This window comes from Falsiroseomonas tokyonensis (genome assembly GCF_019024325.1).
Lineage (GTDB): Bacteria > Pseudomonadota > Alphaproteobacteria > Acetobacterales > Acetobacteraceae > Falsiroseomonas > Falsiroseomonas tokyonensis.
This window is the reverse complement of the sequence record NZ_JAFNJS010000001.1, coordinates 444,440-500,152: the sequence shown is the minus strand read 5'-3', so window position 1 is coordinate 500,152 and position 55,713 is coordinate 444,440. Positions and strand designations below refer to the sequence as shown.

50 protein-coding genes (1 of these 50 running past the window's edge) are annotated in these 55,713 nt (G+C 70.8%); 23 read left to right on the top strand and 27 right to left on the bottom strand.

What is annotated here, in order from left to right:
- From J3S20_RS02355 to J3S20_RS02345, 3 genes are all read right to left on the bottom strand, one after another.
- A protein-coding gene (locus tag J3S20_RS02355; protein ID WP_216834251.1) for an MFS transporter crosses the window boundary here: on the bottom strand, window positions 1-961 show its 5' portion. Its footprint begins 218 nt before the window's first position; only the first 961 of its 1,179 coding nucleotides appear in the window; its start codon is at window positions 959-961; its stop codon lies off the left edge, out of view.
- A gap of 109 nt (window positions 962-1,070) precedes the next feature.
- Window positions 1,071-1,973, bottom strand: coding sequence for an ABC transporter substrate-binding protein (locus J3S20_RS02350; RefSeq protein WP_216834249.1), 903 nt, complete (start codon window positions 1,971-1,973; stop codon window positions 1,071-1,073).
- A 6-nt stretch (window positions 1,974-1,979) separates the two neighbouring features.
- The gene (locus J3S20_RS02345) at window positions 1,980-2,957 is read right to left on the bottom strand and encodes a Bug family tripartite tricarboxylate transporter substrate binding protein (protein WP_216834247.1); all 978 of its coding nucleotides are present in this window, start codon (window positions 2,955-2,957) and stop codon (window positions 1,980-1,982) included.
- 105 nt (window positions 2,958-3,062) lie between these two features.
- Between J3S20_RS02345 and ggt the strand changes: the two genes are divergently transcribed.
- Window positions 3,063-4,676 (top strand): gamma-glutamyltransferase, encoded by a 1,614-nt coding sequence (gene ggt / locus J3S20_RS02340; RefSeq protein WP_216834245.1) that lies wholly within the window; start codon window positions 3,063-3,065, stop codon window positions 4,674-4,676.
- Window position 4,677: 1 nt separating this feature from the next.
- On the opposite strand, the gene J3S20_RS02335 is transcribed toward ggt, so the two are convergent.
- Genes J3S20_RS02335 through J3S20_RS02305 form a run of 7 tightly spaced genes read right to left on the bottom strand, consistent with a single transcriptional unit; the run spans window position 4,678 to window position 10,120 of the window.
- Window positions 4,678-4,878: a hypothetical protein gene (locus tag J3S20_RS02335; protein ID WP_216834243.1), complete on the bottom strand. Its 201-nt coding sequence runs from the start codon at window positions 4,876-4,878 to the stop codon at window positions 4,678-4,680.
- A gap of 59 nt (window positions 4,879-4,937) precedes the next feature.
- A complete protein-coding gene (locus J3S20_RS02330) occupies window positions 4,938-6,002 on the bottom strand; it encodes a ketopantoate reductase family protein (RefSeq protein WP_216834241.1) in 1,065 nt (354 codons plus the stop codon).
- 31 nt (window positions 6,003-6,033) lie between these two features.
- Window positions 6,034-6,522: a GAF domain-containing protein gene (locus tag J3S20_RS02325; RefSeq protein ID WP_216834239.1), complete on the bottom strand. Its 489-nt coding sequence runs from the start codon at window positions 6,520-6,522 to the stop codon at window positions 6,034-6,036.
- Entirely contained in the window at window positions 6,515-7,492 is a 978-nt protein-coding gene (locus tag J3S20_RS02320) for a Bug family tripartite tricarboxylate transporter substrate binding protein (protein ID WP_216834238.1), read from the bottom strand. Before J3S20_RS02320 ends, J3S20_RS02325 begins: the two co-directional genes overlap by 8 nt.
- Before the next feature lie 29 nt (window positions 7,493-7,521).
- Window positions 7,522-8,616 (bottom strand): mandelate racemase/muconate lactonizing enzyme family protein, encoded by a 1,095-nt coding sequence (locus J3S20_RS02315; protein ID WP_216834236.1) that lies wholly within the window; start codon window positions 8,614-8,616, stop codon window positions 7,522-7,524.
- Entirely contained in the window at window positions 8,613-9,443 is an 831-nt protein-coding gene (locus J3S20_RS02310) for a sugar phosphate isomerase/epimerase family protein (protein WP_216834234.1), read from the bottom strand. The genes J3S20_RS02315 and J3S20_RS02310 overlap by 4 nt, the downstream gene beginning before the upstream one ends.
- A complete protein-coding gene (locus tag J3S20_RS02305) occupies window positions 9,440-10,120 on the bottom strand; it encodes a GntR family transcriptional regulator (RefSeq protein WP_216834233.1) in 681 nt (226 codons plus the stop codon). Before J3S20_RS02305 ends, J3S20_RS02310 begins: the two co-directional genes overlap by 4 nt.
- Before the next feature lie 240 nt (window positions 10,121-10,360).
- On the opposite strand from J3S20_RS02305, the gene J3S20_RS02300 reads away from it, so the two are divergent.
- The 9 genes from J3S20_RS02300 (at window position 10,361) to J3S20_RS02260 (ending at window position 20,019) form a co-directional block, all read left to right on the top strand.
- Window positions 10,361-11,557, top strand: coding sequence for a CaiB/BaiF CoA transferase family protein (locus J3S20_RS02300; protein WP_216834232.1), 1,197 nt, complete (start codon window positions 10,361-10,363; stop codon window positions 11,555-11,557).
- Between the two features lie 11 nt (window positions 11,558-11,568).
- Window positions 11,569-12,378, top strand: a complete 810-nt coding sequence (locus J3S20_RS02295; RefSeq protein ID WP_216834231.1) for an enoyl-CoA hydratase — start codon at window positions 11,569-11,571, stop codon at window positions 12,376-12,378.
- 45 nt (window positions 12,379-12,423) lie between these two features.
- Entirely contained in the window at window positions 12,424-13,482 is a 1,059-nt protein-coding gene (locus tag J3S20_RS02290; RefSeq protein WP_216834230.1) for an ABC transporter substrate-binding protein, read from the top strand.
- Window positions 13,483-13,512: 30 nt separating this feature from the next.
- The gene (locus J3S20_RS02285) at window positions 13,513-14,577 is read left to right on the top strand and encodes an ABC transporter substrate-binding protein (protein WP_216834228.1); all 1,065 of its coding nucleotides are present in this window, start codon (window positions 13,513-13,515) and stop codon (window positions 14,575-14,577) included.
- 3 nt (window positions 14,578-14,580) lie between these two features.
- Complete coding sequence (locus tag J3S20_RS02280) at window positions 14,581-16,323, top strand: ABC transporter permease (RefSeq protein ID WP_216834226.1); 1,743 nt, start codon at window positions 14,581-14,583, stop codon at window positions 16,321-16,323.
- 2 nt (window positions 16,324-16,325) lie between these two features.
- Window positions 16,326-17,393: an ABC transporter ATP-binding protein gene (locus tag J3S20_RS02275; protein WP_216834223.1), complete on the top strand. Its 1,068-nt coding sequence runs from the start codon at window positions 16,326-16,328 to the stop codon at window positions 17,391-17,393.
- Window positions 17,394-17,411: 18 nt separating this feature from the next.
- A complete protein-coding gene (locus tag J3S20_RS02270; protein ID WP_216834222.1) occupies window positions 17,412-18,599 on the top strand; it encodes an MFS transporter in 1,188 nt (395 codons plus the stop codon).
- Between the two features lie 119 nt (window positions 18,600-18,718).
- The gene (locus J3S20_RS02265) at window positions 18,719-19,771 is read left to right on the top strand and encodes a permease (RefSeq protein ID WP_216834220.1); all 1,053 of its coding nucleotides are present in this window, start codon (window positions 18,719-18,721) and stop codon (window positions 19,769-19,771) included.
- A gap of 11 nt (window positions 19,772-19,782) precedes the next feature.
- Complete coding sequence (locus J3S20_RS02260) at window positions 19,783-20,019, top strand: thioredoxin family protein (RefSeq protein ID WP_216834218.1); 237 nt, start codon at window positions 19,783-19,785, stop codon at window positions 20,017-20,019.
- A gap of 3 nt (window positions 20,020-20,022) precedes the next feature.
- Here the strand turns inward: J3S20_RS02260 and J3S20_RS02255 are convergent, their stop codons facing one another.
- From J3S20_RS02255 to J3S20_RS02240, 4 genes are read right to left on the bottom strand one after another with little or no spacing between them, the layout of a single operon-like run.
- A complete protein-coding gene (locus J3S20_RS02255) occupies window positions 20,023-20,883 on the bottom strand; it encodes an HpcH/HpaI aldolase/citrate lyase family protein (RefSeq protein WP_216834216.1) in 861 nt (286 codons plus the stop codon).
- On the bottom strand, window positions 20,880-22,094 hold the full coding sequence (locus J3S20_RS02250) for a CaiB/BaiF CoA transferase family protein (RefSeq protein WP_216834214.1): 1,215 nt from the start codon (window positions 22,092-22,094) through the stop codon (window positions 20,880-20,882). The genes J3S20_RS02255 and J3S20_RS02250 overlap by 4 nt, the downstream gene beginning before the upstream one ends.
- Entirely contained in the window at window positions 22,091-22,960 is an 870-nt protein-coding gene (locus tag J3S20_RS02245) for an FAS1-like dehydratase domain-containing protein (RefSeq protein WP_216834211.1), read from the bottom strand. Before J3S20_RS02245 ends, J3S20_RS02250 begins: the two co-directional genes overlap by 4 nt.
- Window positions 22,957-23,925 (bottom strand): Bug family tripartite tricarboxylate transporter substrate binding protein, encoded by a 969-nt coding sequence (locus tag J3S20_RS02240; protein WP_216834209.1) that lies wholly within the window; start codon window positions 23,923-23,925, stop codon window positions 22,957-22,959. The genes J3S20_RS02245 and J3S20_RS02240 overlap by 4 nt, the downstream gene beginning before the upstream one ends.
- A gap of 87 nt (window positions 23,926-24,012) precedes the next feature.
- Between J3S20_RS02240 and J3S20_RS31045 the strand changes: the two genes are divergently transcribed.
- The 3 genes from J3S20_RS31045 to J3S20_RS02225 are packed head-to-tail and all read left to right on the top strand — an operon-like array spanning window position 24,013 to window position 26,676.
- Window positions 24,013-24,789 carry an IclR family transcriptional regulator gene (locus J3S20_RS31045; protein ID WP_216834207.1) on the top strand — a complete coding sequence of 259 codons (777 nt, stop codon included), beginning with the start codon at window positions 24,013-24,015 and terminating at the stop codon, window positions 24,787-24,789.
- 55 nt (window positions 24,790-24,844) lie between these two features.
- Window positions 24,845-25,825 carry a Bug family tripartite tricarboxylate transporter substrate binding protein gene (locus J3S20_RS02230; protein ID WP_216834205.1) on the top strand — a complete coding sequence of 327 codons (981 nt, stop codon included), beginning with the start codon at window positions 24,845-24,847 and terminating at the stop codon, window positions 25,823-25,825.
- Window positions 25,822-26,676, top strand: a complete 855-nt coding sequence (locus J3S20_RS02225; protein WP_216834203.1) for an amidohydrolase family protein — start codon at window positions 25,822-25,824, stop codon at window positions 26,674-26,676. The genes J3S20_RS02230 and J3S20_RS02225 overlap by 4 nt, the downstream gene beginning before the upstream one ends.
- Here the strand turns inward: J3S20_RS02225 and J3S20_RS02220 are convergent.
- The 6 genes from J3S20_RS02220 to J3S20_RS02195 form a co-directional block, all read right to left on the bottom strand.
- Window positions 26,673-28,112 carry an HWE histidine kinase domain-containing protein gene (locus J3S20_RS02220; RefSeq protein WP_216834201.1) on the bottom strand — a complete coding sequence of 480 codons (1,440 nt, stop codon included), beginning with the start codon at window positions 28,110-28,112 and terminating at the stop codon, window positions 26,673-26,675. The genes J3S20_RS02225 and J3S20_RS02220 overlap by 4 nt on opposite strands.
- Window positions 28,105-29,604 carry an ATPase domain-containing protein gene (locus J3S20_RS02215; RefSeq protein WP_216834199.1) on the bottom strand — a complete coding sequence of 500 codons (1,500 nt, stop codon included), beginning with the start codon at window positions 29,602-29,604 and terminating at the stop codon, window positions 28,105-28,107. Before J3S20_RS02215 ends, J3S20_RS02220 begins: the two co-directional genes overlap by 8 nt.
- Before the next feature lie 255 nt (window positions 29,605-29,859).
- Entirely contained in the window at window positions 29,860-30,906 is a 1,047-nt protein-coding gene (locus J3S20_RS02210) for an NAD(P)H-dependent flavin oxidoreductase (protein ID WP_216834197.1), read from the bottom strand.
- A gap of 59 nt (window positions 30,907-30,965) precedes the next feature.
- On the bottom strand, window positions 30,966-33,221 hold the full coding sequence (locus J3S20_RS02205; protein ID WP_216834195.1) for a xanthine dehydrogenase family protein molybdopterin-binding subunit: 2,256 nt from the start codon (window positions 33,219-33,221) through the stop codon (window positions 30,966-30,968).
- On the bottom strand, window positions 33,214-34,269 hold the full coding sequence (locus tag J3S20_RS02200) for an FAD binding domain-containing protein (RefSeq protein ID WP_216834193.1): 1,056 nt from the start codon (window positions 34,267-34,269) through the stop codon (window positions 33,214-33,216). The genes J3S20_RS02205 and J3S20_RS02200 overlap by 8 nt, the downstream gene beginning before the upstream one ends.
- Window positions 34,266-34,754 (bottom strand): (2Fe-2S)-binding protein, encoded by a 489-nt coding sequence (locus J3S20_RS02195; protein ID WP_216834191.1) that lies wholly within the window; start codon window positions 34,752-34,754, stop codon window positions 34,266-34,268. The genes J3S20_RS02200 and J3S20_RS02195 overlap by 4 nt, the downstream gene beginning before the upstream one ends.
- Before the next feature lie 194 nt (window positions 34,755-34,948).
- On the opposite strand from J3S20_RS02195, the gene J3S20_RS02190 reads away from it, so the two are divergent.
- Window positions 34,949-35,542: a TetR/AcrR family transcriptional regulator gene (locus J3S20_RS02190; RefSeq protein ID WP_216834190.1), complete on the top strand. Its 594-nt coding sequence runs from the start codon at window positions 34,949-34,951 to the stop codon at window positions 35,540-35,542.
- A gap of 9 nt (window positions 35,543-35,551) precedes the next feature.
- Here J3S20_RS02190 and J3S20_RS02185 read toward each other — a convergent pair whose 3' ends face one another.
- The gene (locus J3S20_RS02185) at window positions 35,552-35,818 is read right to left on the bottom strand and encodes an Atu4866 domain-containing protein (protein ID WP_246602234.1); all 267 of its coding nucleotides are present in this window, start codon (window positions 35,816-35,818) and stop codon (window positions 35,552-35,554) included.
- A 77-nt stretch (window positions 35,819-35,895) separates the two neighbouring features.
- Complete coding sequence (locus J3S20_RS02180) at window positions 35,896-36,954, bottom strand: aldo/keto reductase (RefSeq protein WP_216834186.1); 1,059 nt, start codon at window positions 36,952-36,954, stop codon at window positions 35,896-35,898.
- Between the two features lie 99 nt (window positions 36,955-37,053).
- Here J3S20_RS02180 and J3S20_RS02175 point away from each other — a divergent pair, with 99 nt between their 5' ends.
- Window positions 37,054-37,953, top strand: a complete 900-nt coding sequence (locus tag J3S20_RS02175) for a LysR family transcriptional regulator (RefSeq protein WP_216834184.1) — start codon at window positions 37,054-37,056, stop codon at window positions 37,951-37,953.
- Here J3S20_RS02175 and J3S20_RS02170 read toward each other — a convergent pair.
- A complete protein-coding gene (locus J3S20_RS02170) occupies window positions 37,928-38,743 on the bottom strand; it encodes a helix-turn-helix transcriptional regulator (protein WP_216834182.1) in 816 nt (271 codons plus the stop codon). The two genes, J3S20_RS02175 and J3S20_RS02170, sit on opposite strands and share 26 nt — an antisense overlap.
- Before the next feature lie 99 nt (window positions 38,744-38,842).
- Here J3S20_RS02170 and J3S20_RS02165 point away from each other — a divergent pair, with 99 nt between their 5' ends.
- From J3S20_RS02165 to J3S20_RS02145, 5 genes are all read left to right on the top strand, one after another.
- Complete coding sequence (locus J3S20_RS02165) at window positions 38,843-39,724, top strand: SDR family oxidoreductase (protein ID WP_216834180.1); 882 nt, start codon at window positions 38,843-38,845, stop codon at window positions 39,722-39,724.
- 222 nt (window positions 39,725-39,946) lie between these two features.
- Window positions 39,947-40,936 (top strand): Bug family tripartite tricarboxylate transporter substrate binding protein, encoded by a 990-nt coding sequence (locus J3S20_RS02160; RefSeq protein ID WP_246602233.1) that lies wholly within the window; start codon window positions 39,947-39,949, stop codon window positions 40,934-40,936.
- 44 nt (window positions 40,937-40,980) lie between these two features.
- Window positions 40,981-42,261, top strand: a complete 1,281-nt coding sequence (locus tag J3S20_RS02155; protein ID WP_216834178.1) for a hydroxymethylglutaryl-CoA reductase, degradative — start codon at window positions 40,981-40,983, stop codon at window positions 42,259-42,261.
- An 18-nt stretch (window positions 42,262-42,279) separates the two neighbouring features.
- Entirely contained in the window at window positions 42,280-43,710 is a 1,431-nt protein-coding gene (locus J3S20_RS02150) for an aminotransferase-like domain-containing protein (protein WP_343215134.1), read from the top strand.
- Between the two features lie 509 nt (window positions 43,711-44,219).
- Window positions 44,220-45,335, top strand: coding sequence for a DUF3616 domain-containing protein (locus J3S20_RS02145; protein ID WP_216834176.1), 1,116 nt, complete (start codon window positions 44,220-44,222; stop codon window positions 45,333-45,335).
- Between the two features lie 169 nt (window positions 45,336-45,504).
- Here J3S20_RS02145 and J3S20_RS02140 read toward each other — a convergent pair whose 3' ends face one another.
- The gene (locus J3S20_RS02140; protein ID WP_216834174.1) at window positions 45,505-46,317 is read right to left on the bottom strand and encodes a DUF1206 domain-containing protein; all 813 of its coding nucleotides are present in this window, start codon (window positions 46,315-46,317) and stop codon (window positions 45,505-45,507) included.
- A gap of 101 nt (window positions 46,318-46,418) precedes the next feature.
- A complete protein-coding gene (locus J3S20_RS02135; RefSeq protein WP_216834172.1) occupies window positions 46,419-47,240 on the bottom strand; it encodes a CPBP family intramembrane glutamic endopeptidase in 822 nt (273 codons plus the stop codon).
- A 74-nt stretch (window positions 47,241-47,314) separates the two neighbouring features.
- Here J3S20_RS02135 and J3S20_RS02130 point away from each other — a divergent pair, with 74 nt between their 5' ends.
- The 3 genes from J3S20_RS02130 (at window position 47,315) to J3S20_RS02120 (ending at window position 54,356) form a co-directional block, all read left to right on the top strand.
- Complete coding sequence (locus tag J3S20_RS02130; protein ID WP_216834171.1) at window positions 47,315-48,436, top strand: AI-2E family transporter; 1,122 nt, start codon at window positions 47,315-47,317, stop codon at window positions 48,434-48,436.
- A 337-nt stretch (window positions 48,437-48,773) separates the two neighbouring features.
- On the top strand, window positions 48,774-50,540 hold the full coding sequence (locus tag J3S20_RS02125) for an autotransporter assembly complex protein TamA (RefSeq protein ID WP_216834169.1): 1,767 nt from the start codon (window positions 48,774-48,776) through the stop codon (window positions 50,538-50,540).
- Between the two features lie 3 nt (window positions 50,541-50,543).
- On the top strand, window positions 50,544-54,356 hold the full coding sequence (locus tag J3S20_RS02120) for a translocation/assembly module TamB domain-containing protein (protein WP_216834167.1): 3,813 nt from the start codon (window positions 50,544-50,546) through the stop codon (window positions 54,354-54,356).
- 70 nt (window positions 54,357-54,426) lie between these two features.
- Here J3S20_RS02120 and J3S20_RS02115 read toward each other — a convergent pair whose 3' ends face one another.
- Complete coding sequence (locus tag J3S20_RS02115) at window positions 54,427-54,960, bottom strand: hypothetical protein (protein ID WP_216834165.1); 534 nt, start codon at window positions 54,958-54,960, stop codon at window positions 54,427-54,429.
- 279 nt (window positions 54,961-55,239) lie between these two features.
- Window positions 55,240-55,662 carry a response regulator transcription factor gene (locus J3S20_RS02110; RefSeq protein ID WP_216834163.1) on the bottom strand — a complete coding sequence of 141 codons (423 nt, stop codon included), beginning with the start codon at window positions 55,660-55,662 and terminating at the stop codon, window positions 55,240-55,242.
- Between the last annotated feature and the right edge of the window lie 51 nt (window positions 55,663-55,713).

Sequence of the window (55,713 nt, the reverse complement as noted above, 5' to 3'; positions counted from 1 at the left end):
CCCCGTTCCAGGACAGTGCCGTGAGGCTCAGCCCGCCGCCCACCAGCCCCAGCAGCAGCAGAGGCCAGCCCGGTCCCGACAACCCGGCCAGCAGCGAACTTGCCGCCATGCCGAGCGCCAGCGCCCCCATCACCACGCGCGGCGAAACCAGCACGCTGCCGATCCACCCCCAGAGGATGCGGCCGGGCACCGCGGCCAGGGTGGCGGCGGAGAAGATGAAGCCCGCCACCGCCAACGGATGCCCCAAGGCCGTCAGATAGACCACGAAATAGGCCATGAAGACGGTCTGCAGCCCGTTGAAGACAAAGCAGGCGAGCGAAAGCTTGAACAGCTCCCGGTCGCGCATCACCACGGCCAGGGTGGTGTGGAAATCGGAGAGGCGAAAGCTGCGGCCCGGGACGCGGTCGGCATCGAATTCCGCGCGCAGCGGCTGCAGCAACACCGCCAGCACGAGGCAGGCGGCGGCGGAGGCCAGCATGGCGCCACGCCAGCCCCACCAGCCCGTCAGCAGCGGCCCCAGCAGCCCGCCCAGCAGCAGCCCCGCCGGCACCGCCGTCTGCTTGATGGAAAAGACAAGCGGCGCATAGCGCGGCGGCGAATAGCGGCCGAGCAGATGCGAACTGGCCGGGGTGGAAACGGCCGCGCCCCCGGCGCCGATCACCGCCGACAGCGCGAAGAAGCCGAGCGGCCCGATGCAGGCCGCCACCAGCCCCGCCGCAAGCATCAGCAGCGCCACCTGGCTGACCCGCAATGCGCCATGGCGGATGATGAAGCTGCCGCAGCCGAGCTGGAAGCCGAGCGAGGCCAGCGCGCCGATACCGACATAGACACCGAGCCAGGCGGCATCCAGCCGCAAATCGTCCAGGATGGCCGGGGCGATGATGGAGGGCAGGTTGCGCCCCAGCGCCGCGAAGGTCTGCTGCAGGAACATGGCGCCCAGCGCCACCATCAGCAGGTTCATTCTTTGGCTATGCTGCATCCGCCCCCGGCCCGCTTCCCGGGGTCATCATTTCCATCCCCAAGGCCCCTGTGAAGCCGCGCCGGGGGAGGGGCAGACCTGCGCGGGCGGTTCAGCCCGGCCCGACCAGGTCCAGCGACAGGTCGATGCAGGATTCGTAGCCGGGATGATGGGTCATGGCGCCCGAGGAGATCATGGCCGCCGCCAGCCCATCCAGCGCCGCGCGCGGCAGATGCGTGGTGTTCTCCCACAGGCCGAGCCGCTGGTAGCGCCCGATGGCCCGCAGCAGATGCGCTTGCGGCATTTCGGCGAAGCGCGGCGCCAGCACGGCGGCGATCTCGGCCGGGGTGGCGGCACGCAGCCAGTCCAGCGCCGCGCCCAGGCCCTGCACCACGGCTGTGAAGGCCGCATGCTTCTGCGCGATGCGCGGCGTGACGGCATAGAGCGCGGAATAGGCGGTAAGGCCGCGGTCCGCCGCCGCATACCAGACGGTGGCGCCCGCCTCCTCCAGCGCTGCCGCGTGAGGCTCGAAGAGCATTACCGCATCGACGCGCCCTTCGCGCAGCGCGGAGGCGCCCTCCGGCATCGGCATCCGTACATGGCCGGGGCAGGTGGCGGGATCCACGCCGGCCTGCCGCAGGTCATGCATCAGGCACCACCAGGGCGTCGGCACCTCCGACGGGATGGCGACGCGCAGCGTTGCGAGATCCGCCATCTGGAAGCCCGGCCGCGCCCCCATGCCGAGCAGCAGGAAGGGGTCGCGCATCACCGCGGCGCCAAAGCTCCGCAGCGGGCTGGCGGCGTCGCGGCTGCGTTCCAGCATCGGCCGCATCGGCCCGCTCCAGGCCAGGTCCGCGCTGCCATCCAGCAGCCGCCCCGCCGCGGCATCCGGCGTGCCGGCGGTTTCCAGCTGCATGCGGATGCCGCGATGGGTGAAGTGGCCGCCCTCCAGCGCGACGTAGTAGGGCGCGTAGAAGACGGCGCGGAAGGGCTCCACCAGGACCAGCGTCTGCATCGCGGCTCAGCCGGCCGTCGCGCCGGTGCGTTCCAGGATTGGCACCCATTTGGCCGATTCCGCCTCCAGGAACCGCCGCGCGGCGGCGCTGTCGCCCGGCATCGGGTCCACGCCCCGCGCGGTGAAGGACTCCTGCACCGCGGGGTCCGCCAGCACCTTCAGCAGCGCGGCCGAAAGGGTCTGCACGATCGGCGCCGGCGTGCCGGCTGGCGCATACATGGCCTGGAAGGAGGAAGCGCGATAGTCGGCGACGCCCGCTTCCGCGAAGGTCGGCAGATCGGGCAGCAGCTTGGAGCGGCGGGTGGTGGTGACGGCGACGGCGCGCGCCTTGCCATCCGCGACGAAGGGCGCGAGCAGCGTCTGGCTGTCGATCATCATGTCGATGCGCCCGGCGATGAAATCCGTCACCGCCGCCGGCGTGCCGCGATAGGTCACCACGGTGAAATCCACCCCCGCGAGGCTCTTCAGCAATTCCCCTGCGAGGTGCGAGGCGGCGCCGATGCCGGTGGTGGCGAAGGTGGCCTGGCCGCGCTTCTCCCGCAGCCAGGACAGCAGCGTCGGCACGTCCCGCACCGGGACGGAGGGATGCACGCAGGCCAGGAAGGTCTGGTCGCCGACCAGCCCGACGGGGATGAAATCCGCCACGCTGTCGAAGCCCGCATCCTTGTAAAGCGCCGGGATCACCGATTGCGCGGCGCCGTTGATCATCAGCGTATAGCCATCCGGCCGCGCCCGCGCGACGGTGCGCGCGCCGATGGTGGAGCCGGCGCCGGGCTGGTTCTCGATGACGAAGGGCTGGCCGAGCTCGCGGGCCAGCGGCTCGTTCACCAGGCGCGCCACCACATCGATGATGCCGCCGGCGGCGAAGGGCACGATGACGCGCACCGGCCGGTCCGGATAGCGTGGTTGCGCGCGCAGGGCGGCGGGTGCAGCGAGAGGCAAGGCGGCGGCGGCGGCAAGAAGGGCTCGGCGGCTGGTCGGCATGGCTGCGTCCTTCGCGTCGAATTGTCCTGATGAAACCAGCCCCCGACGGGGCTGTCAAAGACTGCCGCGCGGGTGCAGCCTGCGATCCGGTCAGGGAGGCACGGCATGGACGCGATCAGGGGCCTGGTGGTCTGTCCGCAGCCGCGCGCGGCGGATGCCGGCGCCGCAGTGCTGCGGCGTGGCGGCAATGCCTTCGATGCCGCATTGGCAACCGCCTTTTGCCAGATGGTGCAGGATCCCTTCATGTGCGGGCTGGGCGGCATGGGCACGCTGCAGTTCCTCGATGCGCGCAGCGGCCGCCACGGCATGATCGATTTCCATGCGCGTGCCGGGGCGAAGGTGACGCCGGACATGTGGGCGGCGGACAGCCAGGGACGTTCCGAGATTTCCGGCTATGCACTGTTCGAGGATTTTCGCGCGGAGCTCGGCTACCAGGCCATCATGACGCCGGGCACCGTGGCCGGCCTCGCCCGCTTCCATGCGATGCTGTGCAGCATGGATTGGGCCACGCTGCTGGCGCCCGCCATCCGCATGGCGCGGGAGGGTGTGGTGGTGGCGCCCTTCCACCACGACTTCCTGACCCGAACCCCGCAGCCCGGCCTGCCAAGCGGCCTGCGCCGCCTCTCCACCACGCCGGCCTGCGCGGCCCTGTACCTCGACGCCCAGGGCACGCCGCACAAGGTGGGCGACACGCTGCGCCAGCCTGAGATGGCAGACAGCCTGGAACGCCTTGCGCGGCATGGTGCGGCCGACTTCTACCGCGGCGAGATCGCCGCCCGCATCGCCGAGGATTTCGCGTATAACGGCGCCTTCGTCACCGCCGAGGACCTGGCCGGCTATGCGGTGCGGGAAGCGCCACCGGTGATCGGCAGCTATCGTGGCTATGGCATCGCCAGCAATCCGCCGCCAGGCTCCGGCGCCGTGCTGATCGCCATGCTGAACATCCTGGAGCAGTTCGATCTCGCCGGCGTCCAGCCGGGCAGCGTGCGACACCTGGACCTCGTCGCGCGCGCCATGGCCGCGGCGCATGAGGATCGCGAGACCTGGCTGGCGGACCCGGATTTCGTCGAGGTTCCGGTGGCGGAGATGATCTCCAAGCCCCGCGCCGCCGACTGGGCGGCGCGCATCCGCGATGGCTGGATGCCGGGCGGCCACCGCGCCTCGCCACCCTCCTGCACCACGCATGTCTCGGCCTGGGATGCGGCGGGGAACTGCGTCTCTCTGACGCATACGCTGGGCACCGGCGCCGGCGTGGTGACGCCCGGGCTGGGCTTCAACTGGAACAATGCCATGAAGCTCTTCGACATGCGGCCTGGCCGGCCGAACAGCATGGCACCGGGCAAGGCGCGCACCACCGGCATGGTGCCCACCATCGTGATGAAGGATGGCGCGCCCTGGATGATCGTCGGCGCGCCGGGCGGCAGTGTCATCATCTCCGCCGTGCTCACCACCATCGTCAATGCCATCGACTTCGGCATGGGCGCGGTGGAGGCCGTGTCCTTCCCACGCATCCACTGCGAGGGCGGGCCCATTTTCTGTGAGGCGCGGGTGCAGGAGGATGTGGTGCAGGCGCTGCGCAAGCTGGGCCATGAGGTGCGGCATTCGCCGCTGTCCTACGACCCGGGGATGAGTCGCGCCCATGCCATCCTGCTGCGCGACGGCAGGCCCGCCGGCGGCGCCGACCCGCGCGGCGGTGGCGGCGTCGCCGTCGCCTGGTAGCTCAGGGCCTCGTTGGCGGCGCGCCCTGCTGCCGGCGCAGCGGCTCCAGCCGCCACTCCGGCTCCTGCGCCACGCGCAGGCATTCCTCCGCCGTTCCGCGTGTCTGCGGTTGCTGCCGGTGCCACAAGGCGCGCAGCGCGGCGCGGGTGGCGGCGCCGCGGGATGCGGCGCCGATTCGCCGCTGCAAGTCGTTCACATACATGCGTCCCTCCCTTCGGATGTCGGCGAGAGGAAAACGCTGGTCCACCCGTCCGGGTTGCCTCAGTTCAACCCCAGGTCGTGGATGTGGCGCGGATCGGCCGCGATCTCGCCGCGCTCCACCCGCTGCACCAAGGCGGTCAGCGCCGCATTGGCCGGCGTCGCGATGCCGAGGGGTTCCGCCTGCTGCACCACATAGCCGTTCATCGCCTCGATCTCCGTGCGGCGGCCCTTCATCATGTCCTGGCCCATGGAGGGACGATGCGCACCGCCGCCGGGCTTGTTCGCCCCCGCCAGGCGATGCCGGTCGTATTCCGCCAGTGCCGCCGCATCGCCTTCCCCGGCGCGGGCGATGGTCTCGGGATCGATATGCAGCACCTCCTCCAACGCATAGCCCAGCGCCTGGCCGGTGCGGATCGCCTCGCTGCCCAGCCGCGCGGTAAAGTGGCGAAGCCGGTCGTCCAGCAGCACGTCGCGGCTGATCAGGCCGGTGGCCGCCGAAATGCCATTCTGCATCACATTCGCCACCAGCTTGGTCCAGCGCTCCCCCCACAAATTCGGCGTCAGCAGCGTGCTGTCGGACAGTGCGGTCAGCCGCGCCACTTCCTGCGCGCGCGGCGTTGCGCGGCCATGCACCTCCCCCACCCGATAGACGGTATGCGCGGCGCCGCCCTTGCCGGAGGCGCGCTTCACATGGCCGGGCGCCGCGAGCTCCACGGTGATGGAACTGGCCACCGCGCCCAGCGTGCGGCCCCAGCCGACGATGCCGGCGATGGTCGCCTCGTTCATGCAGTTCTGCAGGCTGACGCAGAAGCCGGTGGGGGCGAGATACTGCGCCACCATCTGCGTTGCCCAGGCCGTGTCATAGGATTTGACGCAGATGAAGGCGATGTCGAAAGGCTTCTCGCGGGCGACCTGCTGCAATTCCGTCAGGTGCAAGGCGCGGGCCTGCACGCTGAACTCCGGCACGTCCTTCAGATGCGTGACGCGCAGCCCCGCGTTGCGGATCGCCTCGACATTCTCGGGCCACATGTCGACGAAGGTCACATCCTCGCCGGCCTGGACCATATAGGCGCCGGCATAGGCACCGACGGCGCCGGCGCCGATGATGGCGATGCGTTGCGACATGAACGGCGTCCTCCTCGATTGGCGCGGCAGGTTAGGCGGCGATCCAGTCCGGCGCCACCACCAGGCCCAGAAGTTCCGCCAGCGCCCGCCATTCGGGCCGCACCCGTTCCTCCGCCCAGAGGAAATTCACCGTGCCGAGGCAGACGCCGCCATGCAGGATCGGCACATTGACGATGCTGCGGAGGCCGAGGCCGAGGATCAGCGCGTGGTCGTCGAAGAATTCCGTGATCGCGTCAGCGCCCTCGCCGACGAAGACGCGCCGTTCCAGCAGCACATGCCGGCCCCAGGCGGTGTCCCGTTTCGGTTTAGTGCCGCCGACCGGATAGCTTTCAGGGTCCGAGCTGTAGAGCCGGCGGACCGTCATCGCCGCGGCATCGAAACGCATGGCGGTGCAGAGGCGATGCCCCATCGCCTGCCGCCCGATCTCATCCGCCGCCCGCAGCAGGGCGAGCGGCCGCGCCTCCCGCGCGGCCTCCGCCATCCGGGAAAGCTGGGCGGCGGTCAGCACCGCATCAGGCATCGGTCATGCCGATGCCCAGCTCGCGGATCGCGCGGCTCCACTTCTCCGCATCGGCGCGCAACGTGGTGGCGAAGGCGACGGGGGTTTCGTTCACCACCTCGACCCCGATCGCCGCCATGCGGTCCTTCACCTCCGGCAGCAGCATCGCCTTATTGATCTCGGTGTTCAGCTGCGCCACCAGGTCCTGCGGCATTCCCTTGGGGCCGAGCACGCCGTACCACACGGCCATCTCATAGCCCGGCACCGTCTCCGCCACTGTCGGCACATCCGGTAGCAGGCTGGAGCGGCGGCCCTCCGTCACGGCCAGCAGCTTCAGCCGGCCGTCGCGCACATGGCTCAGCGTCTGCGTGCCGGCGCTGAACAGAAGCTGCGTCTGGCCCGCCACCGTGTCCTGCACCGCCGGCGCACCGCCGCGGTAGGGCACATGCACCATCTCGATCCCCGCCATGCGCGCAAACATCGCGGCGCAGAGGTGGTTGGTGGAACCCGGCCCGGCGGAGGCATAGGCCACCTTGCCCGGATTCGCCTTGCAATAGGCGATGAACTCCGCGACCGAATTCGCCGGCACCGAGGGATGGATCACCATGGTGTTCAGCACGAAGGCCAGCAGCGCGATCGGCGTGAAATCCTCCACGCCGTTGAAGGGCATATTGTTGAACAGCGCATCGTTCATCGCATGCGTGCTCATCGAGCCGAAGAGCAGCGCATAGCCATCGGGCCGCGCCCGCGCCACGGCGTTGGAGCCGATATTGCCGGAGGCGCCGGAGCGATTTTCCACGACGAAGGGCTGGCCCATGGCGCGGCGCAGAGGCTCCGCCAGCACGCGGGCCAGGATATCCGTGGTGCCGCCAGCGGCCCAGGGCACGATGATGCTCACCGGACGGCTCGGATAGCGCTCCTGCGCCCCGGCGGCCTGTGCGGCCAGGACGAGGGTGGTGGCAAGGGCGGCGCGGCGCGTGATCTGCGGCATGGCGGGATCCTCCTCGGAAGCTTGCCGCTTTAGCCGGCTGGCGGCGCCTCGGAAAGCGCTTCCTCGCGGAAGGCGAAGCCGATGCCGGGGCGGTCGGGCAGATGCATCACGCCAGCCTCCGGCACCAGGTCCTCCACCAGGCGCTGGCGCAGCGCCAGCTGTGCGCCATGCATCTCCAGCAGGCCGCCCTGGGCATGGCCGGCCATCAGCGCGGCATTGGCGATGTCCCAGCCGCCGGCATGCGCCACCGGCGTGCCATGCGCCTCGGCCAGCGAAAGGATGCGTAGCGCCGCGCTGATGCCGCCGCAGAAGGCGGCATTGGGCTGCAGCCAGTCCACCGCGCCACGAGTCAGCGCCTCGCGGAACCAGGCCATGGACTGCACCATCTGCCCGGCGCCGATGGGGATACGGATCGCGCGGCGCAGGCTGGCCAGCATCTCCAGGTCGTTGCCCAGCACCGGCTCCTCGAACCAGGCGACGTCGCACTCCTCCACCATCAGCGCCAAGCGGCGCGCGGTGGCGACGTCCATGCCGCAATTCGCGTCCAGCATCAGCAGTGCCTTGGGGCCGATGGCGCTGCGGACGGCGCGCACGCGGCGCGCATCCTCCGCCACGCCACGGCCGCCGGCGGCCACCAGCATCTTCACGCCGACGAAGCCGGCCGCGATGCTGCGCTGGCAGACGGCAGCGAGCTCATCCTCCGCATAGCCCGGCAGGCCCACGGTGGCGTAGCAGGGCACGGCCTGGCGCGCGCCGCCCAGCAGCCGCCACAGCGGCTCCCCCAACGCCCGCGCGCGCAAATCCCAAAGCGCCATGTCCAGCGCCGAGAGCGCGGAGACGAAGGCGCCGGTCGCGCTGCGGGGATTGAAGCGCGCGGTAAGTTTGGCGCGGATGGCCTCGATGCACCGCGCATCCTCGCCCCGCAGCGGCTCCGCCATGCGGGCCAGCAGCGCCACCACCTCCTCCGCCAGGAAGCGGCCGGTGACGCCGGTGCCGACCAGCTCGTCCTCCGTCGTGACACGGCAGCGGACGAAGGCGGGCGTGTCCAGCCCCGCATAGCCCTTCGCGGCCGCGACGGGTGCCAGGCGCTCCACGGCCGCGGTGATGCTGCGGATGCGGCTCATGCCGCGACGCCGGCCGCGCGGGCCGCCCTGACCTGCCGGTGGCGCGCCTGGTCCATGTTCTCAAGCGTGCCGAAGGCATTCATGTAGTGGCCACGGAAGCCCATCGCCTCGATGCGGCGGAACATGTCGCCGAAGTCGAAGTCGCCCTCGCCGGGGACCAGGTGCTGCTCGTGCCCGTTGCGCCAGCAATCCGCCAGGCGCACTTCCACCACCCGCTGCATCGGGATGCGCGCGAGAAAACCCTCCACGCCATCGGGCATGAGATGCGCGTGGTTGGCGGTGAAGCTCAGCGCGAAGGCGGGGCTGTCGATGGCGTCGTAGTAGTAGGCCCATTCCTCCATCGTATGCGCCAGATAGTGCACCTCGGCATCCGCCGGTTCCTTGTTGAGATTCTCCAGCAGCAGCAGCGCCTTGTGCTTTTCCGCGTGCTCCACCATGCGCTTCAGCCGGTCCAGCCCTGCCTGCATCCGCATCTCGACATCCGCCGTGAAATGGTAGCTGGCATGCACCACGATGGAGCCAGCGCCCAGCAGCGGCATCGCCTCGATATAGGCGCGCATGTAGGAATCCACGGCCTCCGACAGGAAGGGCGAATACTCCGCGACATTCACGGCGGAAAGGGTGTGCAGGCCCAGATGCACCTCATGCTTTTCCAGCAGGGCGCGGATGCCCTTGGCGCGCGTCGCGTCGAAACTGGTCACGGCATTCGCACCCGTGTCCAGCTGGATGTCGATATGGCGCACCTTGTGCGCGCCGGCCCAGGCGATCGCGTCCTCCAGCTTCAGGCGGCGGCCGATATCGACGCTGATGCGCTCGAAAAGGGTCATGGCCTCTCCTCCCTGTTGGCGCCGTCTGGCGCGGCGTGTCCGATGGCGTCGAGGAAGCGGCTGCGGCCGCGCCGTGCATGCGCCTCCGCCAGCCCTCGCGCCCGCGCTGCGTCGCCGGACAGGATGGCCTGCATCAGCGCCCTGTGCTCCCGGTTCGCCAGCGCCATATGGCCCGGCTGTTCGAAGGATCTCCGGCGCAGCAGCATCAGCTTGCGGGTCAACTGCTGGTACAGCATCGCAGCCTCCCGGTTGCGGCTGGACGTCATGATGAAGGCGTGGAATTCCGAGTTGATCTGGAAGAAGCTGTCGCGGCAACCGCGCGCGATGGCGCCTTCCATCGCCTGCACCATCATGCGCAGCGCCGCGGCCTGTGCGGGCACGAGCAGGGTTGCGAGGCGCGCGGCGGCAAGGCCGAAAAGCGCGGCGTTGATCTCGTAAATGTCCATCGCCTCATCCAGGGTCAGGGTCCGGACGAAAGCCCCGCGATTCATGATCACGGTGACTAGGCCGGTCTTTTCCAGCGCGCGCGCCGCTTCCCGCACCGGGCCGCGACTGACGCCGAGGCTGCGCGCCAGGGCCACCTCGTTCAACCTTTCGCCAGCGCGCAGGGTGCCATCCAGGATCAGCGCCTCGATCCGCCGCGCCACGTCGATGCCCAGTGCCTGGGGCCGGCGCATGCGGCCGCGCCGCGGGCCGCGCTGTGCCGCTTCGCGGTGCACCGCAGCATGCGGCAATGCCTCGACTGGGGTGAGGGGCAGCGGGAAAGACGCTGGTGCATCTGCCATGGGATAAAGTGTTTACAGTTCCGCCGCGGCCTGACAAGCTGAGACACAGAGACAAAAAGCCACGTTCGGGAGGACGTCGATGGTGATCACCGCCGCGCGGTGCCGCACGCGTCGGGCAGGGCTGCGGCGCGCATGAGCGATGCAACACCCGCCAATGCCCTGCCCCTGTCGGGTCTGCGAGTCCTCGACCTGACCGTGGCGCGGGCCGGGCCCACCTGCGTGCGGCACTTGGCCGATTGGGGCGCGGAAGTCATCCGCATCGCGCCGCCGGGTGCGGAAGGTGCGGACATTGCGGGCGACCAGGACGGCTTCGACTACCAGAATCTGCACCGCAACAAGCGCGCCATGCAGATCGACCTGAAGACTGAGCAGGGCAAGGCCATCTTTTTCCAGCTGGCGAAGACCGCCGATGTGGTGGTCGAGAATATGCGCGCTGCCGTGAAATTCCGCCTCGGTGTCGACTATGCCAGCGTCAGCGCGGTGAATCCGCGCATTGTTTATGGCTCGATCAGCGGCTTCGGCCAGGACGGGCCCTATGGCCATCGCGCCGGCGTCGACCAGATCGCGCAGGGCATGGGCGGGCTGATGAGCATCACCGGCATTCCCGGGGCAGGGCTGGTGCGCGTGGGCATTCCGGTCGCGGACCTCACCGCCGGAAATCTGCTGGCGCTGGCGGTTATGATGGCGCTGTTCGACCGCACCCGAACGGGGCATGGCCGATGGGTGCATACCAGCCTGCTGGAAGTCATGGTCTTCATGCTGGATTTCCAGGCCAGCCGCTGGCTGCTGGCAGGTGAGGTGGCGGGGCAGGCGGGCAACGACCATCCGACCTCCATCCCCACAGGCGTCTATCCCACCGCAGATCGCCCCATCGCGCTCGCCGCATCCTCGCCCCGCATGTGGGAACGCTTCTGCGATGCGCTGGAAAAGCCGGAATGGAAGACGCGGCCGGGCTGGAACACCCGGGACGGCCGGTCCGACGATCGCGCCGCGATCAATGCCGCGATCAGCGAGGTGACGCGCACCAAGCCCAGCCTGCACTGGATCGAGGTGCTGGACCCCGCGGGCATTCCCTGCGGTCCGATCAATACCATCGACCAGACTTTTGCGGATCCGCAGGTGCAGCATCTGCAAATGGCCAAGCCCATCGCGCATCCGCGGCTGGGCGACCAGAAGCTGGTGCGCAACCCGATCAATATGAGCGACCTCGCCTGGGATATCCGCACGCCGACCCCGGATGCCGGGGCGCATACGGATGCCGTGCTGGCGGAGCTGGGACATTCGGCAGATGAGATCGCTCGGCTGCGCGCCGCGCGCGTGATCTCCTAGGAGCAGCGCGCATGGACGGCATGCAGATCACCCTTCCCACGCCCAAGATCCTTGCCAGGATCGAGGACGGGATCGGTTGGCTCACCTTCAACCAGCCCGAGAAGCGCAACGCCATCTCGCTGGAGATGTGGCAGGCGGTGGCGGAAGCGGCGCAGCGCTTCGCCGAGGATCCCGCGGTGCGCGTCGTCGTCATGCACGGCGCCGGCGGCAAGGCCTTCGCCTCCGGTGCGGACATCAGCCAGTTCGAGCAGCAGCGCAACAGCGCGGAGGCCGAGGCGAAGTATTCCGCCGTTTCCGCCGCCGCACGGCAGCGGCTGGAGCAGCTCGGCAAGCCGCTGATCGCCATGATCAACGGCTTCTGCATCGGTGGCGGCTGCGCGACGGCGATGGTGGCGGATATCCGCATCACGGCGACCGATGGCCGCTTCGGCATTCCCGCCGCCAAGCTCGGCGTCGCCTATGCCTGGCACAGCCTGCGCCGGCTGGTCTCGCTGGTCGGGCCGGCCATGGCGAAGGAGATCATGTTCACCGGCCGCTTCCTGGATGCGGAGGAGGCGCTTCGAGTCGGCCTGGTGAACCGCGTGGTCCCGGTGGAGCAGCTGGAGGCCACGGTGCGGGAGATGGCGATGACCATCGCACGCAATGCGCCGCTGTCCATCCGTGCCTCGAAGGAGGGGATCGACCAGATCGCGGGCGAGCCTGCGAAGATCGACCAGGCGCGCTTCGAGGCGCTGTACCGCGCCTGCTTCGACAGTGCCGACTACGCCGAGGGACGCGCCGCCTTCATGGCGAAGCGCCCCCCGACATTCCGTGGAGGCTGACTGAACCGGCACGCAGTGCGTGCCGCACCCAGGGAGGAACCAAGAATGAGCGGCTTCAACAGGCGCCAGATCCTATCCCTCAGCACCGGCGTCGCGCTCGGCGCCGGCCCGGCCTTCCGTGCCGTGGCCCAAAGCCTGCCCGCGCATGAGCGCCAGCTGTATGACGCGGCGCGGCGCGAAGGCGAGATCACCTGGTATTCCGGCCAGTACAATGCCGAGACCTCGGAGGCGGTTGGCCGCGCTTTCAACGAGCGTTTCCCCGGCGTGCGCTGCAACGTGGTGCGCAGCACCTCGCAGGTCGCCTTCCAGCGGCTGTCGCAGGATGCGCGCGCGGGGGTGGCGCAATGCGACGTCTTCAGCTCGACCAATTCCGGACACTTCGTGCAGCTGAAGCGGGAAGGCCGGCTGCTGCAGTTCAAGCCGGAGAATGTCGCGGGTCTGCTGCCGGCGATCCAGAATGCGGATCCGGACAACTTCTTCCACACCAGCTTCCTCGGCCTGTTCCTGATGACGCACAATACGCGCTTGGTCAGTGAGGCGGATGCGCCGCGCGGCTGGCAGGATGCCCTGGACCCGAAGTGGAAGGACAAGCTGGCGGTCGGCCATCCCGGCTTCAGCGGCGCCATCGGCGTCTGGGCCGTGCAGATGCGCAAGATGTATGGCTGGGACTACTTCCGCCGACTGGAACGCAACAATCCGCAGATCGGCCGATCCAGTCAGGACCCGGTGACCACGCTGAACGCGGGGGAACGCTCCGTCGGGCTCTGCGTGCCGACCGGCACGACGCAGCTCGCCATCTCCCGCGGCAATCCGCTGAAGCTGATCTATCCGACGGAAGGCGTCCTGGCCGCCATCTCGCCTTCCGCCATCCTGCGCAATGCGCCGCATCCGAATGCCGCGAAGCTCTTCATGGAATTCCAGGCCAGCCAGGCGATGTCGGAGACGGTGCGGCTGACCTTCAACGAGCCCCTGCGTGGCGACGTGCGACCGCCCGAGGGCGGAAGGCCGCTGGCCGATATCACCCTGCTGGCGCCGAGCCTGGAGGAACAGGAAAAGGGCGTGCCCGAGGTCCGCGAGGCCTGGCGCGACACTTTCGGCGTCTGACGCCGCAAGAAGAATGAGGGAACGAGGAACATGACCGGTATCACCAAGCGGGGCCTGCTCGGCACCACCACCGCCCTGGCGGCAGCCGCCATCCTGCCTGCGCGCCGCGCCGCGGCGCAGGATATGCCGGCGCATGAACGGCAGCTTTATGAAGCCGCGCAGCGGGAAGGGGAGCTGACCTGGTACACGGGCCAGCTGCAGGCCGAACCCTCGGAAGCGGTGGGCCGGGCCTTCACGGAACGCTATCCGGGCGTGCGCTGCAATGTGGTGCGCACGACCTCCCAGGTCGCCTTTCAGCGGCTGTCGCAGGATGCGCGGGCGCGCGTCGCGCAATGCGATGTCTTCAGCTCCACCGACTACAGCCACTTCACCTTCCTGAAGCGCGAAGGCCGGTTGATGGCCTACAAGCCGCAGAACGCGGCGGGGATGGTGAAGGCGGCGCGGGAGGCGGCCGATCCGGACGGGCATTTCCAGGTCACCTACCTGGCGCTTTACATGCTCGCGCGCCGCACCGACCGGCTGAGCGAGGCGGAAGCGCCCAAAAGCTGGCGCGAGCTGACGGATGCCAAGTGGCGCGACAAGATGGCCGTTGGCCATCCGGGCTTCAGCGGCGCGATCGGCAATTGGGCCATCATGATGAAGTCCATGTATGGCGAGCGCTATTTCCGCGAGTTCGAGCGCAACAAGCCGCAGATCGGCCGCTCCGCCGGCGATCCGGTGACCACGCTGAATGCGGGCGAGCGCATCGTGGGCGTGGGCATCCCCTCTGCCGCCACGCTGTTCAGCATCTCCCGCGGCAATCCGCTGGCGCTGATCTATCCCACCGACGGCACGCTGCTGGTACCGGCGCCGAGTGCGGCCATCGCCAATGCGCCGAAGCCCAATGCAGCCAAGCTGTTCATGGAATTCGCCTGCGGCTCCGCCTATTCGCGCGCCGTGCGCGAATTCTCCGCCGAATCGCTGCGGCCGGAAGTGCCGCCGCCGGAAGGCTCGCGCCCGCTGGATGAGATCAAGACCATCACGCCGACCCCGGCCCAGGTCCAGAACGAGATGACCGAGGTGAAGGAGCTGTGGCGTGACATCTTCGGCGTTTGACCGATGAGCGAGGCCCCCGCACTGCCCCGCGCCCAGGCCGCGCCGATCCAGGCCCGGCGCAGCGGTCGGCTCGCGCGCTTCGAGCCGGTGACGCTGCTCTGGGTCGCGCTGATCGCCATCCTGCTCTTCCTGGTGGCCTTCCCGCTGGGCAAGCTGCTGGTGGTGAGCTTCGAGACGCGGGGCACCGGCGAATTCACGCTGATGAACTACGTCTCGGCCTATGGCCGTTCGCGCTATGTCGATGCGCTGGTGAATTCGCTGCGGCTCGGCCTCACCTCTGCCACCATCGCGGTGGTCATGGCGGTGCCGATGGCCTGGGCGGTGTCGCGCACCGATATGCCCTTCAAGGGGCTGACCTGGGCGGTGGTGCTCGGCGCCTTCATCCTGCCGCCCTATCTCAGCGCGGTCGGCTGGATCCTGCTGGCGGGGCCGAATTCCGGCTTCATCAACCTGTTCTGGCGCTGGGCGACGGGCGCCGACGGCGCGCTGGTCAATATCTACAGCTTCTCCGGCATGGCGCTGGTCATCGCGCTGAACGCCTTCCCGCTGGTCTTCATCTTCGTGAAGTCGGCGCTGGACCTCGTCTCCTCGGAGATGGAGGACGCCGCGAACATCCTTGGCGCCGGCACCTGGACGGCGATGCGCAAGGTGTCGCTGCCGCTGGTCTGGCCGGCCATCATGGCGGGCTTCATCATCGTCTTCCTGGAAGCCATCGCGCTGTTCGGCACGCCCGCCATCATCGGCATCCCCGCGCGCATCAACGTGGTGACGACGCAGCTCTGGCAGTTCTTCGAATATCCGGTGCGGGTCGAGGTCGCCGCCGCCTACGCCATGCCCCTGCTGCTGATCACCGCCGGCATGATCGTGGTGCAGAAGCTGATGCTGGCGCGCAAGGGCTATGTCTCGCAGACCGGCAAGGGTGGCGAAAGGCGGCCGATCAAGCTGGGCCCCTGGCGCTGGGTGGCCTTCGGCTGGTGCGCGGCGGTGGGGCTGATGGCGGTGATCGCGCCGCTCTTCGTGCTGCTGCAGGCCAGCTTCGCCAAGGCCTGGGGGCGGGGGCTCGCCTGGGACAACCTGACGTTGGCCAACTATCGGCTGCTGATCTTCGAACACGATATGGCGATGACCTCCATCTGGAACACCATCTGGTTCTCCGCCACGGCCGCCACCATTGCGGTTCTGCTGGCGCTGATGGTCGCCTATATCGTCAACCGCAAGCTGGTGCCCTTCGGGGAGGCGCTGGGCTTCCTGGCCATGGCGCCCTTCGTCATCCCCGGCATCGTCATGGCGATCGGCTTCTACGCCGCCTATGCCTCCCCGCCCTTCGCACTCTACGGCACCGCGGCGATCATCATCCTGGCCTTCGCGGCGCGCTTCCTGCCCATCGCCTATGCCAACTCCTCCTCCGCCATCCGGGCGGTGCATCCGGAGATGGAGGAGGCGGCGCGCATCCTGGGCAGCGGGCGGCTGCATGCGATCTGGATGATCACCGCGCCGCTGGTGCGGAAATCGCTGCTCGGCGGCTGGCTCATCGTCTTCATCGTCGCCTCCCGCGAATTGTCGGCGGCGATCTTCCTGGTCGGGCCGCGCACGCGGACCATGTCCGTGCTGCTCTACGACCTCAGCGAGGCCGGCAATTTCGAGGTGCTGGCCGCCTTCGGCGGGCTGCTGCTGGTGGTCACCATGGTCTTCGTCGGCATCGGCATGAAGCTGGTCGGGCGTGACTTCATGCTGCGGAGAAACTGAGGATGTCGCGTCTGCAGATCCAGGGTCTGACCAAGGCCTATGGCCCCATCCGCGTGGTGGACTCCATCGACCTGACGCTGCAGGAGGGGGAGTTCGTCTCCCTGCTTGGCCCCTCCGGCTGTGGCAAGACCACAACGCTGCGCATGATCGCGGGCTTCGTCGATCCGAATGAGGGCAGCATCTCCCTCGACGGCCAGGTGATCTCCGCCCCCGGCGCGGTGCTACCGCCGGAGAAGCGCGGCATGTCCATGATCTTCCAGAGCTACGCCATCTGGCCGAACATGACGGTGGCCGAGAATGTCGGCTTCGGCCTGAAGCTGCGGAAGTTGCCGTCCGACGAGATCCGAAAGCGGGTCCAGGAAATCCTTGAGGTGGTGCAGATGGGCCATCTGGCCGCGCGCTATCCGGCGGAGCTTTCGGGCGGCCAGCAGCAGCGCGTGGCTCTCGCCCGCGCCATCGTGGTGAAGCCCGCGGTGCTGCTGCTGGACGAGCCGCTGTCGAACCTCGATGCCAACCTCCGCGAGGAAATGCGCTTCGAGATCCGCCGCCTGCACGACGAGTTTCGCATCACCACCGTCTACGTTACCCACGACCAGTCGGAGGCGATGGCCACCTCGGACCGCATCGCGGTGATGAATGCCGGGCGGATCGAGCAGGTGGATGCGCCGCATATGCTCTACACCCGGCCGCGCACGCGCTTCGTCGCCGGCTTCATCGGCCGCACCAACCTGCTGCCGGCGCAGCTCCGCAACGGCGAGATCGGCTTCGGTGGCATCGCCATGCAGGCCGGGCAGGTGCCGGGCGCGGAGGGTGCGGCGGGCGGCGAGATCCTGGTCTCGGTCCGGCCGCAGAGCATCGGCCTGCATCGCGCCCCGCCCGGCGGCAGCAGCCCGGTGCTGGAGGGTGTGGTCGCGCAGCGCACCTTCCTGGGCGAGACCTGGGACTATGTGGTGCGCGCCCAGGGCAGCGAGCTGCGGCTGCGCGCCACCGCTCCGCCGCTGCAGATCCATTATGTGGGCGAGCGGGTCTGGATGGAGTTCGACCCGCAGCAGATGGCGATGGTGGTGTAGCGCGTGTTGCCGGCTGTCATGCCGGCTTCGCGCTTCGTCGCTTCCATCGTCCTGGCGCAGGTGCTGGCGCAGATCGGCGCCTTCACCCTGCCTGCGCTGCTGCCGGGCTACCTCGCGCGCTGGCAGCTTTCCGCGACCGAGGCCGGCTGGCTGATCGGCGCCTTCTTCGCCGCCTATGTCGCCGCCGTGCCGGTGCTGGTGGCGCTGACGGACCGGGTGCCGGCGCGGCGCATCTATTTGCTGGGCGCCGCCTGCACCGCGCTGTCCCATCTCGGCTTCGCGCTATGGGCGGAGGGCTTCTGGTCCGCGCTGGCCTTGCGGGCGCTGGCCGGCATCGGCTGGGCGGGCTGCTACATGCCGGGGCTGAAGGCGCTGGCGGATCGGCTGGAGGGCGCGGCGCAGTCCCGCGCCGTGTCCTGGCACGCGGCGGGCGTGGGCATCGCCGGCGCCGCCTCCTTCCTCGTCGCCGGTACGCTGGACTCCCATGCGGGGCCGGGGGCGGCCTTCCTTTTCGGCGGCGTCGCCGCGCTGGTCGCCTTCGGCATCGGCGCCGCCGTGCTGCCGGATCTGCGCCCTACCCCGCGGCCGGGCGCGCTGCTGGATTTCCGGCCGGTGCTGCGCAACCGCGCCGCCATGGCCTGGATCGCCGGCTATACCGTGCACACCTGGGAACTCGCCGCGCTGCGCGCCTGGGCCGTGACCTTCCTGGCGCTGGTCATCGCGCAGCAGGGCGCGCCCGCCTGGCTGCCGGGGCCCAATGTGCTCTTCACCCTGGCGGGCCTGCTCGGCATCGCCGTCTCCATCCTGGGCAACGAGACGGCGCAGCGCTTCGGCCGCGGCCGCGTGGTGGCCGCGGCGATGGGCACGGCGGCGCTGCTGGCGGTGCTCACCGGCGTCTCCGCCCTGGTCTCCGCGCCGCTCGCCGTGGCCTGCGTGCTGGCCTGGAATGCGGCGATCTACCTCGACAGCTCGGCGCTGACAGCCGGCACGGTGCAGGCGGCGGAGCCCGGCCTGCGCGGCGCGACCATGGGGCTGCACAGCATGTGCGGCTATGCGGGCGGTTTCCTCGGCCCGCTCGGCGTCGGCGTGGCGCTGGACTGGGCGGGGCCGGAGGCGCTTTCCGCCTGGGGCCTCGCCTTCGGCCATGTGGCGGTGGTGACGCTGCTGGGCCTGCTGGTCCTGCGCCGGCTGGGCCGCCCGGCCTGAGCCCCGCCGAATCCCCCCGGGATTGATGCGCCGCAAGGCGCCCGCCGCACCAGGCTGGCAGATTGGCGCCTCAGGCAGCGAGGATCGAGGGTGATGCTGACAGACGGGCGACCCCGCGCATGAGCCTTTCGGCCGGTTCCCATCCTGGCCCGGCCACGGCGCTGCCCTGGCTGGCGGGCTGCGCCGCCGGGCTCGCGGCCTGGGCGCTGGCGTATAGCCAGCTCATCCCGGTCTCGGACTGGCTGGTCTCCCTGCTGCCGCTGGACCGGCACAGCCGGCTGGGCGAGGCGATCGCCTTCTTCCTGTACGACGTGCCGAAGGTGCTGCTGCTTCTGCTGCTGGTGGTCTTCGCCATGGGGGTGGTACGCAGCTTCTTCTCGCCGCAGCGCACGCGGGCGCTGCTGGCCGGGCGGCGGGTGGGGGTGGGCAATGTGCTGGCGGCGGGGCTCGGCGTGCTGACGCCCTTCTGCTCCTGCTCCGCCGTGCCGCTGTTCATCGGCTTCGTCTCCGCCGGGGTGCCGCTCGGCGTCACCTTCTCCTTCCTCATCGCCGCGCCGATGGTGAATGAGGTGGCGCTGGGGCTGCTGTTCGCGCTGCTGGGCTGGCAGGTGGCGCTGACCTACCTGGGCTTCGGTCTCGCCATCGCCATCACCGCCGGCTGGGTGATTGGGCGCCTGCACCTGGAATCCTGGCTGGAGCCCTGGGTTCTGCAGATCCATGCCGGCCCTGCCAGCCTGGAGGAAGCGGCGCCGAGCTGGCCGGACCGCATCCGCGCCGGGCTGGAGTCGGTGCGGGAGATCGTCGGCCGGGTCTGGCACTGGATCATCGCCGGCATCGCGATGGGTGCGCTGATCCACGGCTACGCGCCGGAGGCATTGCTCGCCTCGATCATGGGCAAGGAGGCCTGGTGGTCCGTGCCGGCCGCCGTGCTCGTCGGCATCCCGATGTATTCCAACGCCGCCGGCATCATCCCGGTGGTGGAGGCGCTGCTGGGCAAGGGCGCGGCGCTCGGCACCGTGCTGGCCTTCATGATGAGCGTCATCGCGCTGTCGCTGCCGGAACTCATCATCCTGCGCAAGGTGCTGTCGCCCCGGCTGATCGCGGTCTTCGTCGCGGTGGTCGGTGCCGGCATCCTGGCCGTGGGCTTCCTGTTCAACCTGCTGTTCGCTTGAGGGGATTCGCCATGAAGGACGTGAAGGTGCTCGGCCCGGGCTGCAGGCGCTGCGATGCGGCGGTGCAGATGGTGCAGGATGCCGCGGCGCAGGCCGGGGTGCCGGTCACCGTCTCCAAGGTCACGGATTACGCGGCGATCGCCGGCTATGGCATCGCCGCCACCCCTGGCATCGTGGTGGATGGCAAGGTGGTGCATGCGGGCGGGCTGCCGAAGCCCGCCGATCTGGCGCGCTGGCTGGCGGGCTGAGGGTCAGCGCGCCCGGGCGATAAGCCGCTTCGCGCGGTCCACCACCGGCAGGTCGATCATCGCCCCTTCGAAGGCCACCGCGCCCTGTCCTTCCGCGACCGCCTGCGCGAAACAGGCGATCAGGCGGCGGGCGCGGTCCACGGCCTCCGGGCTCGGCCCGTAGATCTCGTTGATGATCGGCACCTGGGCCGGGTGGATGCAGGCGGCGCAGCCGAAGCCCAGCGCGCGGGACCGCCGCAGCGCGGTGCGATAGGCGTCAGGATCGTCGAAGGCGGCGAAGGCACCCAGTGAGCCCATCGGCACGATCCCCGCCCCGCGCGCCGCCAGCAGCGCCAGCATCGCCGGCAGGTACAGGCTGTCGGCGGAGGGCACCGCCTCCATCTCCGTCGCCAGGTCCTCGCCGCCCACGCCGAGCGCCACCACGCGCGGATCGGCGCGGGCGATGTCCGGCAGGCGGGGCAGCGCCTCCGCCGTCTCGACGATGGCGAGGAAGCGCGTGGGTGCGCGGCCGTGCCGGGCCTCGTCGGCGGCGGCGACTTCCGCCAGCAGGCGCACATGCTCCGGCCCCATGACCTTGGGCAGCATCAGCGCGGTGGCGCCGGCGGCGATGGCGGCTTCGATATCCGGCACAGCGAGGTCCAGCGGGCGGTTGACGCGCACGCAGACGGTGGCGCCGCCCTGGCCCACCTGCGCCGCCGCGGCCCCCAGCGCCGCGCGCGCCTCCGCCTTGCGCGCGGGCAGGATGGAATCCTCGAGGTCCAAAATCACCACATCCGCGCCGCGGGTATGCGCCTTGGCGACGAAACGCTCCGCCAGCACCGGCACGAAGAGCAGCGAGCGCCAGCGCGCGGGATGGTCGGTCATGCGCGGTCCTCCGCCGTGGTGACGATCCCCGCCGCGATCATGCCGTCGATCGCCTCCTCCGCCACGCCGAGCTCGCGCAGGATGGCGCGGGAGCTTTCGCCTAGGCGCGGCGCCGGCAGCGCATCCTGTCGCATGCCGCCGCTGAAGCGGTTGGGCGTGGCGGTGCGGCGGATGCGGCCCTCGCTCGGATGATCCTCCGGCACGAAGAAGCCGGTGGCGGCGAGGTGCGGATCCTCCAGCAGGTCGTCCAGGCTGTTATAGGCAGCGGCCGGCACATCCGCCGCGCCAAGGATCACCAGCCATTCCGCCGTCGTCTTCTGGCGCATCGCGGCGGCGCGGATCTTGAGGTACTCGGCCGCATTCGCCGTGCGCGCGGCGGCGGAGAGAAAGCGCGGATCGGTCTTCAGCTCGGGGCGCCCGATCGCGTCGAAGAAGGCGAAGGCCTGGGCGTTGGTGTTCGGCCCCACCGTGATGTAGCCGTCGCTGGTCGGCACCGGCCGATAATCCGGGCTCAGCAGCCGCCCGTCGCCCAGGGGCCCCACCGGTGGATCGAAGGTGCCAGCGCCGAGATGCTCGCTCATGACGAAGGAGGCCATGTTCTCGAACATCGGCACCTCTATTGCCTCGCCCACACCGCTGCGTTCGCGGCGGAACAGGGCGAAGCCGATGCATTGCGCGGCGATCAGCCCGGTGATGTGGTCCGTCATCACCATCGGCACGAAGCGCGGCTCGCCGGTGGCGCGATGGAAGGTGCCGGCGACGCCGGACAGGCTCTGGATGATCGGGTCGTAGGCGGGCCGGTTGAAATAGGGGCCACCGCGGCCGAAGGCGAGGATCGAGCAGTGGATCAGGCGCGGATTGACGGCCCGCAGAGCCTCCCAGCCCAGCCCCGCGCGGTCCAGCGCATTCGGGCGGATATTGCTGACGAAGACATCCGCGGTGCGGATCAGTGCCAGAAGTGCGGCATGGCCCTCGGGGTCCTTGATGTCGAGGCAGAGGGAGCGCTTGTTGCGGTTGAACTGGATGAACTTGCCGGACATGCCGGGATTGCGGCTGCCCTGCGCCATGCTGCGCAGCAGGTCGCCGCCGCCGGGCGATTCCACCTTGATGACCTCCGCCCCCTGGTCGGCCAGGGTGCGGGAGCAGATCGGGCCGACCACGACGGAGGTGAGGTCCACCACCCGCAGGCCCTCCAGCGGACCGCCGCTCATGTGCCGAAGTCCAGTTCCATCTCGGCCGCCAGCGTGCCGTCCGGCGCCGCCGCCCAGGCCGCCATTTTTCTGCCCACCGGCGCGGCGCCGGCCAACGTTACGGTCTGGCCGACAAACAGCGGCCGCCGCAGCCGTGCGGTATAGCCCAGCAGCGGGCCGGGCGCGCGCTTCAGCGCGGCATCGACGATCAGGTGCATGGTGAGCCCGCCATTCTGCACGGTGGCGGGATAGCCTTCCGCATCGCGCGCGTAATCCGCGTCGTAGTGGATGCGGTGGCTGTTCCAGGTGACGGCGGAGTAGCGGAAGACCAGCACGGGATCCAATTCCATCGCATCGGACCAGGCGACCTCCGTGGGCGCCGGAACCGGCGGCGTCGCCGCGCTTTTCGCGCCGGGCGGCACGGCCTCGCGGTACACCGCGTCGAACTCGTCCACCGCCAGTGTCTGGCCCCGTGCCGCAATGGTCTGGCGCATGGTCAGCACCACGATCTGCCCGGTGCGCGCCTGCTTCGGCTCGATCGCCGCCACCTCGATGGTCTTGGTCGCGGCGTCGCCCACCCGCAAGGCGCCGTGCAGACGCGTGCGGCGGCCCGCGCCCATGCGGCGGGGCAGGGGGATCGGCGGCAGGAAGGCGCCCTTGCGGGGGTGGCCATCCGGCCCGATCTCGCTCTGCCGCGCGATATCCGCGAAGAACATCCCGAACCAGTGCGGCGGCAATTCGCTGCCGGGCCCGAAACCGTCGGGATCGAGGTCCAGCATGCCGGCGATGCGGCGCACCGCGGGCAGGGTGATTTCTTCTGCCACCACGCGCGACCGGCCGATCCAGCCGCGCAGCTCTGGCATGGCGGCGGCGACGGCGTCGCTCATTGCGCGGAAAGATTCAGGCGCCGGATCATCGGCACCCAGAGGTTCGCCTGCGCCAGCGCCCGATCTTCCGCCTGTTCCGGCGTATTGGGCGGCGCGGGGTCGGCGCCGACGCGGGCGAAGGCCTCCTGCAATTCGCGCGTGGCCAGGGCCTGGTTCAGCGACTCGTTCAACCGCAGCACCACCTCGCGCGGCGTCTGCGCATGCGCCATCAGGCCGAAGAGGTTCAGCGCCTCGTAGCCCGGCACCACCTCGCCGATCGCCTGCACCTCGGGCCAGTTCGGCGACCGCCGCGGGCTGGTGACGCCGAGCGCGCGGATCGCGGGGTCCGCCTTCACCGGCTCCGCCTCAGGCAGCCCCACCAGCCGCGCCTGCACACGGCCGGCCAGCAGGTCCGTCATGCCCTGGGTGCTCTGCCGATAGGGCACGTGGATCAGCTCGATCCCCGCCTTCTCGCTGAGCAGCTCCATCGACAGATGCGTCGTCGCGCCAATGCCGGAGGAGGCGTAGTTCAGCCGGCCGGGATTCGCCTTCGCATAGGCGATGAATTCCGCAAGGTTGCGCGCCGGCACGCTGGAATGCACCAGCAGGATGTTCGGCGTGGTGGCATAGAGGCCGATGGTCACCAGGTCCCGCGCATGGGCGAAGGGCAGGTTGGGGCGCAGCGCCTCGTTGATCGCCTGGGTGTTCCGCGTGCCGACCAGCAGCGTATAGCCATCGGGCGGCGACCGCACCACCGCCTCCGCCGCCACCACGCCCGCGGCACCCGGGCGGTTGTCCGGCGTCACCGCCTGGCCGAGGTTGCGCGACATGGCATCGGCCACCAGCCGCGCCACCACATCGGTCTGCCCGCCGCCGCCATAGGGGATCATCAGCCGGATCGGCCGGTCCGGCCAGGCGGCGCGGGCCAGGCGCGGGGCCGCCAGCAGGCCGGCGGCGGCGCCCATCAGGGTGCGGCGTTGCAGCATCGGTTTCCTCCATCCCGTTTTGCCGCAGTCTAGACGCGCCGCGCGCCGCGTGGTGCATCGCATATGTGATGTTGTCGGGAGGTCGCCGTGCCGCGCGAAGGCTTCGTGAAATCCGCCCAGCGCACGCTGGAGGTGCTGGAGCTTTTTGCCGGCACGCATCGCGCCGCGACGGTGGCGGAGGTGGCGCGCGACCTCGGCTATCCGCAATCCAGCACCTCCATCCTGCTCGCCGACCTCGCCCGCCTCGGCTACCTGGAACAGGATTCCGAAAGCCGCGCCTATCGGCCGACGCTGCGCGTCATGCTGCTCGGCGGCTGGATGCAGGACCGGCTGCTGGGGGAGGGCAGCCTGCTGCGGCGGATGGAGCGGCTGCGCGCGCGGCATGACGTGACGGTGCTGATCGGCATGCAGGCTGGCGCGCGGGTGCGCTACATCCTGACCCTGCGCCGCCCCGCCGCCGGGCTGCATATGCGCGCCGGCATGACGCGCGCCATCGGCCGCGCCGCGGTGGGCAAGGCGCTGCTGATGCTGAAGACCGATGCCGAGGCGCAGCGCATCTTGCGCCGCGCCAATGCGGAGGAGGCGGAGCCCGCCCGCCGTGTCGATATCGCCGCGGTGATGGCGGATCTGCGCGCCGCCCGGCAGCGCGGCTGGCTGGAAAGCGGTGGCGCCGTGGTGCCGGGCCAGAATGTCATCGCCGTGCCCCTGCCGCCACTGGCGGAGCATCCGCCGCTCGCCCTCGGCCTCGGCACCACCGCCGCGGAAGTGGACCGGCGCCGCGACAGCCTGGTGGCGGCGTTGCGGGAGGTGCAGGCGGCACTGGCGCGGGAAGCGGCGCCGCCCCCGCCGCGCCGGCGCGGTTGACCATGCCCTTCGCGCTGCCATGATGCGCGCAACGACAAAGACCGAGGAACCGCCCATGATCCGCCGCCGCACCCTGCTGGGCGCCGTCGCCGCCGGCGCCGCGCTGCGCGTCGTGCCCGCCCTGGCCGCCTGGCCGGATCGTCCCATCCGCGTCATCGTGCCTTTTGCCGCCGGCGGCAATGCCGATACCATCGCGCGCCTGTTGCAGCCGCGGCTGCAGGAAAGGCTTGGCCAGCCCGTGGTGGTGGAGAATCGCCCGGGCGCCGGCGGCAGCGTCGGCGCCACCGCCGTCGCCCGCGCGCAGCCGGATGGCTATACGCTGCTGATCGGCTCCAACGGCCCGCTCAGCGTGAACCCCGTCGTGCAGGCGCGGCTGCCCTATGACGCGGCGAAGGATTTCGCGCCGGTCGCCATGGCGATGCAGGTGCCGCATTGCCTGGTGGTGCAGCCCAACGCGCCCTATCGCAGCGTGGCGGAACTTGTCGCTGCCTCCCGCGCCCGGCCGGATGCGCTGGGCGTCGGCACCGCCGGCGTCGCCAGCGCCACGCATCTGTCGCTCGAGGCCTTCATCGCCGCCAGCGGCGCGAAGCTGCTGCATGTGCCGTATCGCGGCGGCGGCGCGGCGGTACCGGATTTCATCGCCGGCAATATCCCGCTGCTTTTCACCGAATTCTCCACCGCCCTGCCGCTGCACCGCGCCAATCAGGGACGCATCCTCGCCGTCGCCGCCGCCGCCCGACTGGCGGCGCTGCCGGAGGTGCCGACGATGGACGAGCAGGGCGTGCGCGGCTTCACCGCCGGGTCCTATGTCGGGCTGCTCGCCACCGGCGGCGCCCCGGCCGAGGCGATGGACAAGCTCGGCGCCGCCATGGCCGCCATCGTGCAGGAGCCGGACTTCCAGGCGCGGATGACGGGCATGGGCGGCGAGACCGCGAGCGGCGCGCTGGCCACCCCCGCCGGCTTCGCCGCCTATATCGCGCAGGACCTGGCGCGATCGCGGGAAGCAGCGCAGGTGGCGGGGATCAAGCCGGAATGAGGGAGGAAATCCCGGCCGGCGCCACCGACTGCCACTGCCACATCTTCGGCCCCGCCGCGCGCTTCCCCTATGCCGAGCCGCGCTCCTACACGCCCGAGGACGAGACGCTGGAGGACTACCTGGCGCTGCTCGACCGGCTGGGCCTGGCGCGCGGCGTCATCGTGCAGCCCTCCGCCTATGATCGCGACAATGAATGCACGCTGGATGCGCTGAAGCGCGCGCCGGACCGTCTGCGCGGCGTCGCCGTGGTGGGGGCGGAGGCGACGCCCGCCACGCTGCGCGCCATGCATCGCGACGGCATCCGCGGCCTGCGCGCCAATGAGTACCGCCGCGACGGTGCCGCCGCCTACCACGGCGGCGTGCGGCTGGCGGAGATCGAGCCGCTGATGCCGGTGATGGCGGAACTCGGCTGGCACCTGCAGCTGTGGATCGACGCCCGCCACCTGCCGGAGCTGGAGCCGCGCCTGGCCGAGCTGCCGGTGCCCATCGTGGTCGACCATATGGGCCGCATGCATCACAGCCACGGCGTGGCCGATCCCGGCTTCCAGGCGCTGCGCCGTGGCGTGGCGGAGGGCCGCTACCTGGCCAAGCTCTCCGGTACCTACCGCCTCGGCGCGCTCGGCCCCGACTACGCCGAGGCAAAACCCTTCCACGATGCGCTGGTCGCCGCCAATCCGGATGCGCTGGTCTGGGGCACGGACTGGCCGCACCCGCGCCCGGATGGCGGCCGCCCCGATGCGGCGCGGCTGCTGCAGGTCTTCCTGGACTGGACGCCCGAGCCGGCGCTGCGGCGCCGCATCCTCACGGAGACGCCGGCGCGGCTCTACGACTTCCCCGCCACCGCGGATTAGTCCGGCGGCTGCGCCTGGTCGTCCAGCGGCACCTGCATCTCGCAGACCAGGCCGCCGGGCTGCCAGTCCAGCGCGACTTGGCCCTGCAGCTGGCCGCGCAGCGTGCCGGCCAGCACGCGAGACCCGAAGCCGTTGCGGCGCGGCGGCCCGGTCACCGGTGGCCCGCCCGTCTCCATCCAGCACAGATGCAGCCGCGGCCCCGGCTCCAACTGCCAGCGGATCGTCAGCCGCCCGCCGGGACGGGACAGCGCGCCGTATTTGGCGGCGTTGGTGGTCAGTTCATGCAGTGCCATGGCGAGCGGCTGCGCCTGGGTCGGCGGCAGCATCAGGTCCTGCCCTTCCAGCTTCACCCGCGGCGCGGCGCCGGGCTCCTCCAGGAAGGCGGCCAGCTCGTGCCGCAGCAGGGCGCGCAGGTCGGCGCCGGACCAATGCTCGGCGGCCAGCAGCGTATGGGCGCGGGCCAGCGCGGCGATGCGGCCCTCGATGGCCTTCACATAGGCGCCCGGATCGTGCCGTGGCGTCAGGCGCAGCGCCGCCTGCACCACCGCCAGCACATTCTTCGCCCGGTGGTCCACCTCCCGCGTCAGCAGGATCTGGCGCTCCTCCGTCTGCCGGCGCTCGGTTACGTCCATGACCAGCAGGGCGAAGCGCCCGGGCTCCGGGCGGTAGACATGCAGTTCGAACCAGCGGCCCGGCCGCGTCGCATGGTCCAGCACCCGCGCCGGCTGGCCGCTCTCCACCACGCCGGCGCAGATGGCGAGCCAGGGCGGCTCCACCCCCGGCAGCACGGCGCGCGCGGTCTTCCCGAGCGCCTTGGCCCGGGAGATCCCGGTCAGCCGCTCGAAGGCCGGGTTGAGCTCGACCAGGCGGTAGTCCCAGGCCCGGCCCTCGGCGTCGCGCACCACCTCGCAAAGCGCAAAACCCTCATGCATCCGCTCGAACAGGCCGCGCCAATGCGCCTCGCTGGCCCGCGCTGCCGCCGCATCCGCCTCCCGCCCCAGCAGATGGGTGCGCAGCTGGCGCTGGCGCAGCCGGGCCCGCAGGGCGGATCGCACGGCGCCGACCAGGGACAGCGCGTTCAGCGGCCTTTCGATGAAGACAGCGTTGCCCAGCCTCTCGGGCAGGCGCAGGGCCGCTATCGCGGTGCGGCCGGCGATGCCGCCCCGGGTCAGGACGATGAAGGGCAGGTCCGACCAGGGCGGCTGCGCCGCGAGATCGGCGCCCAGCGCCTCCAGCGCCGGATGCGACAGCGCCTCGTCGGCCACCAGCACCGCGCCCGCCGTCTCGTCCATGGCCCTGCGCAGCCCGGCGATATCGGGCACCGCGCGGCAGTCGATGCCGTCGCGCCGCAGCAGCGCCGCCGCCGTCACGGCATCCCTGCCGGAGGGCGCAAGGATCAGCAGCGGGCCGACATGCTCCGACAGCGTGTCAGCCATCCGTCGCCGAACGCTCGGACAGCAGCGGCGCCACCTGGCCGGAATAGGTGGGCGTGCCGCTGAGCACGCCGTGGAAGGAGGTCAGCGTCTCACCCACCTGCAGGCCATCGGCCGAGATGCGCAGCTCCCGGATACTGTCCTCATGCGGGCCGCCGCGGTTCTTGATGACGGAGACCGCCTTGCGCACGCGCCCGCCGGCCTCGAAGAACCGCAGCAGCAGGATGGCGTCCGACAGGTAGCTGACATCGATGTGGCTCTGCATGCTGCCGAGCAGCCCGCTCTGCGGATTGGTCAGCAGCGTCAGCACGCCGCGCTGGTTCAGGAAGGACAGCAGCTCATGCAGCTGCAGCAGCACCTGGTTCTCCTCCGGCATGGCGGCCAGGTAGCCGCTCAGGCTGTCGATCACCACGACGCGAACGCCGTCCGTCGCCGCATCCGCGCGCAGCATGCTGGTGAATTCGCCCGGCGAGACCTCCACCGGGTCGAATTGCCGCAGCGTCACGCGGCCGTCGGCGATATGCGCCTCCATGTCCAGGCCCAGCCGGGCGAGGCGCGTCAGCAGCGTGCCGGCGCGCTCGTCGAACTGGTAGATGGCGCAGCGCTCGCCGCGCAGCGCCGCGGCATGGACCCACTGCATGGCGAGCGTGGACTTGCCGGAGCCGGCTGGCCCGCTCAGCAGCAGGCAGGTGCCCCGCAGGGGGCCGCCGCCGAGCAGCTGGTCCAGCTCCTCGACGCCGCTCGGCACCACCTCGCCCAGGAAGGCCGCGTGATGCTCGGCGGCGACCAGGCGTGGAAAGATCTCGAGGCCGCCGCGGCGGATGACGTAGTCGTGCCAGCCCTCGCGGTAGCGCGCGCCGCGCATCTTCGCGACTTCCAGGCGGCGGCGGGTGCCGCCGTAGTCCAGCGTCCGCCGCTCCAGCGTGATGACGCCGTGGCACAGGCTGTGCAGCTGCCGGTCCGGCACGCCGCTGCTGCCGGCCATGTCGTCCACCAGCAGCACGGTCACGCCGCGCTGCGCGAAGAACTGCTTCAGCGCCAGCACCTGCCGCCGGAAGCGCAGCCCGTCCTGCGCCAGCAGCCGCATCTCCGACAGGCTGTCGAAGACCACGCGCATGGCGCCGGTGCGCTGGACCTCCGCGGTGATCAGCCCGACCGTCTCGCCCAGCTCGATCTCCCAGGGATGCAGCAGGGTGGTCTCGCGCTCCTGTCCCAGCGCCGCCTCGGCGGCCACCAGCTCGAACAGCGCGATGCCGCCGAGGTCCCAGCCATGTGAGGCGGCGACGGCGTGAAGCTCCTCCGTCGTCTCGGAGAGGGTGATGTAGAGGCCGGGCTCCCCCAGCCGCTGTCCCTCCAGCAGGAAGCGCAGCGCGAGGGTGGTCTTGCCGGAGCCTGGCGCACCCTCGATCAGATAGAGCCGGTTCGGCGTCAGCCCGCCATCCAGCACCTCATCCAGGCCCAGTACACCCGTCGGGACGCGCGACGGGGTGGTCATCGGCCACCTCGCACGCCCTGGGGGGCGCCCTGGGCCGCGCCCTGGGGCGCACCCTGGGGCGATGGCTGCCGGCGGGTGGGAAGCCGCTCCGCATCCGCGCGCAATGGCAGGATCAGGCGGCGCATGGATCTTCTGCTGGTCATGGCAGAGGCTAACGCCGATCGTTGCGATTGGTGGCACGGCGTCGCCGGCTTTCCGGACGTCACCGAACAAGTTTCGTTCAGATTGGTTGCTCCCGCGGCCTGGCGCGGGGCTTCAGGGCGCCGCCTGTGCCTCCTGCCACAGCAGTTCCGTCAGCGCCGCGGCCGGCAGGGCGCGGCTCAGCGGCGCGCCCTGGCCGGCCCAATGCGCGCCGAAGCCGGCCTCGCCGCGGGCCTTGGCCGCGGCGGCCAGCGCCTTTCCGGCGTCATAGGCAATGGGATAGTCGGGCACGGCCGGCGGGGCGGTGGCGCCCCAGGCGGTGAAGCGGTTGGCCAGGCAGCGGGCGGGGCGGCCGGAGATCGCCGGGGTCATCACGGTATGCGCCCCGCCCGGGCCCCGCAGCCCCTCCCGATGCGCGAGATCGGCGCTGCTTTCCGGGCAGGCGATGAAGGCGGTGCCGAGCTGGGCCGCCATCGCCCCCAGGGCCAGGGCGGCGCGGATGCCGGCCCCGTCCATGATGCCGCCGGCCGCGATCACCGGCGCGCGGCCCCGTGCTGCCAGCAGGCGGACCAGCGCCAGCGTGCCGAGCCGGTCGTCCGGCGCTCCCGGGTCGAAGACACCGCGATGCCCGCCGGCCTCCCAGCCCTGGGCGACCACGGCATCGATCCCCGCGGCCTCGATCGCGCGCGCCTCGGCCAGGCTGGTCGCGGTGGCCAGCAGGACGCACCCGGCCTGCCGCAGCGCCGCGATCCGGTCCGTCGAAGGCAGGCCGAAATGGAAGCTGACCACCGGCGGCGGCGCCTCCAGCAGCACGGCCAGCATGTCCTCGTCCTCGGCGAAGCTCCGGTAGATGGTGCGGAGCGCGGCGGGCGGCTCCGCCCCCTGCTCGGCAAAAAGCGGCCGCAGCGCCGCCAGCCAGGCGGCCTCCCGCGCCGGGTCGGGCCTGGCCGGGGCATGGACGAAGAGATTGACGTTGAAGGCGCGCCGCGTGCGGTCGCGCGTCGACTGGATCATTGCGCGGGCGCCGGCGGCGTCGGTGGCGCCGAGGCCGAGCGAGCCCAGCCCGCCGGCATTCGAGACCGCCGCGGCGAGTTCCGGGGTGGAGACGCCGGCCATCGGCGCCTGGATGATCGGGATGGTAACGCCCAGGCGGTCGAGCATGCGGTGGCCTCCCTCTGGCCCCGCATCCTGCACCGGGGCGCGCCGAGGCGCAGCCCCCCTTAGCCGGGCTGCGCCGCCATGGCGCGGAGGATGGCCTCCGGCGTGATCGGGAACTGCCGGACCCGGGCGCCGGTGGCATGCCAGACCGCATTGGCGATGGCGCCGGCGGTGCCGGTGATGCCGATCTCGCCCACGCCCTTCACGCCCAGCGCATTCACATGGCGATCCTCTTCCTCGACCAGGATCGCCTCGACCGAGGGAATGTCCGCATTCACGGGCACATGATAGCCGGCCAGATCGGCATTCATCACCCGGCCGCTGCGCGGATCCATCACCGCGCCCTCCTGCAGGGCGAAGGACAGGCCCCAGATCATGCCGCCCTGGTACTGGCTCTGCACCAGGCGCGGATTGATGATCCGGCCGGCGGCGAAGGCGCCGACCAGGCGGGTGACGCGAACCTGGCCGAGATCGGGGTCCACCTTCACCTCGGCGAAGACCGCGCCATGGGAATGCATGGCGTAGCGTTCCGCCGCCGCGGGATCGGGCGCGGCGCTGCCGCGCCCCTCCACCTGCTCCAGCCCGGCGCGGGCCAGGATCTCGGCATAGTCCTCGCCGCGGCTGGGATCGTCCCAGCGCACCAGCCGGCCACCGCGCGGCACCACGCCAATATTGCCAGCGCCGAACAGCGGGGATCGCGGATCCGTCACCGCCAGCTCCGTCAGCCGCGCGATCGCCGCCTCCCCCGCCGCCTGCATGGCGCTGCCCGCCGTCGCGGTATGGGCGGAGCCGCCGGCGATGCCGGCATTGGGCAGGTCGGACCGGCCGGCACGCAGCTCCAGCCTTTCCAGATCGAGGCCGAGGCTCTCCGCCGCGATCTGGGCGAAGGCGGTCCAGGCGCCCTGGCCCATCTCATGCGTGCCGGCTTCCATCAGCCCGCTGCCGTCGCGGCGCAGCACGGCGCGCGCCTCCGCCTGGAACATCAGCGCCGGGAAGGTGGCGGTGCCCATGCCCCAGCCCAGCAGCAGCCCGTCCGCATCCCGCATCTGGCGCGGCGCCAGCTTCCGGCCTTCCCAGCCGAAGCGCGCGGCACCTTCCGCATAGCATTCACGCAGCGCCTTGGAGGAGAAGGGTTTGCCCGAGATTGGCTCGACTTCGGCGTAGTTGCGCAGGCGGAAGGCCAGCGGATCCATGCCGCAGGCCTCCGCCATCTCATCGATCGCGCATTCCAGGGCGAGGCTGCCGCTGGCCTCGCCCGGCGCACGCATGAAGCCGGGCGTGCCCGTATCCAGCCGCACCGCATCGGTGGTGGTGACGATGGCCGGCGCGGCATAGAGGGTATGGGAGGCATTGGCGGCCGGTTCGATGAAGTCATCGAAGCGGCTGGTCGCCGTGCGCGCATGGTGATGCAGGGCCAGCAGCGCGCCATCCGGCGCGGCGCCCAGCCGCAGCCTCTGCCGCGTCGGCGCGCGATGCGTCACGGGGCCGTACATCTGCGCCCGCGTCAGCACCAGCTTCACCGGCCGCCCGACCAGCCGTGCGGCGAGGATGCCCAGCACCTGCGGCCCGGCCAGCAGCTTGGAGCCGAAGCCGCCGCCGATGAAGGGGCTGCGGATGACGATGTTTTCCACCGGAATGCCGAACAGCCCGGCCAGCCGCATCTGGGTCAGCGCGAAGCCCTGGGTCGGCATGTCGAGCGAGAGCCTGTCGCCATCCCACGCGGCCACCACCGCATGCGGCTCCATCGCATTGTGGAACTGCTGCGGCGTTTCATAGACCGCCTCGATCCGGTGCGCCGCGCCTTGCAGCCCGGCCTCGGCATCGCCGTGCCGCAGCTCGGCCGGTCCGCCCACACCGATGGCCTCCGGCACATAGCTGCTGGTTGCGTCCAGCGTCACCTCCACCGGCTCCGCCGCATAGCGCGGGGCGAGCAGGGCGGCGCCTTCGGTCGCGGCCTCCAGCGTCTCGGCGATCACCACCGCGATGGGCTGGCCGGCGTAGCGCACGCGGTCGTCCTGCAGCAGATCCATATTGAAGGAGAAGGGTGCGGACTTGTCGTCCGGGTGCTGCGCCAGCGCCGGCCGGTTGCCGGGCAGCATCACCTGCACCACGCCGGGATGCGCACGCGCCGCGGCCTCGTCCAGGAAGGTGACGCGGCCGCGGGCGATGCTGCTGGTGGCGAGCACCGCATGCAGCAGGCCCTGCGGGTGGTTGTCCGCGGCGAAGCGCGCCTGGCCGGTGACCTTCAGCGGGCCGTCGCGGCGGGTGATCGGCTGGCCGATGCTGGAGCCATGCCGGATGCGTTGGGTTTCAGACATGCAGACCTCCGGGGAGGGGGGCGAAGGGAGAGGCCGGCAGGGCCGGCAGCCGGTCCGGCGTGCCGGCGGCGGCCAGCGTCAGCGCGCGCAGCGCGATGCGCCGCGCCAGCTCGATCTTGAATTCGTTGTCGCCGGAGGGGCGCGCCCCCTCCAGCGCCAGCGCCGCGGCGCGGTGGAAGGCCTCGGCACCGGGCGTCGCGCCGCGCAGCGAGGCCTCCGCTTCCTCCGCGCGCCAGGGTCGGGCGGCGACGCCGCCCAGCGCCAGCCGCGCCTCCTGGATCCGGCCATCGACGATGCGCAGCGCCGCGGCGGCGGAGACCACGGCGAAGGCGAAGGAGGTGCGCTCGCGCAGCTTCACGTAGCGCGCATGGCGCGCGAAGCCAGCGGCGGCTGGCGGCAGGCGCAGCGCCGTCACCAGCTCCCCCTGGCCCAGCGCCGTCTCACGTTCGGGCGTGTTGCCGGGCAGCAGGTGGAAGTCCGTCAGCGCCACCTCCCGCCGCCCCGCCGGGCCCTCGATCTCCACCATGGCGCCGAGGGCTGCGAGCGGCACGCAGAAGTCGGAGGGGTGCGTCGCGATGCAATCCTCGCTCCAGCCCAGCACGGCATGCTGGCGGGTGTCGCCGCCGCGCGCATCGCAGCCGCTGCCCGGCGCCCGCCGATTGCAGGCGCTGGCGGGGTCCTGAAAATAGGCGCAGCGCGTGCGCTGTATCAGGTTGCCGCCCACGGTCGCCACGTTGCGCAGCTGGGCGGAGGCACCGGAGAGCAGCGCCTCCGCCACGATCGGGAAGCGCTGGCGGAAATCCGGGTCGTGCGCCAACTCGGCATTGCGCAGCTGCGCGCCGATGCGCACGGCGCCATCCGGCAGTTGCTCGATGATGTCGAGATCCGGCAGGTCCTTCAGGTCGATCAGCCGCTGCGGCCGGGCGACGCCGATCTTCATCAGGTCGAGCAGATTGGTGCCGGCGGCGAGGAAGGCGCTGCCGGGCACCGCGGCGGCCGCCACCGCCTCCGCCACGCTTTGCGGGCGCAGATATTCGAAGCGATTCATGCCGCCTTCTCCTTGGTCATGCTGCGCGTGGCGGCGACCACCGCCTCCGTGATTCCGCGATAGGCGCCGCAGCGGCAGAGATTGCCGCTCATGCCCTCCCGCACCCTTTCGGCATCGCTGCCGGCCTGGCCTTCACTGATCAGGCCGATGGCGCTCATGATCTGGCCGGGCGTGCAGAAGCCGCATTGGAAGGCGTCATGGGCGATGAAGGCGGCCTGCACCGGGTGCAGCGCCGCGCCATCCGCCAGGCCCTCGATGGTCAGGATCTCCGCCCCGTCATGGCTGAGGGCCAGCGCCAAGCAGGCATTCACGCGGCGGCCGTTCAGCAGGATGGTGCAGGCGCCGCACTGGCCGCGGTCGCAGCCCTTCTTGGTGCCGGTGAGCTGCAGCCTTTCGCGCAGCAGGTCGAGCAGGGTGACGCGCGGATCGTCCAGCAGGACCCGGTGCTGGACACGGTTCACGGTAAGAGTGACCGACAAGCTCATGCGGAGCCTCCGATGCAGGGGATACGGGGGTAGGCCGGCCGGCGGGGGATCCCTAGTTTGCCGGGGCGGGCGGTGGGCGGCTGCATTGGGCTTGCCTTCCACCGCCGTTGCGGCGTCATATGCGGAGGGGCCCTCCGCTTGCAAGTAGAAAACGGAGCGATGCTCCGTTTCGTGAAGGGAGAGCCTGTCCGCCGATGACCGAGGATGCCGCCAGCGCCGCGCGCAAGCCGCGCGCCGATTCCATCCGCAACCGGGAGCGGGTGCTGGAAGCGGCGAAGACCGTGTTCAGCCAGGGCGGGACGGAGGTGGGCCTGGCCGCGGTGGCACGACAGGCCGGCGTCGGCATCGGCACCCTCTATCGCCACTTCCCGACGCGGGAGGCGCTGTACGAGGCGGTCTATCGCCGCGAGGTGGAGCAGCTGGCCGAGCTCGCCACCCGCCTGGCGGCGGAACAGGACCGGCTGGAGGGCCTGCGCCGGCTCATGCAGGCGCTGGTCCAGCTGGTGGCCACCAAGAAGGGCATGGGCGCCGCCCTGGCCATGGCGGCGCATAAGCCGCCGGAGCTGATGGCCTTCACAACGCGCCGGCTGCAGGAGGCGATCGGCCTGCTGCTGCATCCGGCGGCGGAGGCCGGCGAGGCCCGGGCCGATATCACCGCCGAGGATGTGCTGCGCACGGTGGTCGGCCTCTGCTACCTGCAGGAAGGGCCGGACTGGCAGCAGCGGGCGCTGCGGCTGCTCGACGTCTTCCTGGACGGGCTGCGGCGCGGCGATCCGCCGGCGCCGTGAACCCCTGCCTCACCGCCCGCTGGTCGAGTCCCCGGGCTGGCGCCGCAGGACCATGCCGCCGTGATGCAGCGTGTCCGGGTCGACGAAGTCGCCATCGGCGGTGAAGCCGGTATCGTCCCAGTATTCGATGTGGGTGCCGGTCACCTCGTAGCGGCCGAGATAGGCACGCTCCCGCCGGCCACGCGCCTCGACATAGCGGCCATTGGGCAGCAGTTCGTGGCGCACATGGCCGTCATCGGTCACCCAGAGGCCGACATAGGGATGATTCGGTTGCATGCTGGTCTCCTCGGCATGAAGGGATGGGCCCAGAAGGGCCAGGGTCATCAGAAGGGCGAGGGCACGCCTGCCCGGGTTCAGCCGCGGCATGGCACGCTCGCCCCGCCATGGATCAGCTGCTGCACCAGCGGGCGCTGGACGAAGCGGGCCGGGAAAATCGGCTCCGGCGCGCTGATCCGGTCCAGCCGGTCCAGCTGCTCCGCCGAAAGATCCACCGCCAGCGCCGCCAGGTTCTGCTCCGCCTGGGCCAGGGTGCGGGCGCCCATGATGGGCGAGACGACGGCGGGGTTCGCCAGCGTCCAGGCCAGCGCGACCTGGGCGGGCAGGGCGCCCACCTCCTCCGCCACCGCGCGCACCTCCGCGGCGATGGCGATGGCCCGCGCATTGAGATGGCCCGAGGCGGCGATGACGCCGCGGCGGCTCGAGGAGACCGCCGCCTCCCGCGAATCCTCCAGATCCGCCGCGCTGTACTTGCCCGTCAGCAGCCCGCCGCCCAGCGGCGACCAGGGCAGCACGCCGAGGCCGAGCGCTTGCGCCATCGGCATCAGCTCATGCTCCACGCTGCGCTCGACCAGGCTGTACTCGATCTGCAGCGCGACGAAGGGGCTCCAGCCGCGCAGCCCGGCCAGCGTCTGCATCTCCGCCACGCGCCAGGCCGGCGTGTTGCAGATGCCGGGGTAGAGGATCTTGCCGGCGCGGACGAGGTCATCCAGGCCGCGCATCACCTCCTCCGGCCGCGTCGTCATGTCCCAGGCATGTAGATACAGCAGGTCGATGCGATCCGTGCCGAGCTGGCGCAGGCTCTGCTCCACGGAGCGGACCAGGTTCAGGCGATGGTTGCCGCCCGAATTCGGATTGCCCGGATCGCGCGCCATGGTGAACTTCGTGGCCAGCACGATCCGCTCGCGCTTCTCGCCGATGAATTCGCCAAGCAGCCGCTCCGCCGCGCCATTGGTGTAGTTCACCGCGGTGTCGACGAAGTTGCCGCCACGGTCGAGGTAGAGATCGAAGATGCGCCGGGCCTCGCCGCCATCGGCGCCCCAGCCCCAGTCCGATCCGAAGGTCATGGTGCCGAGGCTGAGCGGGGAGACGCGCAGCCCGGACGATCCCAGAAGCCTGTAGCTGTCGAGCATCATGGTGTCGCTCCTTTCCGTTCCACGGACGCCGATCTAGGGGCGGTTGAACGGGCGGAGAATTCGCTGAATGCTGCCCAGGGTGGTAACTTGGACTGACCAATGGGCCTGGACCTGACCGGCATCCCCGTCTTCCTCGCGGTGGCGGAGGCGCGCAGCTTCCGCGTGGCGGCGCAGCATCTCGGCATCACGCGGCCGGCGGTGAGCCTGGCGATCCGCCGGCTGGAGGATCGGCTGGGCGTGGCGCTGTTCCATCGCACCACGCGGAGCGTCAGCCTGACCGAGGCGGGGCAGCAGCTGCATCAGCGCATGGCGCCGGCCATCGCGGAAATCGGCGCGGCGCTGGATGCCACGGCGGATCGCGATGCGGCGCCGAGCGGGCTGCTGCGGCTCGCGGTTTCCTCGATCGCGGAGCGCTTCCTCTCCGGCCCGCTGCTGGCGCAATTCGCCCTGGCGCATCCCGCCGTCACGCTCGACGTGACGGTGACGGATGCGGAATTCGACATCGTGGCGGAGGGTTTCGACGCTGGCGTGCGGCTGGGCGAGGTGATCGACCAGGACATGATCGCCATCCCCGTCTCCGGCCCGCAGCGCCAGACTGCCGTCGCCGCGCCGTCCTACATCGCGCGCTTCGGCAGACCCGCGCATCCGGCCGATCTGGCGCGGCACCGCTGCATCGGCTGGCGCCCGGCGCCGCATACCGCGCCCTATCGCTGGGAATTCGGCGAGGAGGGGCGCGAATACGATGTGGCCGTCGATCCGCAGGTCACGACGAACGACATGCAGCTGATGATCCGCACCGCCCTCGCCGGCGGCGGAATCACCTTCGGCATGGAGGAGACATTTCGGCCCTTCGTCTCATCCGGCCAGCTGGTGCCGCTGCTGCAGGACTTCTTCCCGCCCTTCGCGGGCTTCTACCTGTACTTCCCCAATCGGCGGAACCTGGCGCCGAAGCTGCGCGCGCTGATCGATCATGTCAGGTGGACGGAAGCAGGGTCCTGATCCGCGCCGCATCCGCCGCCTCCGCGGGGGTGAAGACCAGCATGGTCAGCTCCGGCTGGCCGTCGACGGCGAAGGCCGAATACTCCAGCGCGATCTCGCCCAAGATCGGATGACGCAGCCGCTTCAGCCCCTGGCCCATGGCGCAGACATCGCCCTCGTCCCAGATGCGCGCGAAATCCGCGCTCGCCTGGCGCATCTCCCGCACCAGCGCCTCGTTCGCCTCGCCTGCCCCAGTGCGCGCCAGGCCGGCGCGCAGCACCGCGACAACCATGCGCGCAACACCCTCCCAGTCCAGGTTCATCCGGCGTGACTTCTCGTCGAGGAAGACGCGGCGCAGCACATTGCGCTCCTCGGCCGGCAGCGCGGCGTAGTCGGTGAGTACGAGGGAGGCGGCCGCGTTCCAGGCCACCACATCCCAGCGCATGGTGGCGATCAGCGCCGGGCTCGGCCCCAGCGCATCCAGCACGCGCTGCAGCCGCGACGGGATCTCCCCCATCGGGCGAGCCTGCACCGCGGGCAGCCGCCCGAGGCCGAGCAGGAACAGGTGGTCGCGCTCCGCATCCGTCAGCGTCAGGGCGCGCGCCACGCGGTCCAGCACGGCGGCCGAGGGTGCGCCGCCGCGGCCCTGTTCCAGCCAGATGTACCAGGTCGCGCTGATCCCGGCCCGCTGGGCCACTTCCTCCCGCCGCAGGCCGGGCGTGCGACGCCTTCCGCCGGCCAGGCCGAAGGCGGCCGGATCCAGCCTTTCGCGGCGGTCCCGCAGATAGGCCCCCAGCGCCGGCTTGGGCATGGCGCGATCCTGTTGGTCGCTATACCGGGATAAGCTCTCGTCTTTCATCGCGCCAAGGCCTCGCGCATCTCCGCCTCTTCAGCATGAGGAATTGGGAAGATGCAAGTTTTCGTAACGGGCGCGACGGGTTGGATCGGCCGCGCGGTGGTGGCGGATCTGCTGGCGCAGGGGCATCGGGTGCTGGGCCTGTCGCGCGCGGCGGAGAAGGGCCAGGCGCTGGCGGCGATGGGGGCCGAGGTGCTGCATGGCACGCTGGAGGACCTCGATGCGCTGCAGGAGGCTGCGCGGCAGGCCGATGCCGTGGCGCATATCGGCTTCAACCACGATTTCACGCGCTATGCGGAGAATGCCGCGCAGGACCAGCGGGTAATCGGCGCGCTGGGCGCGGCGCTGCGCGGAACCGACAAGCCGCTGGTGGTGACGGGCACGCTCTCCGCCTTGAAGGTTCATGGGCGCGCCGCGACGGAAGCCGATCTGCCCGTGGCCGATCCCGCCTTGCCGCGCCGGTCCGAGATCGCAGCCCGCGCCTTGCAGGATGTGCGCGTGGCCTGCATCCGCCTGCCGCATTCGGTGCATGGCGTCGGCGAGACGCATGGCTTCGTGCCGATGCTGATCGACCTGGCGCGGCGCAGCGGTGTCTCCGCCTATATCGGGGAGGGCGCGAACCGCTGGCCCGCGGTGCATGTCAGCGACGCCGCGCGCCTCTATCGCCTGGCGCTGGAAGGCGGCGCGCGGCAGCCCGCCTGCCACGCGGCGGGGGAGGCGGGCGTGGCCTTCCGCCAGATTGCGGAGGCCATCGGCCGCAAGCTCGGCCTTCCGGTCGCGCCGCGGGAGGCCGCGCATTTCGGCTTTCTCGCCGGCTTCGCGGCGGAGGACATGGTGGCGGAGGCGGCCGCCACGCGGGAAGCCCTGGGCTGGGCGCCGGGCGGGCCCGGTCTGCTCGCCGATATTGCGCATCCAGGCTACTACGCCGGCGCATGAACCCGCCCCGCCTCGGCGGGCCAGCCGCGCCCTGGTGCGGGCCTGGGCGGCGCGGATCAGGCCCAGGTGCATCCCCGCCTTGGCCGGATACCAGGGCATCCGGCCAAACGTGCCGAAGCCCGGCCTACTGTCCCAGCAAGATTCGCGCGGAGTGTCCCTTCTGCGCAGCGGCGGATTGGGACACTCATGGGACAACCACAAAGTCTCCGGAGGGACGCCGCCATGCAAGGCACCATGCACCGCCGCACCATTCTCGCCGCCGGCCTCGGTCTGCCGGCGCTTGCCGCCGCGCACCGCGCCCAGGCGCAGTCCGGCGCCTGGCCGAACCGCGCGGTGACGGTGGTGGAGGGCTATCCCCCCGGCGGCGTCACGGACCTCGCCTCCCGCGCCGTGGCGGACCGCATGGCGCGCGAATTCGGCGTTCCGGTGGTGGTGGAGAACCGGCCGGGTGCGGCCACCTCCGTCGCCGCCACCTATGTCGCCCGCGCCCGGCCGGATGGCTACACGCTGGTGATGGGCACCACGACTCTCGCCATCAACAACACGCTGCAGCCGACCCTGACGCCGCGTGACCCGGGCCGCGAGCTCGACCCCATCGGCATGGTCTTCCGCACGCCCTTCATCCTGCATGTGCATGAGTCGCTGCCGGTGCGGACCACGGCGGAGCTGATCGACTATGCCAAGGCCAATCCGGGCAAGGTGCTCTTCGCCTCCCCGGGCACCGGCGCCGTCAGCCATCTGTGCCTGGAGCTGTTCAAGGCCCGCACGGGCATCGATATTGTGCACGTGCCCTATCGCGGCGGCGCGCCGGCGGCGCTGGACCTGCGAGCGGGCCGCGTCCACGCCATGTTTCAGGCGCCGCAGGAAGCCGCGCCGACGCTGCGCGACGGGGTCACGCGCGGCCTGTCCGTCACCGCGCCGACGCGGCTGGCGGACTATCCGAACCTGCCGCCGATCAACGAGACGATTTCGGGCTTCGAGGTCTTCTTCTGGCAGGGCCTGTTTGCCCCCGCCGGCACGCCGGCCGCGGTGATCGAGCGCGCCGGCGCGGCGCTGCGGGCCGCGACCAATGATGCCGCAAATCGCGCCCGGCTGGCGGAGCAGGGCGTGGAGCTGCTCTCCGGCGATGCCGAGACGCTGCGCCGGACGCTGGCGGAGGACACGACCCGCTGGGGCAACCTGATCCGCGAGGCGGGCATTCGCCTGGAGTGAGGTCCGCGCCTTCCTCGTCCCCTTACCTCCCACAGGACCGGACCATGTCCCTGAGCAACCTGACCTCCCGCATTTCCGGCTTCCACCGCATGACGATGGAGGAACGCCTGGCGGCGGTCGCGGCCTTCGCGGGGCTGGAGGACACGGCGACGCAGCAGCTGCGCCGCGCCGGCAATATCGACGCGCATCTCGCCGACCACATGATCGAGAATGCGGTCGCCACCATCGCCATCCCGGTCGGCGTGGCGACCAACATGAAGGTGGATGGGCGGGACGTGCTGGTGCCGATGGCGACGGAGGAATCCTCCGTCGTCGCCGCCGTCTGCAATTCCGCGCGGCAATGCTACGACAGCGGCGGCTTCGTCACCTCGCTCTCGGGCAATCTGATGATCGCGCAGGTGCAGCTTGTGGGCATCAGCGATCCCGGCAATGCGCGGCTGAAGATCCTGGAGCACCGGGCGGAGATCGCGGCGATCTGCGACGGCTGCGATCCCATGCTGGTGAAGCTCGGCGGCGGCTTCCGGGACGTCGAAGTGCGGCTTGTGCCCTCCAAGGGCGGGACGATGGTGGTGACGCATCTCATCATCGACACGCGCGATGCGATGGGCGCCAATACCGTGAACACCATGGCGGAAACGCTCGCGCCCTCGATCGAGCAATGGACGGGCGGCAAGGTTTTTCTCCGTATCCTGTCGAACCTGGCGGATCGCCGCCTGGCGCGTGCCCGCGCGGTCTGGCCGGTGGAGGCGATCGGCGGCGCCGCGGTGCGGGACGGCATGATCGCCGCCTATCACTTCGCCGAAGCCGATCCCTATCGCGCCGCCACGCACAACAAGGGCATCATGAACGGCGTCTCCGCCGTGGTGCTGGCCACCGGCAACGACACCCGCGCAGTGGAGGCCGGCGCCCATGCCTATGCCGCGCGCGACGGCCGCTACACGAGCCTCACCACCTGGGAGGTGACGGCGGATGGCTCGCTCGCCGGCATGCTGGAAATGCCGATGCCCGTGGGCCTGGTCGGCGGCGCAACGAAAATCCATCCCACGGCGCAGGCCTGCCTGAAGATCCTGGGCGTCAGCTCCGCCGCCGAACTCGCGCGCATCATAGCCGCGGTCGGCCTCGCCCAGAATTTCGGGGCCATCAAGGCGCTGGCCACGGTGGGCATCCAGCAGGGGCACATGGCGCTGCATGCGCACAACGTTGCCATCGCGGCCGGTGCCACGGGGGTGGAGGTGGAGAAGCTGGCCGCCATCCTGGTCGCCCGCCGGCAGGTGCGGCCGGACGTGGCGGCGGAGGAACTCGCGAAGCTGCGCGGAACGGCCTAGTTTCCCCGCCACAGCCGGGTGGCAGAGGTACGCGTGCAGGACAGGGAACGCCCCGCGACGCGCGTCGAGGAAATCGTCGAGCGTGTCGCGGATGCCATCGCGCGTGGCCTGCTGAAGCCGGGCGAGAAGCTCGCCTCCGTCCGCCGCGCGGCGGAGGATCACGGCGTCTCCAAGAACACCATGGCGGAGGCCTATGACCGCCTGGTCGCCTCCGGCCATCTGGAGGCGCGGCGCGGCGCCGGCACCTTCGCCGCGACCACCAGCCGCGCCGCCCGCGCCCGCGTGCCGCAGCACCTGGCGGAGGCGATCGACACCGTCTCCCTGCTCCGCGAACAGCTGGAGGTGCAGCACAAGGTGCGCCCTGGCGATGGCCGGCCCCCACCGGGCTGGATGGAGGGGTCGGAGCTCTCGGCCCAGTTCGCCGGCGGCAAGTGGCGGCCGGGCGGCAGAATGGAGCACGGCTATGGCAGTTCCTGGGGCTTCCTGCCGCTGCGCGAACGCATCGCTTTGTCGCTGGTGGAGCGCGGCATTTCCTGCGCGCCCGAGCAGGTGCTGACGACGATGGGCGCGAACCACGCGTTCGACCTGGTCATCCGCCACATCGCGGAGCCGGGCGACACGGTGCTGGTGGACGACCCCGGCTACTACCCGCTGTTCGGCAAGCTGCAGCTGGCGCGGCTGCGCGCCGTAGGCGTGCCGCGCCTGCCGGACGGGCCGGACCCGGACGCGCTGCAGGCCCTGCTGGCGCGCCACAGGCCCAAGGCCTTCTTCACCCAGTCGCTAGCGCATAATCCCACCGGCGGCACGCTCTCCGCCGCCGTGGCGCATCGCGTGCTGGGCGCGGTGGAGCGCTTCGGCACCACCATCGTGGAATGCGATCCCTTCGCCGATATCCTGCCCGCCGCCAGCCCGCGGCTGGCCGCGCTGGACGGGCTGCGGCGCGTGATCAGCATCGGCACGTTTTCCAAGACTCTCTCGGCCTCGCTGCGCGTCGGCTACCTGGCGGCCTCGCCCGCCATGGTGGCGGCGCTGAACGACGTGAAGATGCTGACGGTGGTCTCCACCTCCACCTATGCCGAGGGCTTCGTCGCCCACCTCATCCAGGGCGGCCATTACCTGCGCCACCTGCGCCGCCTGCGGCAGCGGGTGGAGGCGGCGACCAGCCTGGCGGTGCAAAAACTGGCCGAGGCCGGCTGGCCGGTGGCGCGGCCGCCAGGCGGCGGCCTCTATCTCTGGGTGCCCTTTCCCGCGGGGCTGGACGAGGCGCAGATCTGCCACCGCGCCTCGGCGGAGGGCATCTTCCTGGCTCCTGGCGCGATCTTCCGCCCCGAGCCCGGGCCGCGGCAGCACCCCGCCATGATGCGGGTGAACGTCGCCTATGCCAGCGACCCGCGCTTCCTCGCCTTCCTGGCGGAATCGCGGAGCTGGGCGCGCGATCGGGCGCCCTGACGGCCGGCACCATCACCCGGGCGCGCCGAGGAAGGTGCCCCAGCACCCAGAGCGTCGCCAGCGTCACCCAGCCGCGGAAGATGGAGCCGGAGGGACTCACCACGCGCCGGCTGCCGTCGCCGCATCCTTCGGATGCGTGTTGCGCTCCAGCGCCGCGGTGACGGCGACCAGCAAGCCCGGTGGATTCCGTCGACGCGAGCACGTCAGGCGCTTCAACGTCTTCAACGTCGCCCCCGTGTCGACTTGCCGCCTGCCTGCGATTTCACGTGACCTGCTCAATCAGTAGCCTGAATTGGACCGACGGAAAAGCCTCCGCATGGTTCACCGGCCCGGTCGTTGCACGTACCTCGCGAGGAGCCTACTCGACGTTCCTTGACCGAGGATCACGGGTTGCTGCAGCAGGTCACGTTCCGCACGATGTGGTCTGCGGGCAGACACGATTGGTGGAGGCAGAGGACCTGACCGCTGGGTCGTGCCATCTAGGGGCTTCAGGATCGCAAGGTGAAGCCATGCACAGATCAGTGCCGTCTGCCCCTCGTGTCGAACAGGTCCGGCTCGCCTTCTCGGCAGCGCAGGCGCTTCCGCGTCTCGACGATCCGGTGGCCAAGGACCTCTCGGCCGTCGCGCGCGCCGGAGATTGTCTTTTCCTCGCCTGCGATGAAGCGGCAGGGCTCGAACGACTGCGCAGGACCGGCGCTGATTGCTATGGCGACCACCAGCACATCCTGCTGAGCGACTTCTTCGACCTTCCCGGCGGCCCTGACGAGGAGATGGACATCGAGGGCCTCGCAGCGGTGGATGGCTACTTGTGGATTGTCGGGTCACATTCGCTGAAGCGGAAGAAGCCCAAAGGGGATGATGGCGAAGGCGTCGAAGCTCTCGCGCGAATGGAGGAAATCGAACGGGAGGCCAATCGCTATTTTCTGGGCCGGGTGCCGATGGAGGAGGAAACACCCGGCGTCTTTGCGCTCCGGGCCAAGGTCGGCGAACGGGAGGCTGCGTGCCTCGACATGGGCCTCGGGTGCGGATTGGCGCGTTGGCTGCGCAAGGACCCGCACCTCGCGCGGTTCCTGAAGGTCCCGTCGAAGGAGAACGGTCTCGATATCGAGGGGATCGCGATCCAGGGCGATCGGGTGTGGCTCGGCCTGCGTGGGCCGGTGCTCGTCGGGTATGCGGTGGTGCTCGAGCTGATGCTCAAACAGCCCAAGCCGGGTCGGCTCAAACCGCGGAAGATCGGGCCGAATGGACGACGCTACCGCAAGCATCTCCTGGACACAGGTGGGCTGGGTATTCGCGATCTACGCCGCAGCGGCAAGGATCTGCTGTTGCTGGTTGGGCCGACGATGGCGTTGGAGGGAACGGCCCAGGTGCTCAAGTGGCATGGTGGCGTGCAGGATGAGGCCGAGGGCATGGTGCCGACGAGCCGGCTGGAACGGATGGCAGACCTGCCCTATCGCCGCCAGTCGGACCATCCCGAGGGACTGGAACTCTGGCCGGAGGCGGGGGATGGCGCCTTCGTCGTGGTCTATGACGCGCCTGGGCCAGAACGCCGGGACGCCACCACCCGGACGGTGCAGGCCGACATTTTCCGACCTGGTTCCGACCACGCCGGCCGGAAAGGATAGGCTGCAGCCCGGCAATTCCTTTGGCCGCTCGAGTTGGTGTTGCGCCAGGACAATATCCCGCACGGCCCTTCGGCCCGTTTGTTTGTCATTGAGATGGCAGGTCGCGGACCCTGGCTTCGCAATCTGGCTCGGCAGCGAAGGCGACCCTGGCAGGATTGAGGGCCTGTCATCAGTCTGAATGCGGATCCCGGTCCTCGACCGGCCGCTCGCGGAAACCGCGCCACAGGGCTTCGGCCATGCCGAAGGCACCGAAGCAGAACAGCCCGGCCCCCGCTCCTGCAAGCAGCAGCAAGGATTCGGGTGCTGGCTCCAACACTGCGAGCACCTCGCCAAGAGTGACCAAGTGCAGCGCCCTTGAATCATCCAGCGCCGTGACACCCAGACGTTCGGCAAGGAGCAACAGAAGTGCCGCGCGCGTCCCGTAGCCGACCCGCCCGCACATCGCGACCCAGGGCTGCATCGATCGTGGACAGGAGAGGTCCGTCATGAGATGCCGTGAGAGCGCCTTCAGGGCATTGCCGAGACCGGCGAGCGCCGCGAAGGCCGCGACCCCGAGCAGCAGTTCCTCCGCGATCCAGGACTCCAGGACACCCTGCAAAGCCTCAGCGCCAAGATTGCGCGGGACCAGATCCTCCAGGCTGTCCGCGCCTTCCAAGGCGGACCAGCCCATGAGGCCGTAGAGTGTGCCGCTTCCCGTGAGACCCAGCCGGTGCACCAGCCCGATGGCTGAGCGGCCGAGGTCTTCCGTGTCGAGCAGCGCCTGTACCACGCGCCAGATCGCGAAGCCGGACAGACCGGTGCCGAGGACCAGCAAGAGCAGGGGGCCGCCCGGCCAAGTCGCCAGCACCTCGAGCGAGCCCCGCGCACCGATTGGCCTTTCGCGCAGTTCGAACGCCGCAAGAACCGAGATCGCCCCTACGATGAGATAGACCGCCCCCCGCGCCGCATAGCCGGCTCGGGCGATGAGGGGGAGTAGATCCAAGCGGTGGTAGACGAAGCGGATCGGTTGTCCTCCAGCCGCTCGTGTCACTCGCTCCAGCAGCGTCAGCTTGGTTGTTCGGCGACCCTAAGCCAGACGACCATCTAAGCGCCCAGACCTCGTTTGCGCATCATGGGAGCGAGGGCAGCCAGAATGGCAGCGGCAAAATAGGCTGCGACACCGCCCCACACCAGCGCCGGAAGCGGATCCCGGCTCAGCGCGTGCACACCCCACAGCAGGACCAGATGGAACAACACGGCCAGCCAGAGGCATTGTCCACCGCGCAGGTAGATCCAACCGATCAGCACGGATGCGGCAGTGGTGTAGAGGGGAAAGGCGAGGATGGGAAACCCTGGCGGCAGAAAGGCCTGCTGGATCTGCGGCACGACGAGCACCGGAAGGTGCCAGGCCCCCCAGGCCAGTCCGATGAGCAGCGTTGCGGCGAGTGGCGTCATCCGCTTGGCCATTCGAGGCAGCGCGAAACCTCGCCAGCCCAGCTCTTCTCCCAGCGGGCCGCCAATCAGGGAGAGGCCGAGGAAGGTCAACAGAACGGTCCAGCTGTCCGGTGCAAGACGTGCAAAGCCGACATCGGCGAATGGCTTTGCCAACAGGACGCTGATCGCCAGCAAGGCGATCGGCAGCACCACGGCAATCGTCCACCAGCCTGCGCCAGCCCGCCGTGGCGACAGTCGCGAGAAGAGATCGCGTAGCCCGTCCCTGCCACCAATTCTCCAGGTTACCAGCACAGCCGAGAAATTCGGGCCCCAGACAGCCAGCAGGAAGAGGCCACGGGCGAACAGCCCGGGCTGATCGCCGTTCAGGAATTCGAGGCCAAGGCTACTCAATATCCAGAAGATCGCGGCCAACCCCCAGCTGATGCCAAAGGTGATGGTGAAGAAGGCCAGGGTCGGGTTGCGCTGGAGCATGCGACCCTGAAAGCGGGCGTGCTCGCGGGGTTCCCTACGGACTTTCACGGGGCTTTCCGCCCAAGGCCTTCCTGGTGACACGCACCGAGTTAATGGACGCGGCCGAATTGCCGTCTGCGGCGTTACACAGGTCTTGCCGGCATGGCGGTGCAGCATTGGCAACCTGGGGGCGAGGCACGGCAATGCAGGATCATCACAGGCTCAACAACAGGCTGCTGGCGGTGATCGCCGGCCTGCTCTTGGTCGCGGCGCTGAAGTGGAGCTATTCGGTCACCATGCCGCTGGCGGCGGCTGTCTTCGTCGTCGCCGTCGTCTGGCCAATCAAGCTGCGCCTCGACCGCCACCTGCCGTCGTGGCTCAGCTATGGCGGAACGATCGTGCTTCTTCTCCTGGTCTTCGCAGGTTTTGTCTTCGCGATGTACTTTTCCACCGCCCAGGTCGTGCAGACCCTCGTCGCCCGTCAGGCGCAGTTCGAACAGCTCTACAACAGCTACGCGGGGTGGGCGGAGGCGAATGGGCTGCCCGTCATACTCGGCAGTGGGGGTGGCTATACCCGCCTCGTTTCCCTGATGCAGACGGTGCTGTCCAGCACCTACACGGTGCTGGCCTACCTTGGCTCGATCGCCATCCTGGTTTTCCTCGGCCTGCCGGAAGTCCCGGCATTTCAGCGCAAGGTCCGCGACCATTTCGATGCGGCCGACCGGCGCGAGGTGCTGGATGCCGTCGAAGAGACCGCCGGCAGGTTCCGCAGCTATATCGGCGTGACGATCGTCACCAGCCTCCTGACCGGCATCGCCTCCGCGCTCTGGGCGGCTGCCATGGGGCTCGACCTGGCGCTGACCTGGGGCGTGCTGAACTTCCTGCTCAACTTCATCCCGGTGGCGGGCAACATCATCGGCATCATTCCGCCGACGATCTACGCCCTGCTCCAGTTCCAGAACTGGACCATGCCGCTCTTCGTGTTCCTGGGCTATGCCGTGATGCAGATCGGCATCAGCAATTTCATCTACCCCTGGCTTCAGGGGCGCGGCCTTTCGCTGTCACCTGTCGCCATCGTGGTGGCGCTTGCCTTCTGGGGATGGGTCTGGGGCATTGCGGGCGTGTTGCTGGCGGTCCCGCTGACCGCCGCCCTCGCCATCGCCTGTGCCCATTTTCGTGGAACCGAGTGGATCACCAAGCTGGTCTCGAAGGCCTGACCGCGCCGCATGCCAACCGGCCCGTGGGTCTCCGCCCATGACCACGGTGCGCGCGCGGCAAATCGTTCTTCGCGGAGTTCACCGAGCGCGAACTACGTAGCGCTACGAGGTTTCGCCTCGATGCGGAACCGCGGCCTGCGCCCGGCTTTGCGATCATGTGAAACCTCGACCACCCCGGCTGACAGCGGCACCTCGCTCCCCTGCCATCAGGCACCTGGCATGCGCGCTCGCCCTTGCCCTGCTCGGGGCAAGCGCCCTCGCGCTTCCGAGCAGCCGCGCCCAGGAGCAGGCTGGTCAGGCCGATCTGCGGCCCGACGAGGTCGGAAGCCTGCCTTATGTGACTGAGCTCGCTCCCACAAACGATGCATCGCTGGACGCGGCACTTGCCTCTGTCTCCCGCCTGCTGCGGCTGCAGGAGGAAGCGCCGACCAGCGCCTTCGGTGTCGCGTCGCGTGCCGCGGATGATCGCGAGCGGCTGGGACGGGCGCTGCACTCGGAAGGCTTCTGGGGCGGGTCCATCCGCATCCTGATTGGCGGCCTGGCACTGGATACGCCGGATCTGGCAGAACGGCTGGAAGCCAGCAACGAACGGCCTGTCGTGGTGCGCATCCTGGCCGAACCGGGTCCGCGCTACACCATCTCCGACGTCGCCATCCGCGCCACGACCGAACAGGGCATTGCCGCCGTCGCCGAGGTGACGGAGCAGCCGGTCGGCCTTGCCCCCGGCGACCCGGCGACCGCCGCCGCGGTCCTGGATGCCGAGGCCCGCTTGCTCGCGCGGCTTCGCGCGGGCGGCTATCCGCTCTCCAGCGTGGTGCGGCGCCGCACGGTGGTGAACTACGACGAGCGTGGCATGGCAGTCACCTGGATCCTCGCCCCCGGGCCACGCGCCGCCTTCGCCGTACCGCGCGTGGCGGGGACGGAGCGGATCAACCCCGATTTCCTCGTGCGCTTCGCCGCCAACCAGATAGCCGGCGAGACCTACAGCCCGGCGCGGCTGGAGGAAGCCCGGCGGCGCATCCTGGGCCTGCGCGCCTTCTCCTCGGTCCGGGTCGAGACGGCGGAGACGCTGAACGACAAGGGCCGGCTGCCCGTGACCTTCATCGTGTCCGAACGCCCGCGCCGCGCCATCGGCGTCACCGCGGCCTATGAGACCAATTACGGTCCGTCCTTCCTCGTCTACTGGGAACATCGGAACCTGTTCGGCCAGGCCGAGAGGCTGCGGCTGGAGGCGGAGGTGGCGCGTCTCGGCAGCGATGGCGGCGGCGTCGAAGACAGCACCTATCGTGCCTTCGCCACGCTGCGCCGGCCCGGCCTGTTCGGTCGCGACCTGGCCGCGGTCGGCACCGTCGGCGTGTTGCGGGAGAGGTTGAATGCCTATGACCGCGACGCCGCCATCGCTTCCATCCTGCTGGAACGGCGCTTCTCCGACCAGCTGACGCTCGGCGCGGGCCCGTCCGTCGATATCGGCGAGGCCGGGCCCTCCGGCGGTCCGCTCGACCCCTACCAGATCGCCGGCTTCATCCTGAACGGGCGATGGGACGAGACCGACAGCCTGCTCAACCCGACCCGCGGCTGGCGCCTGACCGGCAGCGTCACGCCGAGCTTCAGCCTGGACGAATCCGCTGCCTTCGCGCCCTTGCGGGTCACGGCCAGCACCTACTGGGACGTGCTCGGCAGCGCGCGCAGCATCGTTGCGCTGCGTGGCACCGTGGGTTCGCTGCTGGCGCAGGATCGGATGGACGCGCCAATCCACCAGCGCTTCTTCGCCGGCGGCGGCGGGTCGGTGCGCGGCTACGACTACCAGTCGATCGGGCCGCGCGATGGGGCCGGACGGCTGGTCGGCGGCGCCAGCCTGCTCGAGGCCAGCGTGGAATGGCGCCAGCGCATCGGCGAGAGCTGGGGCGGCGTCGTCTTCGTCGATGCCGGCACGGTCGGGTCGGACTCCATCCCCAGCGTCTCCGACTGGCGCGTCGGGGCCGGGGTCGGGCTGCGCTACCACACTGCCATCGGGCCGATCCGCGCCGATATCGCGCTGCCTCTGGTGCGGCAGGACGGCTCCTCCGGCTACGGGCTTTATGTTGGCATCGGGCAGGCGTTCTGAACCATGCAGCGCTGGCGACTGCCCCGTATCCTCCTCGTCCTGTTCCTGGCGGCCATGCTGCTGCCGGGCGGCAAGGTGACGGCGCAGGACGATGCGGCGCGCGATCCGTCCTTCCTGGAGCGGCGTCTGGAAGCGCTGATCCCGGGCCTGCGCGTGGAGGGGCTGGAAGGCGCGCTGCGCGGCGCCCCCACGGCGGACCGCATCACCCTGTCCGACCAGCTGGGCGTCTGGCTCACCCTGCGGGATGTCCGGCTCAACCTCGCGCGCACCGCGCTGCTGCGCGGCGTGGTGCGGCTGGAGGCGCTGGAGGCGGCGCTGCTGCGCGTGGACCGGCTGCCCGTTGCGGCGCCCGCGGCCATCCCCACCCAAGCGGGGGAACAGCCGGCGCCAGGGCAGGGCGGCGTGCTGCCGGGTCTGCCCGACCTTCCGGTGGACCTGGCGCTGGACCGCCTGGTCGTGCAGCGGCTGGAACTCGATCCTGCGGTGCTCGGCCAGGCCGCCGCCTTCTCCCTGACCGGCAGTGCCGCGCTGCAATCCGGACGCCTGGCCGCCGACCTGGCGCTGCGCCGGCTGGACCGGGAAGGCAGCATCACCCTCGACCTGTCCCTGGCCCCCGGCGAGGACCGGCTGAACGCGCAGCTTGCGGTGCAGGAGCCGGAAGGTGGCCTGGTGCCCAGCCTTCTCGGGCTGCCGCAGCATCCCCTGTCGCTGACGCTGAGCCTGGATGGCCCGGCCGCCGGCGCGGCGCTGACGGCGGCGGCGCGGCTCGGTCCCGACATCGCGCTGGAAGCCGAGGGCACCATCCGCGCGCTGGCTGATGGGGCCTTCGGCGCGCAGCTTCGCGGCCAGCTGCAGGCGGCGCCGCTATTGCCGGTGCCCGATGCGGGCGCCTTCTTCCCCCTTCGCTTCACGCTGGACGCGGACCGGCCGGCCGAGGGCCTGCTGACCCTCACGCAGCTACAAGTCGAGACCCCGGTGGGGCAGGCCAGTGCCGCCGGCACGCTGGACCTGGCGCAGGAGGTTCCGGAGCTCACGCTGCAACTGGCCCTGGGGGATTCCGCACCGCTTCGCGCGCTTCTGCCGCCGGGCCTGGCCTGGGATTCCCTGCGCGGCGAGATGCGCGTCACCGGCACCTTCGCCGCCCCGCAGCTGCGGCTGGAGGCAACCCCGCAGGGCCTCGCCACCGGCATCGCACAGGCGGATGCCGTGCTCGGCGACAGCCCGACCCTGTCCGGCACGGCGGCACCCGCACCGCGCCGGGTGGATCTGGTGGTGCAGGGCGCCGCCGGCCGGCTCGGCGTGGCGGGATCGCTGGCGGCGCCGCTGGATGCCACGGCGCGGCTCAGCCTGCCGCGGCTGGAGGTCCTCGGCCCGGCTTCGAGCGGCGCGCTGGAGGCGGTGGCGCGGCTCGGCGGCACCCTGGCCGATCCGACCATCACCCTCAACGCCAGTTCCGACCGCATCACCCTCGCCGGGCGGGTGCTGGAGGGGCTGGGTCTGGAGGCCCGCATCGAGAACCCGACCACCGCCCCGCGTGCACAGGCCCAGCTGCAGGCGACGCTGGAGGGCCTGCCGCTGGAGCTGGCGCTGCGCGGCCAGCCGCAGGGGGCGCTGCTGCAACTGGACCAGGCCCGCCTCAGCCTTGGGCCCGCGGTGCTGACCGCGACCGGGCTGATCGACCCGGATGCGCTGCTGTTCGACGGCTCGGCGCGGCTGGAGGCCGGCGCATTGGCGCCACTGGCGCGGCTCGCCGGGCTCGCCGGGCTGGAAGGGCGGTTGCAGGCGCAGGGAAGCTTCGCGCCGCGGGACGGCGTGCAGGGCTTCGACCTGCGGCTGGACGCCCCGCGCCTGGCCTATGCGGGCAGCGCGGGTCGGATCGCGGCGACGGTGGAGGGGACGCCGCAGGCGATGGCCTGGTCGGTGCAGGCGGAGGCCGAACAGGGCGCCGTCTCCGCCAATGGACGGCTGCTGGCGGTGGAACAGGGCTGGCGGTTGAACCTGGCAGCCTTGCGGGCCGAGGCGCTGGGCCAGGCCATCGGCCTGGCGGCACCGGCGCAGATCGTGCTGGGCGCCGATGGCGGCCTCCGGCTGGCATCGCCCCTGGGCCTCACCGTCCCGCACGGCGGGCGCGTGCAGCTTGCGGGCCGCTGGGGTCCGCAGCGGGCCGACCTGAGCGCCACGCTGTCCTCGATCCCCGCCGCCCTGACCGGCCCCTTCCTGCCGGAGCTGTCGCCGGAGGGCAGCCTGTCCGGCACCGTCCGGGTGACCGGGCCCGTGGCCGAGCCGGTGGTGGAGGCGACGCTGCGCGGAAGCGGCCTGCGACCGGGTGCAAGCTGGTCCCAGGGCCTGCCCGCGCTCGGCCTGCGGGCGGAGGCGCGCTGGGCCGCCGGCGCCGCAAGGCTGCGGGCGGAGATCGAGGCCGGAAGGGCCGGGCGGCTGACGCTGGCCGCGACCTTGCCGCAGGGCTTCGGCCCGGCCGCCCCGCTGCAGGCCAGCCTGGACGGTAACCTGGCCCTGCAGCCGCTGGCCGGCCCCTTCCTGGCCGCCGGCGCGGACCGGGTGACCGGGCAGCTGCAACTGGCGCTGCGGGCCGAGGGCACGCTCGCCGAGCCCAGGCTGGGCGGGCGGGCGACACTGTCCGGCGGCGAGTACCGCAACCCCGTCTATGGCATCCGGATCAGCGACATCGCCGGAAGCGTGGTGGGCGCGGGCACGCGCCTGGTGGTGCAGCGCCTGCGGGGGCGCACGGCCGGGGGCGGCAGCATCGCGCTGCAGGGCGCGGTGGATCTCGGCGCGGCCGGGCTGCCGGCCGAGCTGCGGCTTACCGCCCGAGATGCGCGGCCGGCGGTATCCGACCTCATCACCGCGGTCGTCGATGCCGAGCTGCGCCTCGACGGGCCGCTGCTGGCCGACGCGCTGCTGGCCGGCCAGGTCCGCATCCAGCGCGCCGAGATCCGCATCCCCCGCAGCCTGCCCGCCAGCCTGCCCGTGCTGGACGGCGTGCAGGTGCGTGGCAGGCCGCCCCCCGGCGCCATCCTGCCGCCCGCGGCGCAGCCGGCCGAGGCCAGCCTGCCGACGCCGCAAGGCCTGCCGGCCATCCGCCTCGATGTCGCGATCTCCGCGCCCGGGCGGATCTTCGTGCGCGGCCGGGGCGTCGATGCCGAGCTGGGTGGCGAGCTGCGCATCGGCGGCACGCTGCCCGACCCTGTTCCGCAGGGTGGCTTCGAGCTGCGCCGCGGCACGCTCCAGGTGCTGGCCCGCCGCCTGACCTTCGACCGCGGCCGCATCGACTTCGCCGGCGGCACCCTGACCCCGCGGCTGGATCTGGTGGCGCGCAGCGAGGCCGGCGGCACCAGCATCACCATCGCGGTGCAGGGCACGCCGGCGGCGCCGGAGATCACCTTCAGCTCCTCGCCGGAACTGCCGCAGGACGAGATCCTGGCGCGGCTGCTGTTCGACCGATCCACCGACCGCCTCTCGCCCTTCGAGGTCCTGCAGATCGCCGAGGCGATCGCGCAGCTCACCGGCGTTGGTGGCGGCAGCCAGGCGCTGGACCGCCTGCGGGGCGCGCTCGGCCTCGACCGGCTCGGTGTCGCCGGCGATGGTGCCGTGGAGGGGACGGGCGCCGGGCCGACCGCCGAAGCCGGGCGCTATGTCGCGCCGGGCGTCTATCTCGGGCTTCGCCAGGGCGTCCAGAGCGGACAGACCGGCGTCGGGGTGGAGGTCGAGATCACGCCGCGCCTGAAGCTGGAGGGCGAGACCGCCACCGGCCCGGCCGGCGACCGCCTCGGCCTCACTTACGAATTCGAATACTGATCCCGGCGGCGCGTGAGACGGCCGCACCGGTCGCCCGCCCGGCTTCGGGACGGGCACCCGGCGGCAGCCGTCACGGCGCGGGGCCGGCCGCCATCGCCGCAGCGGCCGCGGCATCTTCCAGCCGCTCCATGGCCGTGAGGATGCTGCGGGCTTCCGCCACGGCCTCGGAAGGTGCGGTCGCGGCACGCTGCATCCGCCCGACCGATTCAGCGAACTGCCGGTCCACGGCGGTGTAGATGTCGTTAAGGGCGAAATCCTCCGGCGTGTTCTTCACCACCAGCCAGGCCCGCTGCGCCTGGTCGACCAGTGCCTGCTGCTGCGGCGGCACGGATCCGCGCTGCGGATCCCGGGTGCCGTAGGCCACGAGCGCCATCATGGAGGCGTGCAGACGCTCCGCGGCAGCGTCGAGCATCGCGGCATAGCCGGCCAGCTTGCCGCGGCGCGACTCCAGGACCGGCGCTGGCTCCGCCACCTTCCCGGTGCGCCACTGCGCGGCAGCCGGACCAGCCGCTAGCCAGCAGGCCAGGGTGAGCGGCAAGGAGACGAATTGCAGGTGCGATCGGCGGGACGTGACGGCCGGGTGGCCTTCCTGGTGCACTTTCATGGCCAGCTTCCTCGTAAAGTCGTTTCGCTGCTCGGCGCTGTATCGCGATCGAAGGCGAAGGAGGGCGGCTCATCCGGGTGCAGCCAGGTTCGAACCGGGCCGCGTCCTTCTGTGCTTCCCCCTGTACGCCGATGAAGGTAACGCCGTCGCGGGACCAAGGTGAGGTTGCCGACGTGGTCTAGGTGGTCGTACGGACGTCGAGGCACGCTTCGCAGCGTGGTCCGGCTGCCTGGAGCCTCGGGCGTCTTCGCATGCCGCGCAGACGCGCACCCGGCCGGCTCAGTGACGCCCGCTGTCGTCCCGTAGGGTCATGGCCTCCTGCGTCGCCCGCAGCAAGGCGTTGCCGCTGAAGGGCTTCTGCAGGACGCTGCGCGCCCCCGCCCGTACCATCTGCACCGCGAGCGACACGTCGCCATGCCCGGTGATGACCACGATGGGATGCGGCAGTCCCCGCGCCACCAGCTCCCGCTGAACGGTCGCGCCGTCGCTGCCGGGCATGTGGACATCAAGGATCACGCAGCCGAAGGGCAGCTCCTGGTCGGCGAAGTCCAGGAAGGCGTCGCCGTGCTCGAAGGTTTCGACCCTGTAGCCGGCGGAGCCGAGCAGCAGCGCGACCGAACGGCGCACCGCCGCGTCGTCGTCCACGACGTAGCAGGCGGCACCGCCGCATCCCGACCGGTTCGTCGCCTCACCCGCGCGCATCGGCTACGCCAATGCTGGAAGTGGGAAGGTGCGCAGGGACAGCATGATGCG

Bases quoted from the DNA above. Each gene is read 5' to 3' on its own strand.
- J3S20_RS02335 (WP_216834243.1), bottom strand. From the start codon at position 4,878: ATGTATGTGAACGACTTGCAGCGGCGAATCGGCGCCGCATCCCGCGGC.
- ggt (WP_216834245.1), top strand. From the start codon at position 3,063: ATGGACGCGATCAGGGGCCTGGTGGTCTGTCCGCAGCCGCGCGCGGCG.
- J3S20_RS02135 (WP_216834172.1), bottom strand. From the start codon at position 47,240: ATGCTCCAGCGCAACCCGACCCTGGCCTTCTTCACCATCACCTTTGGC.
- J3S20_RS02220 (WP_216834201.1), bottom strand. From the start codon at position 28,112: ATGGCTGACACGCTGTCGGAGCATGTCGGCCCGCTGCTGATCCTTGCG.
- J3S20_RS02250 (WP_216834214.1), bottom strand. From the start codon at position 22,094: ATGAGCGGCGGTCCGCTGGAGGGCCTGCGGGTGGTGGACCTCACCTCC.
- J3S20_RS02320 (WP_216834238.1), bottom strand. From the start codon at position 7,492: ATGCCGCAGATCACGCGCCGCGCCGCCCTTGCCACCACCCTCGTCCTG.
- J3S20_RS02290 (WP_216834230.1), top strand. From the start codon at position 12,424: ATGAGCGGCTTCAACAGGCGCCAGATCCTATCCCTCAGCACCGGCGTC.
- J3S20_RS02295 (WP_216834231.1), top strand. From the start codon at position 11,569: ATGGACGGCATGCAGATCACCCTTCCCACGCCCAAGATCCTTGCCAGG.
- J3S20_RS02180 (WP_216834186.1), bottom strand. From the start codon at position 36,954: ATGATGCTCGACAGCTACAGGCTTCTGGGATCGTCCGGGCTGCGCGTC.
- J3S20_RS02285 (WP_216834228.1), top strand. From the start codon at position 13,513: ATGACCGGTATCACCAAGCGGGGCCTGCTCGGCACCACCACCGCCCTG.
- J3S20_RS02230 (WP_216834205.1), top strand. From the start codon at position 24,845: ATGATCCGCCGCCGCACCCTGCTGGGCGCCGTCGCCGCCGGCGCCGCG.
- J3S20_RS02155 (WP_216834178.1), top strand. From the start codon at position 40,981: ATGTCCCTGAGCAACCTGACCTCCCGCATTTCCGGCTTCCACCGCATG.
- J3S20_RS02170 (WP_216834182.1), bottom strand. From the start codon at position 38,743: ATGCCCAAGCCGGCGCTGGGGGCCTATCTGCGGGACCGCCGCGAAAGG.
- J3S20_RS02190 (WP_216834190.1), top strand. From the start codon at position 34,949: ATGACCGAGGATGCCGCCAGCGCCGCGCGCAAGCCGCGCGCCGATTCC.
- J3S20_RS02240 (WP_216834209.1), bottom strand. From the start codon at position 23,925: ATGCTGCAACGCCGCACCCTGATGGGCGCCGCCGCCGGCCTGCTGGCG.
- J3S20_RS02305 (WP_216834233.1), bottom strand. From the start codon at position 10,120: ATGCGCCGGCCCCAGGCACTGGGCATCGACGTGGCGCGGCGGATCGAG.
- J3S20_RS02115 (WP_216834165.1), bottom strand. From the start codon at position 54,960: ATGAAAGTGCACCAGGAAGGCCACCCGGCCGTCACGTCCCGCCGATCG.
- J3S20_RS02325 (WP_216834239.1), bottom strand. From the start codon at position 6,522: ATGCCTGATGCGGTGCTGACCGCCGCCCAGCTTTCCCGGATGGCGGAG.
- J3S20_RS02210 (WP_216834197.1), bottom strand. From the start codon at position 30,906: ATGCTCGACCGCCTGGGCGTTACCATCCCGATCATCCAGGCGCCGATG.
- J3S20_RS02185 (WP_246602234.1), bottom strand. From the start codon at position 35,818: ATGCAACCGAATCATCCCTATGTCGGCCTCTGGGTGACCGATGACGGC.
- J3S20_RS02330 (WP_216834241.1), bottom strand. From the start codon at position 6,002: ATGTCGCAACGCATCGCCATCATCGGCGCCGGCGCCGTCGGTGCCTAT.
- J3S20_RS02260 (WP_216834218.1), top strand. From the start codon at position 19,783: ATGAAGGACGTGAAGGTGCTCGGCCCGGGCTGCAGGCGCTGCGATGCG.
- J3S20_RS02280 (WP_216834226.1), top strand. From the start codon at position 14,581: ATGAGCGAGGCCCCCGCACTGCCCCGCGCCCAGGCCGCGCCGATCCAG.
- J3S20_RS02110 (WP_216834163.1), bottom strand. From the start codon at position 55,662: ATGCGCGCGGGTGAGGCGACGAACCGGTCGGGATGCGGCGGTGCCGCC.
- J3S20_RS02345 (WP_216834247.1), bottom strand. From the start codon at position 2,957: ATGCCGACCAGCCGCCGAGCCCTTCTTGCCGCCGCCGCCGCCTTGCCT.
- J3S20_RS02160 (WP_246602233.1), top strand. From the start codon at position 39,947: ATGCAAGGCACCATGCACCGCCGCACCATTCTCGCCGCCGGCCTCGGT.
- J3S20_RS02175 (WP_216834184.1), top strand. From the start codon at position 37,054: ATGGGCCTGGACCTGACCGGCATCCCCGTCTTCCTCGCGGTGGCGGAG.
- J3S20_RS02200 (WP_216834193.1), bottom strand. From the start codon at position 34,269: ATGAATCGCTTCGAATATCTGCGCCCGCAAAGCGTGGCGGAGGCGGTG.
- J3S20_RS02350 (WP_216834249.1), bottom strand. From the start codon at position 1,973: ATGCAGACGCTGGTCCTGGTGGAGCCCTTCCGCGCCGTCTTCTACGCG.
- J3S20_RS02300 (WP_216834232.1), top strand. From the start codon at position 10,361: ATGAGCGATGCAACACCCGCCAATGCCCTGCCCCTGTCGGGTCTGCGA.
- J3S20_RS02310 (WP_216834234.1), bottom strand. From the start codon at position 9,443: ATGACCCTTTTCGAGCGCATCAGCGTCGATATCGGCCGCCGCCTGAAG.
- J3S20_RS02195 (WP_216834191.1), bottom strand. From the start codon at position 34,754: ATGAGCTTGTCGGTCACTCTTACCGTGAACCGTGTCCAGCACCGGGTC.
- J3S20_RS02265 (WP_216834220.1), top strand. From the start codon at position 18,719: ATGAGCCTTTCGGCCGGTTCCCATCCTGGCCCGGCCACGGCGCTGCCC.
- J3S20_RS02315 (WP_216834236.1), bottom strand. From the start codon at position 8,616: ATGAGCCGCATCCGCAGCATCACCGCGGCCGTGGAGCGCCTGGCACCC.
- J3S20_RS02255 (WP_216834216.1), bottom strand. From the start codon at position 20,883: ATGACCGACCATCCCGCGCGCTGGCGCTCGCTGCTCTTCGTGCCGGTG.
- J3S20_RS02225 (WP_216834203.1), top strand. From the start codon at position 25,822: ATGAGGGAGGAAATCCCGGCCGGCGCCACCGACTGCCACTGCCACATC.
- J3S20_RS02215 (WP_216834199.1), bottom strand. From the start codon at position 29,604: ATGACCACCCCGTCGCGCGTCCCGACGGGTGTACTGGGCCTGGATGAG.
- J3S20_RS02205 (WP_216834195.1), bottom strand. From the start codon at position 33,221: ATGTCTGAAACCCAACGCATCCGGCATGGCTCCAGCATCGGCCAGCCG.
- J3S20_RS02165 (WP_216834180.1), top strand. From the start codon at position 38,843: ATGCAAGTTTTCGTAACGGGCGCGACGGGTTGGATCGGCCGCGCGGTG.
- J3S20_RS02245 (WP_216834211.1), bottom strand. From the start codon at position 22,960: ATGAGCGACGCCGTCGCCGCCGCCATGCCAGAGCTGCGCGGCTGGATC.
- J3S20_RS02275 (WP_216834223.1), top strand. From the start codon at position 16,326: ATGTCGCGTCTGCAGATCCAGGGTCTGACCAAGGCCTATGGCCCCATC.
- J3S20_RS02120 (WP_216834167.1), top strand. From the start codon at position 50,544: ATGCAGCGCTGGCGACTGCCCCGTATCCTCCTCGTCCTGTTCCTGGCG.
- J3S20_RS02145 (WP_216834176.1), top strand. From the start codon at position 44,220: ATGCACAGATCAGTGCCGTCTGCCCCTCGTGTCGAACAGGTCCGGCTC.
- J3S20_RS02270 (WP_216834222.1), top strand. From the start codon at position 17,412: ATGCCGGCTTCGCGCTTCGTCGCTTCCATCGTCCTGGCGCAGGTGCTG.